Source organism: Magnetospira thiophila (assembly GCF_054657015.1).
The window spans coordinates 508,912-564,943 of sequence record NZ_BAAHXF010000002.1 but is presented as its reverse complement, the minus strand read 5'-3'; the positions used below and the strand labels follow the sequence as shown (position 1 = coordinate 564,943).

Here is a 56,032-nt window from a genome sequence, read left to right as displayed (position 1 = left end):
CGACTTCATTGAAAAGCCCTTCCAGGCCGATCGCATGCTGCTGGTCATTCAGCGGGCCATGGAAGCCGCCCGGCTGCGCGAGGAAAATGCCGAGTTGCGGCTGCGCGCTGGACCGGAGACCGAGCTTCTGGGCAAGTCTCCGGCGTTGTCGCAGGTGCGCCAATCCATCGAGAAGGTGGCCCCCACCAACAGCCGAGTGCTGATCACCGGCCCCGCCGGGTCGGGCAAGGAAGTGGCGGCACGGTTGCTGCACACCCTGTCGCGCCGGGTCGATGGCCCGTTCGTGGTGGTCAATTGCGCCACCATGGACCCCGACCGAGTGGAGGCCGTGCTGTTCGGCACCGAGGACGGGGGCGTCATTCAGCACGGGACTTTCGAACGGGCCGATTCCGGCACCTTGCTGCTCGATGAAGTGGCGGATATGCCCCTGGAAACACAGGGCAAAATCGTTCGAATCTTGCAGGAACAGAAATTCCAGCGGGTCGGCGGGTCGGCGCGGATCGAAGTGGATGTGCGGGTGGTGGCCTCCTCGACCCGCGACCTGAACGAGGAGATCGCCGCCGGTCACTTCCGCGAGGATCTGTTCTATCGCTTGAGTGTAGTGCCGATTGTCATGCCCGCCCTCAACAAGCGCCGCGAGGACATTCCCCTGTTGGCCCAGCAGTTCATGCGCCGGGCCGCCGAGGCCACCGGACAACCGCCCCGTGTTTTCGGCGACGATGCCCTGGCCGCGTTGCAGGCCTATGACTGGCCGGGCAATGTCCGGGAACTGCGCAACATCGTCGAACGGCTGCTGATCATGGCCCCGGGCGGTGCCGGGGATCTGATCCATGCCGATAGTCTGCCGGGGGAACTGGGGTCCTCGAACAGTGCCGCCCTGGGGTGGGACAAGAGCGGCGAGATCATGGCTCTGCCGCTGCGCGAGGCGCGGGAACTGTTCGAACGGCAATACCTGATGATCCAGGTGGATCGCTTCGGCGGCAATATTTCCAGGACGGCCAGTTTTGTCGGCATGGAACGTTCGGCCCTGCACCGCAAGCTGAAGTCCCTGGGCGTTCAAGGGGACGAAAAGGGCCGCAAGGCGGAGCCCAAATGAAGCAAAGGATCGGGCGGTGAAAGTGATTATTTGCGGTGCCGGACAGGTGGGAGCCAATATCGCCCGCTATCTGGCGCTGGAAAACAACGACATTACGGTGATCGACCAGTCGCCGGAATTGATTCGTCGCCTGACCGACAGCCTGGACGTTCAAGGCGTGGTCGGCCATGCCTCCTATCCGGATGTGATGGAAAAGGCCGGGGCGGCAGACTCCGATATGGTCATCGCCGTGACCTACACGGACGAAATCAACATGATCGCCTGCCAGGTGGCCCATTCGTTGTTCAACGTACCAACCAAAATCGCCCGAATTCGCCACCAGTCTTATCTTGATCCCATCTGGGCCAACCTGTTTTCACGCGACAATCTGCCCATCGACGTGATCATCTCGCCGGAAGTCGAGGTGGCCAAGGCGGTCACCCGGCGGTTGCGAGTTCCGGGGGCTTTCGAGATGATTCCCCTGGTCGACGGCAAGGTTCAATTGTTGGGGGTGCGGTGCGATGAGGATTGCCCTTTGCTGCATACGCCGTTGCGCCAACTGGCGGTGCTGTTTCCGGAATTGAACATCGTCATCATCGGTCTGGTGCGCGACGGCAAGCCTTTCGTCCCGCGACGTGACGAACAGATGCTGGCCGGGGACGAAGCTTATTTCATCGTCGATAGCGAACATGTCCAACGGGCCCTGACCGCCTTTGGTCACGAGGAAACCGAAGCCCGTCGCCTGATCATTCTGGGGGGCGGCAATATCGGCTTCTATCTGGCCGAACGGATTGAGGCCGAATATCCCTGGGTGCATGCCAAGATCGTCGAAGAAAACAATGAACGGGCGCAGGAGATCGCCGGTAGACTGGAAAGCACCGTAGTCATCAATGGCAATGTGCTCGATCCGGTGATCCTCGAAGAGGCCAATGTGGGCGGTTGCGAAACCGTGGTGGCGGTGACCAACGACGACGAAACCAACATCCTGGCGTCATTGCTGGCCAAGCGCCACGGAGCGCAACGGACGGTCACCCTGATCAATGAGGGCAAGTTCGAGCCATTGATGACCACCTTGGGGATTGATGTGGTGGTCAGTCCGCGCACCATCACCGTGTCGAGCATCCTGCAACATGTGCGCCGGGGCCGCATTCATTCGGTGCATTCCCTGCGCGAAGGCTTCGGCGAACTGATCGAGGCCGAGGCTCTGGAAACCACCAGTCTGGTCGGCATTCCGCTTGAGGATTGCAAACTGCCGAAAAACGTCCTGCTGGGGGCCATTGTCCGCAAGGGCGAGGTGATCATGCCACGAGGCACCACCATCGTGCAGCCCAAGGACCGGGTGGTGCTGTTCGCCGCCGCCGATGCGATCCGCAAGGTGGAAAAGATGTTTTCCGTTTCTCTCGAATTCTTTTAGGAGTTTCGGCCATGCCCCGACTGGCCTACGTCAACGGGTCCTACCTGCCGCACGGCTTGGCGACCGTTCATATCGAGGACCGGGGCTATCAGTTCGCCGACGGCGTGTACGAGGTCATTGCGGTCCAGGATGGGCGTCAGGTGGAAGCCGCGCGCCATTACCGGCGACTGGACCATTCCCTGAGCGCCCTGTCCCTGAGCTGGCCCATGTCCCAGCGGGCTTTGGAATTCATCGTCACCACCCTGATTCGCCGCAATGGACTGCGCCACGGTTTTGTCTACATGCAGATTACCCGTGGAGTGGCGCCGCGCGATCATGCCTTTCCATCGCCCGCCCCGCGTCCCTCGCTGGTGCTGACCACCAAGCGAACCAAGCCGTTCGATCCCCATGCGGCCGGACGGGGCGTGGCCATCCGCTTGACCCCGGACCTGCGCTGGGCCCGCTGCGACATCAAGAGCATCGGCCTGCTGCCCAACGTGCTGGCCAAACAGGAAGCCCTGAACGCCGGAGCCTTCGACGCCTGGCTGGTCGATGACGCGGGCATGATTACCGAGGGCACCGCATCCAACGCCTGGATCGTCACCGGTGATGGGGTGCTGGTGACCCGCCATGCCAACCTGAATATTCTTAACGGAATTACCCGCCTTGGCGTGCTCGACGTGGCCCGGGAGTTGGGGATTCCGTTCGAGGAGCGGGCCTTTTCGGTGGAAGAATGCCGCAAGGCCCGTGAAGCCTTTCTGACCAGCAGCACCAATTGGGTGCGACCGGTGGTGCGCGTTGACGACGCGGCGGTCAGCGATGGACAGCCGGGTCCGCTGACCCGGCGGCTGCTGGAACGCTATGTGGAGGTTTTCGGTGGCGCATCGTAATCCCCCGGCGATTCGCCCGCCGCGGGCCTTGCTGTTCGATTGGGATAACACGCTGGTCCAGACCTGGGACGTCATTCACGACGCCACCAATCATACCCTGACCGCCATGGGGCATGATCCTTGGACGATGGCGGAGACCCGCCAGCGGGTGCGGCGTTCCATGCGCGAAGCCTTTCCGGAGTTGTTCGGCGACGCCTGGAAGGATGCCGAGCGGATTTTCTACGACCGCTTTCAGGCCATTCATCTGGATTTGCTGAAACCCATCGACGGTGTTCAGGAAATGCTGCAACGGCTGGTTGGGCGCGGACTTTACCTGGGGGTGGTGAGCAACAAGACCGGCGATTTTCTGCGCCAGGAAGTCGCCCACCTGGGATGGCAGGCGCTTTTCGGTCATCTGGTGGGGGCCAAGGATGCGGCGCGGGACAAACCGGCCGCCGATCCGGTGCATATGGCTCTGCAAGGTTCCGGGGTGAGCGCCGGTCCTGAGGTCTGGTTTGTTGGTGATACGGATGTGGATCTGCTTTGTGCTCACCAGTCCGGTTGCCTGCCGGTCCTGCTGCGTCCCGATCCCCCGGCAGACAGGGAGTTCCCAGGTTGCCCACCGGCCCTGCATGTTTCGGATGCGGAATTACTTTGGGAAGCTGTAGATATTCACTGGACGAACGTCGCTGAATGCGTTTGAATTTGGCAGGCCTCCTATGTTTGTGGGAAGCGCGGGGCGACTCACGCATTGGGAGACCTGCCGCAAGGCGGTTCACCGGCATCTTTTTTGGGATGCCCACAACAAAGAATTGATCGGGGGCGCAAAGCCATGCCATCGGAAAAAGGCCAAAATGTTCAGGACGTTTTTCTGAACTTTATCCGCAAGAATAAAACACCCGTTACGATCTTTCTCGTTAACGGGGTCAAGTTGCAGGGAATCGTGACTTGGTTCGACAATTTCTCGGTCCTGTTGCGGCGGGACGGGCACACTCAGTTGGTCTACAAGCACGCCATTTCGACCGTTATGCCGTCAACGCCGATTCAACTGTTCGAGGGTGCCGGCGACGACAAGGCCGACGAGGCATCTTGAGTCCGCTTTCACGTCCGGTCGTCGTGGGGACGGGCAAGACGTGAGTTCCAACTGCCTGGTCATTCATCCGGCGATGCACCGTAAGGACGGCGCGCGGGACCCACAGTCGCGTCTGGAGGAAGCCGTCGGTCTGGCCGAGGCTGTCCATCTGACGGTGATTCACTCGGAATCCTTCAATCTCGCGCGGGTCAAACCGGCCACTCTGCTGGGCGGCGGAGCGGTGGAGCGGTTGGGTCAGATCATCACCGACAATGATGTGGATGTGGTGGTGGTGGACGCCGCCCTGTCGCCGGTGCAACAACGCAACCTGGAAAAAGCCTGGTCCTGCAAGGTGATCGACCGCACCGGGCTGATCCTGGAGATCTTCGGCGAGCGGGCGCGGACCAAGGAAGGCGTCCTGCAAGTGGAACTTGCCGCTTTGACTTATGCCCGCTCCCGGCTGGTGCGGTCCTGGACCCACCTGGAACGGCAGCGCGGCGGACTGGGGTTTGTCGGCGGCCCGGGCGAAACCCAGATCGAGGCCGACCGCCGTTTGATCGACGAAAAAATCGTCCGCCTCAAACGGGATCTGGAAGACGTCCGGCGAACCCGTTTGCTGCATCGTCAGGCCCGCCAGCGGGTGCCCTATCCGGTGATCGCCCTGGTCGGTTATACCAACGCCGGAAAATCCACCCTGTTCAATCGCTTGACCGCCTCCGATGTGGACGCCCGCGACCAGTTGTTCGCCACCCTCGATCCGACCATGCGCGGCATTCGGTTGCCGTCGGGACGGCGGGTGATACTCTCCGACACCGTGGGCTTCGTCTCCGACCTGCCCCATGAACTGGTCAATGCCTTCCATGCCACTCTGGAAGAGGTTCGCGAAGCCGACCTGCTGGTTCATGTGCGGGACATCGCCCACCCGGATACGGAAGCCCAGAAGCAGGACGTGCTCGGCGTGCTGAAAATCGAAATGGGGCTGGATGTGATGGCCGAGCAGGGGACCATCGAGGCGCTCAACAAGATCGACCTGCTCTCCGCGGAAGCTTGGGCCGCAGTTTCCGCCCGCGCGGTCCGCCCCGATTCTCTGTCGGTCGCATTGTCGGCCCGCACAGGGGAGGGCTGCGACGCCCTGTTACGGATATTCGATACCCGTCTGTCCGCTGAATGGGAAACCCTGGACGTCTCGCTGGCCCCCAATGAAGGCCGATTGATGGCCTGGCTGCATGAACATGGCGAAGTGATCTCAAGGCAGGATGATGAACAGGAAACCCGGGTCAGGGTTCGTCTAAGCTCAGAAAATATCGGGCGGTTCCGGATCTTGTGGCCCGGGCGGGAGCGCGGGGTTGATGAATGAAATCCACGCCCTGTTGGCCCTGTCGGGGATTTGGCTGGCGGCGGTCATTACCCCCGGCCCCAATCTGCTGACCACGGTGCATTTCACCTTGTCCCGGTCGCGCCGTCATGGGCTATGGGTGGTCGGGGGATTGGCCACCGGCACCCTGCTCTGGGCCACGGCCAGTGCCTTTGGATTGGCCCTCCTGTTTGCCCAGGTCGGCTGGCTCTATCTCATCCTCAAGCTGCTCGGCTCCCTGTATTTGATCTATCTGGGGGTCCGCCTGATATTGTCCAGGGGGATCGGCTCGCTGCACCGGTTGAGCCGTCATCCGGGTCTTCCCGCGTCCTGTCTCGCCGCCTATCGCGTGGGTCTATTGACCAATCTCAGCAATCCCAAAACAGCGGTGTTTTTCACCAGTCTGTATGCCTCGCTGATGCCCTTGACGCCGCCCTTGTGGCTACAGGTTTCCAGCATCGCCGCCATCCTGTGCATCTCCATAAGCTGGTACGGCGGCATGGCCATTTTGTTCGCCCAGGATCGAGTCGCCATTTTTTATGATCGCGCGCGGCTGTGGATCGACCGGATCACCGGCAGTATCTTCATTGGTGTCGGGGTGGCCTTGGCCTGGGATCGCTAGAAGGAAATCTGTCCTTGATCTATCGGGGAGGGGGGCGCAAAGTATCTACTAGTAGATATGCGGAGAAAATCCATGGCCACCACCCTGGGACAGCGCAAATGGCGGGACAAGAATCGCTTCGTGAAACGTCAGCTCAATGTGATGTCGCGGAAGCTGGTTCATGATAGCCTCGAAGACCTGGCCGAGATCCATCACCTGAAGGGCAAGGGGGAAGCCGTGGCCTTTGCCTGCTTCATCACCCAGGCGCTGCGCCAGCAGGCCGACTTCAACGACGAGGCCTCCCGTTTGTTGGAGCTGTTCGTGGAAGCCTACGCCCGCGACCGCGACCTGTATGCCGATTAAAGGCCAAAAAATGTCACCTGACCCCGCCAAAGTTTTACAAATTATTAACCAAGTTGCCGCCCAGGAAGTGCGGCCAAGGTTCCAAAACCTGTCCAAATTGGACATTTGGAGCAAATCCGGGCCGCAGGACCTCTGTACAACGGCGGATTTGGCCTCGGAAAAGGCGCTTTCGGCCCATTTGACCGCTTTGCTTCCCGGCTCCGGGGTGGTCGGCGAGGAAGCCACCTCCAAGGACCCCGACCTGCTCACCCAACTGCGTGAAGATCGTCCGGTCTGGGTGTTGGACCCGGTGGATGGGACCAATAATTTTGCCCAGGGGCGTCCAAATTTTGCAATGATCGTCGCCCTGTGTCGGGGCGGGGATATTCTGGCCGGATGGATTCACAGCCCCCTGGATGGACGGACCATTTGGGCGCTCAAGGGGCAGGGGGCCTGGTGCGATCAGCGTCCGCTCCGCCTCGCTCCCTTGTCCTCCATGGAAGGCCTGAGGGCGGCGCTCAATCGCACCCAGGGACGCAGGATCAAGACCTTGGCGGAGCAGGGACGCTCGGGACTGCCGCGCGTTGTCCCTCGGATGTTCTGTGCCGGCTGTGAATATATGGCTCTGGCTGAGGGGCATCTGCACATCTCCAGTTTCGACCGCCTGAAACCCTGGGATCATGCGGCTGGGGTGCTGATTCATCGCGAGGCGGGCGGGTTCGATGGCCAGGGAAGCGACGGAGCCGCCTATCGGCCCGATGGCCCGCTGAGCGGACAATTGATTCTGGCCCCGGATCAAGACACCTGGAAAACCCTTTCCGCTCTCCTGGGTGACGGCTAAACTTCGCCCTGCATTTTCAATGGAGTCCCTCGAACATGAGCAAAGTTAACGCCACCTTCATCGGACTGGGTATCATGGGCTATCCCATGGCCGGACACCTTTCCCTGGCCGGTCATGAGGTCACGGTGTTCAATCGCACCACCGCCAAGGCTGAGAAATGGATTGCCGAATACGACGGCGACATGGCGTTGACTCCGCGCGAGGCGGTCATGGATTCCGAAGTGGTCTGCCTCTGTGTCGGCAACGACGATGACCTGCGCGACGTGGTTTATGGGGAGGACGGCGTGCTGGCCGGAATGGACGCGGGGGCCGTGTTGGTCGACCATACGACGGCCTCGGCGGACGTGGCGCGGGAAATCGCCGCCGCTGCTGCCGCAAAGAACGTGGCCTTTCTCGATGCGCCGGTGTCCGGCGGCCAGATCGGGGCCGAGAACGGCACCCTGTCCATCATGGTCGGCGGCGATGCGGCGGCCTTTTCCCGCGTGGATGATATCCTTTCCGCCTACGCCCGGGCGGTGACCCTGATGGGGCCGGTGGGATCGGGGCAGTTGACCAAGATGGTCAATCAGATTTGCCAGGCCGGGCTGCTGCAAGCCCTATCAGAAGCACTGAATTTCGCCCAGAAAGCGGGACTCGACGGCGATAAGGTGGTCGAGGTTATCTCCAAAGGTGCGTCCCAGTCCTGGCAGATGGACAATCGCGCCCATACCATGCTCGACGACAAATTCGATTTCGGATTTGCCGTCGATCTATTGCGCAAGGATCTGGGGATCTGCATGGCCGAAGCGCGCCACAATAAAGCGCGGCTGCCGGTCACCGCCCTGGTCGATCAATTCTATGCCGAAATTCAGGCCCAGGGCGGCGGGCGCTTGGACACCTCGGCATTGATTCGGCTGTTACGCTGAGGCGGCTTTTTCGCGCGCCTTGACCTTGTTCCACAGGGCGTCCATTTCTTCCAGGTTGGATTGCTCTGGCGTTTTCCCGAGGGCCGCCAATTCGCGCTCAACCCCTTGGAACCGCCCGACGAATTTGTTGTTGGCATGGCGGAGCGCGCTTTCTGGATCGACCTCCAGGCGGCGCGCCAGATTGACCATGACAAACAGGATATCGCCCAGTTCGTCTTCCAGGCGGGCCGGATCGCCATGCTCCAGCTCGGCGTCCAGTTCCTCGATTTCCTCGCGGATCTTGTTCAGCACGTCCTTGTGGGTATGCCAATCGAAACCGACCCGGACCACCCGCTTTTGTAGTTTCAAGGCACGGGTGAGGGCGGGCAGGCCGGGCGTCACATCGTCCAGCACACTATGGAACGCGCCCGCTTCGGCGGCCTTTTGTTGCCGCTCCTGAGCTTTGATGGATTCCCAAGACACAGTCTGTTCAGAGGCGGTGGCAATCTCCGCCGAGCCGAATACATGGGGGTGCCGCCGCACCATTTTGTCGGAAATGGCCCGGGCCACGTCCTCATAATCGAAATGCCCGGATTCCTTGGCCATCTGGGCATGATAGACCACCTGGAACAACAGATCGCCCAGTTCGTCGCGCAAATGCGGCATGTCCCGGCGCTCGATGGCGTCGGCGACCTCGTAGGCTTCCTCAATGGTATGCGGCGCGATGGTGGCGAAATCCTGCTCCAGGTCCCAGGGACAGCCGCCGTCGGGATTGCGCAGCCGGGCCATGATTTCCAGCAGGCGGTTGGTTTGCTCACTCATAAACGACTCCATGGATGGTGGGGTGGGCTTACCCCAGGGACGTGGAAACAATGGCGGTCAGGAACCCCGCCAGTGTCGAGAGGCCGACCAGCGAACCGCCTTTCAGGTAGGCTTCGGGCAGCATGGTTTCGGCGATCATAGTCAGCATGGCACCGGCGGCCAACCCTCGCACCAGGGCATGGGACCAGGGGGCGGCGCCGACAAAAAACAGCGACCCGAGCGCGGCCCCGATCCCGGTCAGAATCATTAGCGTCGTCCACATGAACAACACGCGCCGGAAGGACCATCCCTGTTGGCGCATGCCGACGGAGCTTGAAAGCGCCTCGGGATAGTTGGAGAGAAACAGTCCGATGATCAACGACAGGCTCACATGGGAATGAGTTTGTCCGGCCCCGATGACCAGGGATTCGGGAATGCCGTCGAGCAGAATGCCCAACCAGATGGCCAACGGAGCCCCCTTGTGTTGGCCGACTTCACGGGCCAGATCCCGGGCCGAGGGGATCAACCGTCCCTCGGCCAGATTGCGGGTGGCGTGGCGAATCCATTTGGCGGCTTTTTGATGTTCGATGCGCAGACGGTTTTCCAGATAATCGCTGGTCATGCGGCTTTCGAGAACCTCGCGCACCTGCCTGTCCAACTGTGGGACTTCGCCCAGCAATTGCTCGAAATCCTCCCGCTCCAGCGACCAGACGGCGGTTTCTGCCGTGACCACCGCAGTCACCGAATGACGTGCCCCGGTAAGGAACGACAGGCCGCCGAAGGCTTCCAGGTCATGAACCTGGGTTTGCGGCTGGGTCGTGTTCGTCGGATCGACCAGGGTGACTTCGCCATATTCGACGATCAGAAACCGGTCGGCGGGTTCTCCCTTCAGGAACAGAGTGTCTCCGGGGCGATGGTGGGACAGGATAAGCCGTTCCGCAACCGCCTTCAGTTCGGCCCCCTCCAATCGGGCGAAAATGGGGAATCGGCCGATATGACCCGCCACCTGAGAGAAACCACTGTCCTGCACCTCGGCCTGGGAGACGGAAGTCAGGACCTTGGCCTCCAGAACGGCGGCCGTGGCCTGTTCCTGCCAGTGCGCGACCTGAGAGGCCTCCAAATCATGTTCCCGAATCAGATAGCCTGAGATGACGTCGCCCCGGATAAAGCGCGCCAGAACCTCTGACATGTCGCGGGATCCCAATAGGCATCGGTCAAGGGCGCGTTTCGGAATGCGCCAGACCCGGCCATCCGTTGCCGCGATGGCACTCAGGGCGCGGGGCATGCCGGTCAACAGGGAAGGGTGCCCAAGGGCGGAGGCGGGGCCTTGGCGGCGCACGAACCGGTGCCCATGCCGGTTGTCGATCAGATCCACTTCGCCCGTTTCGATGACATAAAAGGAATCGGCAGGCTCGCCCTGATAAAACAGAGAAATACCCGGCGTCATTTCGCGCGGGCGCGCCGCACAGGCCAGTTCCTCGATGACGCTTGTCGGCAAGTCGCGAAAAATATCCAGACTTTCCAGGTGGGTAAGCAGCTTTTCCACCTTTTTCCGCCGCTGACGTCCGAGATATCGGATCATCGTCGAGGATTTGCGCAAAAAACCACCATGGTTATTGATCGTCTGATTGAGCAGAAAAAACAAAATTCCGCCAAGCAGGCAGCCGATGGTGAGGGGCCAGACATGTCCATGATCCAGGGAGGAACCGACCAGATCAATGGTCAGGGCCGCCAGCAGAGCCCCGCCGCCAAAAGCCATGAGCACCGCAACGGCACGGTCCTGGGGCGACCAGAACCAGGTCGTCAGTGTCCCGAGCGGCAAGGAAGCGGCACTGAGAATCCCCCAGGCAAAAGCCCAGAGGAGGATCGACATATCCATGACGCGCCCCCAGTCAGAACAGAGAAATTTTTGTAACATAGCCCCGGCCACTCAAAAACAGGAAAGCGTGTCTACTAGTAGATAGTTAAGACGATGGAGGGACCACGCAGGGGGAAGATAGCGGACGGATGACAGGTCGATTGACCCTGACAAGACACGCTGATAAACAGGAAACAACGCAATGGAGATTTTATGTCCCGCTAAGGTGGGGAGGACCGAGGTTCTCCCGATGCAAACCTGGACCTGATAGGGTGCCCGCCTAGTCTTGGCGGGTGCGAGGTTGGTTTGCGCTTTCAGAAATTCTGACATCCTTGTGCCCGGGCTCCGCGCCCGAGGCCGGACCATGAAAGCTCCTCGACCCATGAAACGAGATTACACACAATTTCTGCCGTCCCATTCGGCCGGACGCGAGCCGATGCCTGATGCCCGTTCCCTCCTGCAAAACCTGGGATGGCAGCCGTTTTTTGCTCAGCAAACCAGTGTCGAAGAGATGCGCGCGACGCCTCCCGTGCGCATCACCGAGGTACATCGTGCGGGCCATCATATCATCGGTGAAGGGGTAGATTCACTGATTCCGCCCCATTCTGACGCCACGGTCGGGGATTGGCTGCTGCTCAATCGGGACAGGCCCGGGTCGAGCATTCTTTTGCAACGCAAAAGCCTGTTCAAGCGCCGGGCACCGGGCACCAATCGACAGATCCAGTTGATCGCCGCCAACGTGGATACGGTCTTCATCGTCTCGTCGTGCAATCACGACTTCAATGTGGCCCGTCTGGAGCGTTATTTGGCTCTGGCCTTCGAGGCCCAGGTTACACTGGTGATCGTGCTGACCAAGGCTGACCTCAGTAACACGCCCGAAGACTACCGGGTTCGGGCTCAAGCCCTGTCGAATCAGGTTTCAGTCCGGCTTGTGGATGCGCGAAGGGAAGCTGTGAATGACGATCTGTCGGCATGGTGTACCCCTGGTCAAACCGTGGCTTTCCTCGGCTCATCTGGGGTCGGCAAATCCACCTTGGTGAATGCCTTGGCGGGCGCGTCGTCGATCACCACTCAAGGCATACGCGAAGACGACAGCAAGGGACGCCATACCACTACGCGACGGCAACTTCATATGTTGCCGAACGGCTGCATGGCCCTGGATACACCGGGGATGCGGGAATTGCAGTTGGCCGATGCCCAAGAGGGGGTCGCCCTGGTTTTCGACGATTTGCAACGGCTCTCCGGCCAATGCCGGTTCAACGACTGTCAACACCAGACGGAACCTGGATGCGCCATTCTGCGGGCCCTGGAAACCGGGGAAGTGGATGCCGAGCGGTTGTCCCGTTGGCGAAAACTTGTCCGAGAAGAGCGCTTCAATGCGTCAAGCCTGGCCGAACGAAAATCCAAGGACAGGCAGCTTGGCAAATTGATCCGAGACATTCAGAAGCGCAACGGGAAGTGAAAACCTTGCGTCCGTAATCCGCTCTGGAATTCCACAAAGCGCGGGCGCGAAAGGGACCTGAAACCGTGAACGGAGCGAACCCGTTTGCGGAACGGGGTAATTCCGTTTATCGCATAATGTATATTATGGAAAATAATGGGTATTAAAAATGGGGTAGGTTAATCAATACGTTGATTTGATATTTAATAAGATGAGGTTCAGGCGTCGATGACGAGGCCGTCATAGGCCAGCGTAACGTAACGCGGCAATTTGGCTTGCAGGGATACGTGATCCACATCGGAACTGAGATGTGTGAGGTAGCCTTTCGCCGGATGGATGCGGGCCATCCAGGTCAGGGCCAGGTCCACATGCGCATGAGTCTCGTGCGGCGTTTCCCGGAACGTGCCGACAATCAGGCTGCGCACCCCTGCCAGAATTCGAAACGCCGCGTCTGGCAAGGACACCACGTCGGTGCAATAGCCCAGATCGCCGAGACGGAAGCCCATGGAATGGCTATATCCATGATCCTGTCGAAAACAGACCACCGGGACATCGCCCACTTTGAAAGAGTCGCCATCGTGCAGTTCATGCGGCGTCAAAGTTGGCTTGTAAAAAAACGGTGCGTCGGGATGCAGTTCCTCGAAAACATAGCCGAACCGGGTCTGTATGGTTTCCAGGGTTTCATGGTCCGCATAGGCTGGCAATGGCGCCTCGATCAACCGATTAATGGCCCGCAAATCATCAATCCCGTGCAGATGATCCGCATGGGCATGGGTAAACAGCACCGCATCCAGCTTGCGAATACCAGCCTGAAGACTTTGTTGCCGCAAATCCGGTGACGTGTCGATCAGGATCGAGGTAGATGGCGTTTCAACCAGGATCGAGGGCCGCAAGCGTCGGTTTTTGGGATTGGACGGATCGCAGACCCCCCAGCCCTGAAAAACGCCCGGCGTCCCGCTGGAGCCTCCCGTTCCGAGAAAGGTCACGCGCATGATCAATGATCCTCCATGACCTGTTGCCCGCTGGGCACCTTGGTGAAAAGGCGATGAAAATTATACGAGGTTGTTTCGTATAATTGTTCCGGGGTCACCCCCATGATGTCGGCCAACTTGTTGGCCGTATGGGCCACATAGGCCGGTTCATTGCGTTTGCCGCGCTTGGGGATCGGCGCCAGATAAGGACTGTCTGTCTCTACTAGTAGACGATCCATCGGCACATGGCGAACCGTATCACGCAAGCTCTCGGCGGCCTTGAAGGTAATGATCCCCGACAAGGAGAGATAAAACCCCAGATCCAATGCGTGCTGGGCCAATTCAGGGCCGGAGCTGAAGCAATGGACCAATCCCGGAAAAGCCCCCTTTTGGTGCTCTTCCTCGAGGATCGAAATCATATCCTCATCGGCATCGCGGCTATGGATCACCAGCGGCAGACCGCTCACGCGGGCGGCCTCGATATGGGCTCGAAAGCTGCGTTGCTGCGCCTCACGCGGCGCGTGTTCATAAAAGTAATCGAGCCCGGTTTCCCCGAGCCCGACGACTTTTGGGTGATCGGCCAGCCGCAGCAGATGTTCGGCGGTGACTTCCGGTTCGCTGGCGGCGTTGTGCGGGTGAATGCCGACGGTGCAATAGATATTGTCATGCGCCTCGGCCAAGACGCAAACCTGATCGAACCGGGTCACATGGGTGCAGATGGTCAGCATCAGCCCGACCCCCGCCTCCGCCGCCCGGGCCAAAACCGCCTCCAGCTCCCCGTCGAAATCCGGGAAGTCCAGGTGGCAATGGCTGTCGATCAGTGGCGGTCGGGGCATCGGTCTCGGTTCAGTGACTGCAAACGGTCAAGGCCTGGGTGACTGACGCGGCGGTGGCGACCAATCCCTGGCTCAGGCTCGGCATGCCGCCCGCGCCCTGGCTGTTGAGATAGGTGGCCAGCGCCTGGGACGGCACGGTCATGGACAGGTTCTTCAGGGTACAGGAACAGGTGCTTTCGGACGCGCCATGGGTGCCGGTGCACCAGTCGAGGAACTGGGCCGTTTGCGCCGCGTCATAGGTGGCTTCGAGGGCCTGAGCCGGCTGGGCCAGGGCGAAAATCGCCAGAGCGGCGGTGGCAAACCATTTTTTCATGCGTACAGTCCTCCCAGACAAGAGTGGATCAGGCGCCCTCGGCGTCCGGGTCCACGAAACGAGGGAACACCCCCTCGGGTTGATCCAGTTCCACGCCAGATTCCAGGGCATGATCGGCCCCCATAAAAGCGAAGGTCCGATGGTGGGGCGAGACCTTGATTTGATCCAGCAATTTTTCCATGGTCTGCGGCATGAACGGCTGCGCGATCAACGCCAGATGGCGGATCACCTCGCACAACACATAGAGCACCGTTTTCATGCGCGCCGGATCGGTCTTGCGCAAGGTCCAGGGAGCTTGCCGGTCCACATAGCCGTTGGCGGCGCGGATGACCTCCCAGATTCTTTCCAAGGCTTCGTTGAAGGCCTGAATATCCATGGATTGGCGGACCACCGACAGCAGCCCATGAACGGCGGCGAGAAGCTCCTTGTCCTCGGCACTGTAGGGGCCGGGGGTCGGAATGGCGCGTTCGCAATTCTTGAACACCATGGACAGCACGCGCTGTGCCAAATTGCCGAAATCATTGGCTAATTCGCTGTTCATGCGATTGACCATGGCGCTATGGGAGAAGTCGCCGTCATTGCCGAACGGCACCTCGCGCAGCAGGAAATAACGCACCTGATCCAGGCCGTAGGTATTCACCAGGGCGATGGGATCAATGACATTGCCCACCGATTTGGAGATTTTCTGCCCCTCGTTGGTCCACCAGCCATGGGCAAACACCCGCTTCGGCGGCTGCAACCCGGCGGCCATCAAAAACGCCGGCCAATAGACCGCATGGAAACGCAGAATGTCCTTGCCGACCATATGCACATCGGCCGGCCAATAGGTGGCATATTCGCCCTGCTCCGTCTCCGGGTAGCCGACGGCGGTGATATAGTTGGTCAGCGCATCGAGCCACACATACATGATATGGGCGTCATCGTCGGGCACTGGAACGCCCCATTTGAAGGTGGTCCGCGACACCGACAGGTCCTGCAAGCCGCCCTTGACGAAACTCAGCACCTCATTGCGACGGGTCTTGGGCAGAATGAAATCCGGATTTTGCTCATACAGTTCCAGCAGCCGATCCTGCCAGGCGGAGAGACGGAAAAAGTAGCTCGGCTCCTCGACCCATTCCACCTCGGCCCCCGAGGCTTTGGCAATACGGGTGCCGTCGGGGCGCTTTTCCAGTTCGCCCTCGGTATAGAAGGCTTCGTCACGGGTGGCATACCAGCCAGCGTAGGAGCCCTCGTAAATTTCACCGTTGTCTTTCAGCTTCTTCCACAGATTCTGCACCGAGGTCTTGTGGCGCGGCTCGGTGGTGCGGATGAAATCGTCGTTGGAGAAATTCATGAAGGCGGCCAGATCGCGGAAGTTCTGCGACACCCGGTCGGTAAAACTCTGCGGATCGACCCCGGCGGCCTGGGCTGATTTTTCGACCTTCTGCCCGTGCTCGTCGGTGCCGGTGAGGAATTTCACGTCATAGCCATCCAGCCGCTTGAAGCGCGCCAATACATCGCAAGCCAGCGTGGTGTAGGCATGGCCGATGTGCGGCGCATCATTGACGTAGTAAATCGGCGTGGTGACATAGTAGCTGGGCGACGACATGCGGTCCTCGGGTGGGTTCGGGTTCAGGACCGCGCCGCGCCTTGGAGAGTCAGCATCAAGGTGAGAAACACCTGTTTGCGGTCCAGATCCAGACCGGCCGCGCGGGCCATCAGTTCATCGGTCTTTTCCCATACCTGAAGCCAGGGATCAAGGCCGCCACCTTGTCTGGCAGCGGCCATGCCGCGAATTCGCCGCGCCAGCCACCAGCGGATCAGGTCGCAGGCCACCTGAAAGCGCTCACTTTCCCCCGCCTTGGCCAGACTATCCGCCAGTTTATGCAGGTCTGGCAGATCCAGGTTGGGCAATCGGTCGAGCACATCCAGAATTCCCCTGCCAAGCTCCAATCCGCCCTCCCCGGCCAGGGTCAGCGCCCGGGACAGACTTCCCTCGGACAACAGGACCAGGAGTCTCGCCTCCTCCGCCGTCAAATCCGGATACCGCTGAAGCAGCAGATTGAGGATCGTGTCGTCCTCCAGCGGTTGCAGGACCAGCTTGCGGCAGCGCGAGCGAATGGTCGGCAGCAATCGTCCCGGATTGTGGGCCACCAGCAACAGGATGGCGCGCCGCGGCGGCTCTTCGAGCACCTTCAAAAGACTGTTGGCGGCGTTCCGGTTCATCTCGTCGGCCGAATCGACGATCACCACCCGCCAGCCCCCTTCGGCGGCGGTCTTGGACATAAAACTCCCGGCCTCGCGCACGTCGTCAACAATGATTTCATCGCGCAGCTTGCCGGTTCTGGGATTGATCTGCCGTTCGATCACCAGCAGATCCCCATGGGCCAGGGCGGCAACCCGGTGAAACAACGAGTCCTCGGCGTCCATGTGCAGGGATTCGGGAATTGCCTCAGGCAGGGCGTCGCCGAACAGGCCGCCCGCGTCTTGGGTTTTCTGCCGCAACAGGAAGCGTGCCATGCGGTAGGCCAAGGTCGCCTTGCCAATGCCTTTCGGTCCGCAAATCAGCCAGGCATGGGCCAGACGACCGCTATAGAAAGCGTCGAGAAAATCCTGTTCCGCCGCCTCATGATCGACCAGTTCCGCCGTGTTGCGCGGCTGAGCAATCTCACTCATGACAGATCCAGGCCCAACCGGGCACTCACTTGCCGACGGATGTCCAGAGCGACCCGATCCAGGTCCGCCGTCGCGTCAATGACGGCGCAGCGCTGCGGATGCTGACGGGCGATTTCAAGAAATCCGTCGCGCAGTCTTTGGTGAAAGGCCAGATCCATCCGTTCATAGCGGTCCTCGTCGCCGCCCCGTTGTCGGATCGCGCGATGCAGCCCCTCGGCGACCGGCAGATCGAGAATCAGCGTCAAATCCGGTTTCAGGTCCCCCACCGCCAGATCATAAAGCAGTTCGATATGTTCGGCCGACATGCCCTGCCCGAAGCCCTGATAGGCCCGGGCTGAATCGGCAAAGCGGTCGCACAGCACCCAGGTGCCGGACTCCAGCGCCGGAATGATTTTGCGGATGACATGTTCATGGCGGGCGGCGAAATTCAACAGCGCCTCGGTTATCGAATCCCAGCGTCCGGGATCGCCGGTGACCAGCAGATTGCGGATCGCCTCGCCGCCTTCTGTCCCCCCCGGCTCGCGGGTGCAGAGCACGGAAATTCCGCGCGCTTCCAGATGCTCACGGAGCCGCGTGATCTGGGTGGTTTTGCCGCCGCCCTCGCCGCCTTCGAAGGTGATGAAGCGGCCACGGCTCACCCGTTGCCCCCCCAGACCAGATAATTGATTGCCGCGCCCAGCCGTCCGAACGGTCCGAGTTGGGCAATGTCTTCCCCGGCGACCAGGGGAATCTCATGGATCTCGCTTTCCGGGGCGGAAATATGCAGGGTGGCCAGCCGGGTGCCCTTGGTCACCGGAGCCGGGATCGGTTCCTCGTAGGAAACGGTGACCTTCATGTTCTTGCGGGCGGCGCGCTTGAGGGTAATGGTGACATCCTGGTCGATGAGCAGCGGGACCATGCCCTTCTCGCCCAGCCAAACCGGCACATCAAGCACCATGTCGCCGGCCCGGAACAGATCGTAATTGTCGAATTCCCGAAATCCCCATTCCATCAGTCGTTCGGATTCCGAGGCGCGCTCGCGGACCGAGGACAGACCGTTGACCACCATGATCAGGCGTCGCCCGTCGCGCAGGGCGCTCGCCGTCAATCCGTAGCCGCCATCTTCGGTATGACCGGTTTTCAGGCCGTCAGCCCCCATTTCCTTGAACAACAACGGGTTTCTGTTGCCCTGGCGGATCTTGTTGTAGGTGAAGGACTGTTCAGAATAATAGTGATAATACTCTGGAAAAGTCTTGATGGTCTTGCTAGCCAGGATTGCCAGATCACGGGCCGTTGACCATTGCTGCTCATCCGGCCAGCCAGACGCATTGACAAAGTGAGAGTTGACCATACCCAGGTCGTGGGCCTTGGCGGTGAGCAGCGAGGCAAAGGCGGACTCGGACCCCCCCAGGCTTTCCGCCACCACGATGCAGGCATCATTGCCCGATTGCACGACGATCCCACGGATCAGGTCTTCGATCTTGACCCGGGTATCCACCTCGACAAACATCTTGGAGCCGCCCATCTGCCAGGCCTTTTTGCTGACCGGGAAGCTGTCGTCCAGGGACAGCCGACCATCCTTCAGCGCTTCGAGCAGCATGTAGACGGTCATCAGCTTGCTCATGGAAGACGGCGGCATGCGGGTGTCGGGTTCCTTTTCGTACAATACGGCACCGGTATTATAGTCCAGTAAAATGGCTTGTTTGGCCTTTGTTTCAATGGACTGAGCCGCCGCGCTAAACGCAAAAACGGCAGCCAGCAGGGTCAAAGACAGACGATGTAACATCAACAGGGAAGGCGAAAACATGCAGGTCTCTCATTTCTGTGTTTATGAGGACGGATGAAGGATCAATCGGTGACCAACCGGGCATCGGAAAATCCGGCGGTCACTGTCCGGGCCAGCGCTTGCGCCCCTTCTGGAGCCGAGGCGAACGGCCCGATGCGTACCCGGTACCAATCGCGGCCGTTGACCAGGATCTGATGGACCTCCACGGGACCGATGGAGGACAGGGATTCCCTGGCCCGATTGGCATTTTCATAGACCGAGAAGGCCGCCGCCTGAACATAGACCCCGACCAGCCCCGGGTTAAGCGGTTGCTGTGACTCGGTCACCGTCTGGGTCGCGGAAACCGGTAAGATGGTCGGCGGCGTGAGAGACTGCCGGTTGACCATGCCCCGCGGCCGCCCCTCGACTTTGATCGGCGATTGAATCTGCTGCCGATCCGCCTCGGCAACGCCGATACCCGCCTGCGCCCGGGAGGCCACCTGACGGCTCTTTTCGGCATCAATCTCGACCCGGACCCGGGCCGTGCCCTGGTTCTCGAAACCCAGCAATTGCGCCGACCGCCGCGACATGTCGATGATCCGGTTATGGGCGAACGGCCCCCGGTCGTTGACCCTGACCACGATGCTGCGACCGTTTTCCAGATTGGTGACCCTGACGAAACTCGGCATGGGCAAGGTCCGGTGCGCTGCCGTCAGCGACCATTGATCGAACTCTTCGCCATTGGCGGTATTCTTGCCGTGAAAATTCGGCCCATACCAGGACGCGACGCCGGTCTCGACGTAGCTGTAATCGACCGCCGGATAATACCAGATTCCGGCGATCTGGTAAGGATTGCCCACCTTGTAGGTGCCGCCATATTCAGTCCGTGGCTCATAACCGCCCGGCTCCTGGGCCCGTTTGGCAGTATGGGCGGCCAACTGGGTGGGCGCGCAACCGGACAGGGACAGACCCGACAGCAGACCGACCAGGGCCAGCACGACCGGAAAGCTGCGGTAGAAGGAACGACAAATCAACATTTCGGCTCGGTCTCTTTCCTGATCACCTGATGGGCCAATTTAGACCGCCTCGCCCCGTCGGGCAAGACACGGTCGGTCAAAGAACCCCCATTCGCTCCAACAGTCCGTGGGACGGATAGCCATCGGCGGGCAAGAGATGTTGCCGTTGAAAGGTCTTCACTGCCTCGCGGGTCATCGGCCCAACCAGACCATCCGACTCGCCCTCGTATAGACCCATCCTCTTAAGTTCATCCTGCATCGCCTTGATATCCTTTATGGCCATGGCCTGGACATTCTTCGGCCGGGCGGTTTGAAAGGCCCCTTTTCCTTCTAACCGGTCGGCCAGATGGCCCACCGCCACTGCATAGAGCAACGACCGGTTCCAGACCATGATGGTGCGGAAATTCTGATATACCAAAAAGGCCGGTCCCTCGATTCCAGCAGGCAGGACGATAGACCCCTCTATATCCACCCCAGGCAGGGCATTGCCGGAAATCTTGCGTACCCCGAGGGCCTGCCATTCCATCAAGGATTTGCGGATGCCCAGTCCGACCTGATCCAGGTCGAAATCCTTCGGCAGTCGGACCTCGCGGCCCCAGGTATAATCGTGCTCCCAGCCCGACGAGGCCAGATAGTGGGCCGCCGAACCGAAGATGTCTTCAAGGCTGCCCCACATGTCGCGTCGCCCGTCGCCATTGAAGTCCACGGCATAGGCCCGGAAAGTCGTCGGAATGAACTGACATTGGCCCATGGCCCCGGCCCAGGAACTCTTGGCATCCAGCGGAATGTCCCCGTCCTGCATGGATTGCAGGGCAGCCAGAAGTTGGGCTCTGAAGAAATCCGAGCGTCGCGGATCATGGGCCAGGGTCGCCAGGGCACCGACCAGGGGAAAGGTGCCGGTATAGGCGCCGAAATGACTTTCCAGCCCCCAAAAGGCGACCAGAAAACGCTTCTGCACGCCGTACTTGGCTTCCACCCGATCCAACAGCGGACCATATTTGGCCATCATTTCGCGCCCTTTGGCGATGGTCGTTTCGGTAATGCGCTTATCCAGATAGGACCACAGGGTCTGGGTATATTCCGGCTGCTGCGCATCCAGTTCCAGAACCCGGGGGATGGGCGTCACATCCTTCAAGGCTTGATCGAGAACGGTCGAGGAAACCCCCAGCCCCGCCGCTTCCTGGCGCACCCCTTCGAGCCATTGAGGAAACGGCAACGCATCGGCGGCCTTGACCGGGCCACTCAGGGTTACGCCTCCAGCCACCGCCAACGCAAAGATCATTCTTTTGTTCATAATAATCCTACAGTACATTGATATCATGATGGGAATATGGCAGATGTTCGATCGGTCAAGCGATAGAACAGTAGCCCCAGCAACTCGTGAAGGGCCTGCGACCACGCCGAGACTCCACGCCCGAAATTGAAGCCCAGCGCCACATCTTCCTCTCCTCGATAGCCATAGTCCACCGGATAGGGCAGCACGTTCCATCCGGCCTGACGAAAGCAGCCGACCGCGCGCGGCATGTGAAAGGCCGAGGTGACCAGCAGCCATTGGTCATCCGGGGCGGGATTGATCAAATCGTGGCTATGGGTCGCATTCTCCCAGGTGTTGCGCGATTGATTTTCCAAAATCAGCCGTGACGGAGCGACCCCCAACGTACTGAGGAGCGGCGCCAGATAATCCGCCTCTTTCAGGGATTGGTCGAAGGGGTCCCCAGAGCCGCCGCTGAACACCACCCGGGCGTCCGGGTAGCGGCGCAACAGGTCCGGTAAAACGGTGATCCGCTCCACCGATCCGTTCAGCGCCACCTGACCTCGGGCTTCCGAGAGCCCCGGGTCCACCACCCCGCCGAGCACGATGATGCCGTCGATCCTGGCAGGCAGGACCGGCAGCGGGAACCGATTCTCCAGGGCGACCATCACGCGGGTGCCCAAAGGAACCGTGGCTATGACCACGACGATCAAGGAAATCACGGTCAGCAGCCCTCGCCCGCGGCGCCACCAACGGGTCCACAACAGGCCGCAGGCAAGTAGCAACCCGACCAGAATCAGGTTCAAGGGCTCGATCAGAAACCACAGAATCTTGGAGAGATAAAAAAACACTGCCATCCTGTCCGCATCGTCACCGACCGACAGCTTAACCGCATCCTCTTAAGCGACCGTAAAGCCCGCAGGGGTTCAAATCAGGTGCGGGTGTCGTTGTCCGGTTTCTTATTCTCCTCCTCCGCCGGAGCAGATTTCGGCATCGGCTGTTTGCGGCGAATGATGATGTCCCCGTTGGGCAAGACTTCCGGAGCGGAATATTGGGGAATGGACATCATCAGCATTTCCAGAGCCCCAAAGATGGTTTGCATCCCCTCCTCCAGCATTTCCCTGGGGTCGGACTCGGCGGCCCAGCCGATCCGGGGCAGCCCCAAGGCCACGGCAAGAAGGGCCACTGCCATCAATTTTCGGCCACGGGATCTATGCAACATGGGACTTGCCTCCAAGCAATCGGGGTTTAAGGCGTTCTCTTTAAACTGAGTAACACATCAGGGCGACAGGTTTCGATCATGGCCGACGCAGCCCGAGCCGGGACGGTCGAAAAAGATCCGCCGCCATCAACCGGGGCCGCTCCGGGATCAACGGCTGAAAAGCCATGCGATCGAGAACGTCCCGTTGCATGTCGATGCCCGGGGCGACCTCGGTCAGCCGCAGTCCCTGCGCCGTTAACTGAAACACCGCCCGTTCGGTGACGTAGCACACGCTCTGTCCCCGCGCCCGGGCCTGGGCCGCATTGAATGTGAGGTGAGACACCTGGGACACGAATTTGCCGCGCGCCCCGTCCCGAATCAGGGTTAGCCGTCCGTCGCCCATCTCCATTTCCGCGTCACTGCTGGAAAAGGCCCCGACGAAAACCAGTTCCCTGGCGCTCTGACTGATATTGATGAAGCCTCCGGCCCCGGCCAGACGATGGCCGAAACGGCTGACATTCACATTGCCCTCCCGATCCACTTCCGCCATGCCGAGAAACGCCTGATCCAGTCCGCCGCCGTCGTAAAAATCGAACTGCGCCGCCTGATCAATGATCGCCTCGGCCCCGTACACTGCCCCGAAATTGAGGCCGGAAGCCGGAATGCCGCCGATGCCCCCCGGTTCGACGGTCAAGGTGATCTGTCCGATGATGTCTTCTTCCGCCGCCACGGACGCCACCGCTTCCGGCATGCCGATGCCCAGATTGACCACCGCGCCCGGTTTCAACAGGCGCGCCGCCCGGCGACCGATGACCTTGCGCGGCCCCAGGACCAGCGGCGGCGGAACCGGCGGCCCGTCGGGCAGAAAGTCGCAAAAGGCCGGATTGAAGTGTCCGGCGAAGGTCTGGTCGTGCAATTCCGGCGGCGCGACCACCAGATGATCCACCAGAATGCCCGGAATGCGCACGTCTTTGGGCGGTCCCTGATGCCGTTCGACCAGCCTTTCCACCTGCACGATGACCCGTCCGCCAGAATTGCGCGCCGCCTGGGCCATGGCCAGGGCGTCGAGAACCAGGGCCTCGCGCTCCAGGGTCACATTACCTTGAGCGTCGGCGGTGGTGCCGCGCAACAGCGCCACATGGATGGGAAAGGTCTTGTAGAACAGATAGGTTTCGCCGTCGATTTCGATCAACCGCACCACCCCTTCCGGGGTCCGGTCGTTGAGCCGCCCGCCCTGTTGCCGGGGATCGACAAAGGTGCCCAGACCAATGCGCGAGATATGCCCCGGACGACCGGCGGCAATGTCGCGATACAGGTGGGCGATGACCCCCTGCGGCAGGTTATAGGCCTCGATGGCGTTGGTACGGGCCAACGCCCCCAACCCGGGCACCAGCCCCCAATGGCCGCCGATGACCCGGCGCAGCATCCCTGGATGGGCCAGATGATTGAGCCCCCGCCGACCGCCGTCGCCCTGCCCCGCCGCATAGACCAGAGTCAGGTCATGCGGCCCCTCTCCGTCCAGGAATCGCTGTTCCAGCGCCTCGGCCAGGGCTTCGGGAAACCCGATGCCGACAAATCCCGCCGTGGCCACGGTCACCCCGTCCTTGATCAGAGCCGCCGCCTGCCCCGCCGTGATGACCTTGTCCCGCATCTCGCCCCCCTTGCCTGACTGCCCTTGACGCCCGCCGACGAATCTGGGACCACTCGGTTCTCAAGGGTCTCGATCAATTGTTCCATAAATGAACGATCGGGGACAGCCTGCGGATGGGTGGCCGAGCGGTTGATGGCACCGGTCTTGAAAACCGGCAGAGGTTCACGCCTCTCGTGGGTTCAAATCCCACCCCATCCGCCATTTATCATTTGCAATCACTTTATATTGCTGTGTTTTTTTTGATGGGGAGCCCAAGGGTTTGCAAGGGTGAACGAGATTTGATGCCAAGCGGTCGAACCGAGGATCGAGACACTTGGAGAAAAGCCATGCGCGGATACTTTTCAACATAACGTTGAGAAACCTATCACTTCACATCTCGCCAATCAAACTTGGAATCGACAACACGACCGTTTCGGAGTGTCAGTTCACCAACCAGTTGTCGTTTCCAGGGGTCGCTTTTCACTTCGAAGGACTTTCCGTTTCTCCTGAGGACCCATTGAGATTCGCGGCCACCCAGCATACACTCGCCCCATGCGTGTTTTATTGATCCTGGCTTGTGCCCTGTTCGCCCTTCCGGCCCGCGCCGATTTCGACGCCGGGATGAGGGCCTATGAGGCTAAGGACTATCGGACGGCACACGAAATCTTGTTGCCCTTGGCCGAGGCTGGGGACCCTCAGGCGCAGTATTGGCTGGCCGATATATATCGCTTTGGACGCGGGCAGCCGATTTTCTATCAGGCCGCCTTAACATGGTACAAGAAGGCGGCAAGCCAAACAGAGGTGGCCTGGGAAATTCAGACAGGGGGTTAAGTGGATTTTCTGCCTGAGAGCGGCGATGATGCCGTTGATCGGGAGGAACCATGACGAAGCGTACACGGCGGAACCACACAGCGGCTTTCAAGGCGAAGGTGGCTTTGGCGGCGATCAAGGGAGACAAGACGCTGGCCGAGTTGGCGCAGCAGTTTGATGTGCATCCGAACCAGATCACGACCTGGCGAGGGCAATTGCTGGAGGGGGCATCGGGGGTTTTCGGCGCGAGCCGATCCCAGGCGACGGTGCCGGTTGATCTGAAGGAGTTGCATGCCAAGATCGGCCAATTGACGTTGGAGAATGATTTTTTGGCCGGTGCGCTCGACAAGGCCGGCATGTTGAGCGTAAAGCGATGATCGACCGTGACCATGCCCTGCCGCTGAAACGGCAGGCGGAGGTGCTGCGGCTTAGTCGCGCCAGCCTCTATTACCAGCCCCGACCGGTGTCTGCCGCCGATCTGGCCATCATGCGTCGGATCGACGCATTGCACCTGGACTTTCCGTTCGCAGGCAGCCGGATGCTGCGCGATTTCCTGCGCAACGAGGGCGTTGAGATCGGCCGCGATCATGTCATCACGCTGATGCGGCGCATGGGGATCGAGGCCTTGTACCGGCGACCAAACACGTCAAAACCAGCAGCGGGACACAAGATCTATCCGTACCTGCTGCGCGGCCTACCCATCCTGCGTCCCAATCAGGTATGGGCGATGGACATTACCTTCGCACCTTTTGGGAAGGAGCGGAGATGCCCAGGGAGAGGTTGCCCATGCGCAAGATTCGCGACGTTTTGAGGCTGCATGCCGAGGGCCTGTCGAGGCGGCGGATCGCCGTCAGTTTGAATATTGGCCGTACAACGGTCGGGGATTATATCGCCCGGGCCAAACAAGCGGGGTTGAATTGGCCCTTACCCGGGGACCTTTCGGAGGAAGGGCTGGAGCAGCTATTGTTTCCGCCCTTGCGGGTTCGAACGAGGGAACGCCCACTTCCGCCCGATTGGCCGTCGCTGCACCGGGAGAAAAAGAAGCCCGGCGTGACCCTGGCCCTTTTGTGGGAGGAATACCGGGCGCGGCATCCAGAGGGTTACGGTTACAGCCGGTTCTGTGATCTTTACCGGGACTGGCGGGGTAAGCTGAACCCGACCATGCGCCAGAACCATGTGGCCGGTGAGAAGCTGTTTGTCGATTACGCCGGTCAAACCGTGGAAGTGATTGACGGCTTGACCGGCGAGGTCCACGAGGCCCAGATCTTCGTCGCCACCCTGGGAGCCTCCAGTTACACCTACGCCGAGGCCACTTGGAGCTAGGCGCTGCCTGATTGGATCGGTTCGCACAGCCGCGCCTTCAGTTTTTTCGGCGGCGTTCCCAAGCAGATCGTTCCCGACAACCTCAAGTCCGGTGTCATCAAATCCTGCATTTATGATCCCGAGGTTAATCGGACCTACGCCGATCTGGCGAACCATTACGGTACGGCGGTCATTCCCGCCAGGCCCTACAAACCAAGGGATAAGGCGAAGGTGGAAGTCGGCGTTCAGGTGGTCGAGCGCTGGGTTCTGGCCCGCCTGCGCAATCGCCGTTTCTTCTCCCTGGCCGAACTCAATCAGGCAATCCGTGAACAGCTTGAGGTTCTGAATAGGCGGGTCAGCAAGCATCTGGATGCGTCCCGGCGGCAACTGTTCGAAGAACTGGACCGCCCGGCCCTCAAAGCCTTGCCCGCCGAGCCCTTCGAATACGCCGAATGGAAACAGCGACGCGCCGGCATCGATTACCATGTGGAAGTGGGCAAGCATTTTTACTCGGTCCCGCATGCGTTGGTCAAACAAACCCTGTGGGCTCGCATCACGGAACGCAGTGTCGAGATATTCCATAAAGGCAAGCGTGTCGCCGTCCATATGCGCGGCCCCGGCAATCGGCGTCATACCACGGTCCCGGAACACATGCCGTCATCACACCGACGATACGCCAGTTGGACGCCGGAGAAAATCCGCCGCATGGCTACCGCCCAAGGGGCCAACACGGAAGCCCTCGTTGACATTATTCTGCGCCGCAAGCCACACCCGGAACAGGGCTTTCGTTCCGCTATCGGCATCCTCCGCCTGGCCAAGGTTCATGGGCCGGAACGCCTGGAGGCGGCTTGCGAAAGAGCGCTTGAGATCGGCGCCCATTCCTATTCTTCCGTCAATTCCATCCTCAAGAACAGGCTTGAGGATTGCAAAACGAAACAGGCTGAGAACGGTCCCGCCATCGATCATCCCAACATCCGGGGTTCCGGATATTTTCATTAAGGAGGAAAACAACCATGTTGCAACACCCCACTCACGACCAACTGAAGCTCCTCAAGCTGACCGGTATGGCTCAGGCCTTCGCCGACCTCAGAGACAACCCCCAAGCCGAAGATCTGGCTCATGATCAATGGCTGGCTCTGCTTCTTGATCGTGAAGAAGCCGTCCGTGACGACCGCCGATTGACCTACCGTTTAAGAAACGCCCGCCTGCGCCACGCCGGGGCCTCAGTCGAGAACGTCGATTACCGCAGCCCCAGGCGTCTCGATAAATCCCTGTTCCAGCAACTGGCCCAGGGGAAATGGATCGCCCAAAAACAGAACCTGATCATTACGGGTCCATGCGGTATCGGCAAATCATGGCTCGCTTGCGCCTTGGGTCAAAAAGCTTGCAGAGATGATTATTCCGTCCTCTACAAACGCCTGCCCCGAATGTTCTCCGAATTGGAAATGGGTCGCGCCGATGGCCGTTACCCGCGTTTGTTTCGCGCCCTGACAAAACCAAACGTGCTGATCCTCGACGATTGGGGCCCGGAAAAACTCAACGCTGATCAGCGCCGCGATCTTATGGAAATCGTCGAAGAGCGTTACCAAAATGCCTCGATCCTGATCACCAGCCAACTGCCCGTCGATAAGTGGCACGACGTCATCGGCGAGCCCACCTTCGCCGACGCCATCCTCGATCGTATCGTCCACAACGCCCACAGGCTCGATCTCGACGGACCCTCAATGCGAAAGACCATGGCCGCCAAAACCATTGACCAGACCTAAGGAAAATGACATCAACAAATTACCCAACGGCGTCGATCACGCCGCCAAAAACGAGCCCAGGATAAAGTGGCCGTTTTGGATCGGAATGGGTGGCCGCTTTCCGTCGGAATCAGTGGCCGGTTTCATCGGAATGCGCAAAATAAGGCTGTGACTCTCGATTTCGTAAAAACAAAGGGGCGGTCCGCTGGACGGAACGCCCCTTTTTGTACATACTGCCCCCCCCAAGACAGAACAAGATCGTAGCGGTCCATGAGCGGTATCGGTCACATCACGCCTGAAATGTTGCTGCGTGCCTATGCGGCGGGCATTTTTCCCATGGCCGAAACCCGCCACAGTTCAGAACTCCTGTGGTTTGACCCCGAAGAACGGGGCGTGCTCCCCCTCGACGCCTTTCACGTTCCCCGCTCCCTGCGCAAGGTGGTGCGCAAGGGCCTGTTCGACGTGCGATGCGACAGCGCCTTTCATCAGGTGGTCGATCTCTGTGCGTCTCCGGCCCCACAGCGCCGGGAAACCTGGATCAACGGTGAAATTTTCAGTCTGGTCGGCCAATTACATGCGTTGGGCGTCGCCCACAGCGTCGAAAGCTGGCAGGACGGTCAACTGGTCGGCGGTCTGTACGGCATTGCCCTGGGCGGAGCCTTTTTCGGCGAGAGCATGTTTTCCCGTGCCACCGACGCCTCGAAGGTGGCGCTGGTCCATCTGGTGGCCCGCTTGCGCCTGGGCGGATACGTGCTGCTCGACACCCAGTTCATCACCGAACATTTGCAACGCTTCGGGGCCTTGGCCATTCCACGCCGGGACTACCATCAGCGTCTGGCCGATGCCATGCAGGTCAAGGGTCAGTTCGACGCCTCCCCGGCACCGGACGTATTGAGCGAGGCGTTGGAGGATCTGTTCCGGCAGTCAAGCACCCAGACGTCATAAACCGGGTGCTCCATGGCATTGAGGGCCGGGCTGGAGGCGAACATCCAGCCGCGGAACAGGGCCTGCGTGGGCTCCCCCTCGCGCACTTCCCAGATATCCATGAAGGCGGAGCTTTCCGGCGTTTCCTCCGGCGGGCGCTTGTCACAGTGACGGGCGATGATTTCCAGATTGCCGAAGGTCACCAACTGACCGACCGGGGCCTCGATGGTCGAGATCCGCGCGGTGACTTTGTCCAACCCCTGCAACACGGCCGTATCCATTTCGACCGCCCCGGCCACCCCGCCGATCAGCCCCAAACACAGACCCAACCCGACAACAGCCCAACGCATGACACCCATCTCCCTCTGCCTCGGGATGGTATAGCATCCGAATATGGCCGGGTGAAGGCTGGTGCTATTTTACGAGACTCAGGGCGTGCCCGGAGAAGGCGTGCCGCCCGGATTGGTGGCCAGGAAGATGATCTCGCCGACCTGATCTTCCAGGGAGCGGAAATCCTGGGTATGGGTGATCTGCCCCCCGGCGGCCAGCATTTCGGTGGATTGGCCGGGCATCAGGCGGATGTACTTGCCGCCCAGAATGCCTTCGCTGCCGATGGACGCCACCGTGTCGGTGGGCAACTGGATATCCCGGGAAATGGACAGGGTGACAACGGCGTCATAGGTCTTGGGGTCGAGCGCCCTGTCGAGCACGGTGCCCACTTTGATGCCGCTGATTCGCACATCGGCCCCCCGCGACAGGCCGCCCAACTTGAAGAACGCGGCCTTGACTTCGTACCCGCTGACGGCGCGGACCTGAGCCGTGTTATAGGCGAAAAAGACGAACATGGCGGCCACCAGAAGAACCACCGCCCCCATTACCGTTTCAACCATGTTCGAACGCATCGACCGATCCTTTATTCTGTAGGCTGCCAGCGGCTCACTTGCCGCCGTCGTTGGGCATGCCGCGCTTGGATTTTCCCTGCGAGATGATCATCTCCAAGAGGTCCTCGACAATCATGGATTCCTGGGTGAAGCCGATGGAATCTCCGGCTTTCAGGGGTTCCATATCACCGCCCGGTTCGAGGACCACAAATTTCGAACCGAACAGACCGTCCGTGTGAATGGCGGCCGATGTATCGCGGGGCAACACCACGTGATCATCAATCAGCAGCACCAGCTCGGCGCGATAGGTGCCCTTCTGCAGCCGTTGCGAGGCGACCTTGCCGATCTTGATTCCGCCCAAGGTGACCTCATCGCCCACTGCCAGACCATCCACCCGATTGAAGGCGGCGGCCACCTCGTATCCGCCGCTGGGCTTGGCCTGCCCTCGCCCATAGGACAAGGCCAGCATCAGCGCCAGTCCGCCCAGGGCCAGCGCCCCCACCCATTGTTCCTTGCTGCGACTCTGCATAATCAATCCGGATCAGTTGCTTTCCGGCGTCCAGGGCTGATAATCGCCCGTCGCCTTGGCCCGCTTGCCTCCCGTCAGGTCATGCCCCCGAGGGACATAGGCAAAGGTCGTCCCGGTCAGATTGGGCAGGTGATCCTTTTGCCAAGCCTCGGAATCCGAAGCCGCGTCGCTCAACGGTTCATCGACCGTGTGATGCAGCCAGGCATGCCATTCCGGCGGCACCTTGGAGGCTTCATTGGCGCCTTTGTACATCACCCAGCGGCGCTCCCGGCCTTGCAGCTTCTTGCGATTGCGGAAATAGCGGTTGCCGTACTGGTCTTTGCCGACCTGTTCGCCTTTGAACCACGTATAGATCAAGGTGCCGGTTATCATGGGGCTGCCGATCCTTCCATTGCATCATCAAGGCCCGTCGCAGGCCGCAGGCAATATGGCATTTCGATGCCGTCAACACAAGCAAGCCGTGGTCATGCCGGGCAGACAAAAAAAGGGGGGAAGCGATAGGCTGCTTCCCCCTTCAGTTTGTTTCAGAGAGTCATGGAGCGCGTCAGCCGAAAGAGTCGTGCACGATGTTGTCGTACCAGCTACGGGCAAACGAAACTTCGCGCTTGAGCGCCTTGGCACTGGCGTCCATGGGAGTCAGACCGCCGGAACCTTCGACACCGACGATCTGATTCTTGGCCTCGTCCAACTGATAGACGGCGGCCACGGAGAATCCATAGTCATGTCCGGCAATGGAGTAGCAGGTGTTGACATAAGCCGGGGTCTCCGGGTCCATGCCGTTGAGCAGATGCATCACCGCCGAGGCACAGACCTTAGCCTGCGAATTGGCCGAATAGCCGGATTTGGGCATGGTCGCCGCACTGCTGGCATCGCCGATCACATGAACCTTCGGCACCAGAGTGGACTCGAAGGTCTTTTTGTTAACCGGGCACCAATCGCCTTCAGTGAGGTTGGAAGCAAAGGCGACCTTGCCGGCTTTTTGCGCCGGGATGATATTGATCACGTCGCCCTTGAAGGTATCAATATCCCCTTCCAGGGTCATGTTCTTGGCATCGACGGCCACGATCTTGCCGCCCTCAGCCGCGGGCACCCACTTGATCAGGCTGTTGTCGGTCTTGTAGCCATAGAGACGTGTCCAGGCTTGCTCGAACAACCCTTTCTTGGAGAAGGCGTCCTTGGGGTCCAGAATCAGGACCTTGGACTTGGGCTTGTGCCGTTGCAGATACATGGCGATCTGGCTGGCCCGTTCATACGGCCCGGGCGGGCAGCGGAACGGATTTGGCGGTGCAACGATCAGCACCGTTCCCCCATCACGCATGGCTTCCAGCTGCTTGCGCAGGGTCACCGTCTGCGGGCCGGCTTTCCAGGCATGGGTAATGGTCTCGGCCACCTCGGCATTATAGCCACCGATGGTTTCCCATTTGAAATCAATGCCCGGAGAGACGATGCAGCGATCAAAGGCAAATTTGTCGCCGCCTTTGGTCACCACTTCCTGCTTATCCGCATCAATGGCGGTGACCATGTCATGCACCACGATCACACCATGCGCCTTCAGGCCGTCGTAACCGACTCCCTGCTGCTCAATGGTGCGCTCCCCACTCAAGACTTCATTGGAGAGATAGCAGTTATAGTGGGTGCTCTGCGGATCAATCAAGGTGACCTGAATGGTCGGATCGGCCATCCGCAGATATTTGGCGGCCGTGGCCCCACCGGTGCCGCCACCGACCACCACCACCCGCTTGGACGCCGCGGAGGCATTGCAGCCCACGATGCTGCTGGTGGCAACCGCCGCGCCCGTCAGGCGCAGCATATCTCGACGTGTCAGAGTGCTCATGGCCCCCTCCCTATTTCAAGCTGCCGTAATATTGGGCCAAGGCATCCCCGCCCGCCTCGCCGAACAGCGAATGCATGTGACGGATCGCCAGTTTCATTTTCGTCGGTCCCGGACGTTCATCGCCGAGGAAATCCTCCAACGAATATTTGACATAGGGAATCATCTGACCCGCCAGCAGCGGCCCCTGACCATTGGCCCGGCCCTTGTCCTTGTGGCAGCTCTCGCAGAACAATTCATGCAGTTGCAGCCCCTCACGCGACTTGCTGTCATCGGTGGCCTGCATGCCGGGAGCGAGAGTCTGTTGACTGAAGAAGTCGGCCATGGCCGCGATATCCGCGTCGGAATATCCCTTGGCAATGCGGTCCATGATGGTCGCCGAGCGGGCACCGCTCTTATAGTCCATCATGGATTGGATGAAGTACGTCTTGGTAAATCCGGCGATGTTCGGTGACGCCGGACCGACGCTGGAACCGTTGGTGCCGTGGCACCCTGCGCAGGTGTTGGCCAGCATGGCCCCGCTGGGCCCCTGGGCCATCGCCGGGGCAGTCAGCGCCATGGCACTGCTGATGGCCAGCGAAATGGCAAATGTCCTGGTCATGGCAATTCCTCTCACTTTGTCCCGGTTTCGGCAGGCGCGGAAACCGGCGAATCAGATGTGGTGTCATCCTTGGGCATGAAGTGCGGGGGACTCTGATCGGCGGGCATGGCTTCCCGTTCGAGACGAGCTTCCACCATTTTCATCAGTTCCTGAGCGGCCTTCAGTTCCGGGTCGATACGCAAGGCTTCCTGCAACGCTGCCTGAGCCAAGGGAGTCCGGTTGGAATGCAGATAGGCCATCCCGAGAACGGCAAACAGCTTGCCGTTGGAGGGGTCCAGGCCGATGGCCGATTGAAAATGTCCGATCGCCGTGTCGTAGTCCTGGCGGGAAAGATACAGCCCCCCCAGTTTCAGATGGGCATCCAAGGATGCCGGATCGGCCTTGAGAGCGGCCTTGAAGCTGGCCTCGGCCTGATCGGGCTGGGATTGCTCCCAAAAGGTCTGACCCTCCGCGACGAGCTTTTTGGCATCCTCCGTGGCAGCCATCCCCGTTTGCGCCAGCCCGACGACGGCAAAGCCGACGACAGCCGCCATGGCGAAACGACGAAGCCTGTGGTGAATAAGTCCCATGATTGGGAGTCTCCCTGGTCACAACATTGGAAAGTCCGGTCCTGTTCCCGGCCGACAATCTGCCGACCGGGAACAGGCCAACCGGAGGAGCGGACTACTTCAAGGAACCCTTGCCGTAGCGGGCTTCGTAACCCTTCCGCACCTTATCCAGGGCGTCCTTGCCCATGCCGTTGAAGTACCAGTCGTGCCCTTCGATGGGACGGAAGTACTTGTCGAGCAGCATTTCGGCATCCTTTTCGCCAGCCACTTCCTTCAGTTCAGGAATGAACTTCATGTAGGTGTGTTTGGCGACGTCATAGATACCATGCCACCAGGCATAGTCCGGACCACTCATGGAAGCCCCGTGACGGGCACGACGACCTTCGTGATGCCAGATTTCCCACCAGGTCCATTCGATTTGCTCGTCGAACGGCTCGGGGGTGATCTTGCCCATCTTCTTCAGGTCGCCCATGATCGCGGCGATCGGCTTGGCGAACTTCTCGTTGTAAAGATCGACCAGATCGTCAAGCTGCTTGTAGAAGCCGGTGACGAAGCTGCCGCCATGACAGGAGAAGCAAACCGCCTGCATGTTTTCGCGACGGTCTTTCCAGGTCATGACCTCGGTGACCTTTCCGCCCTTGGCCTTCGGATGATCGGGCTTGTCGCCCACCTTCGGCAGGGACGCGAGATCGGAGGTGCCCACATCGTACTGATGCCCGTTGTCCAAACGGATCAGGTTGATCTTTTTGGAGATCGGAGCCCGCAGGTTCCAGGAAATACGCTCGCCGACGTCGTGGGTCTTTTTCAGGCCCTTGGCGGCAGACATGTGACAGGTGGCGCAGGTCGGCGCGGCGACATAGTCCACACCGGCAACCCACTTGTCGGAACCCAGATTCATCTTATCGACGCTGGCCCGATAGATGATGCCGTGCTTCGACTCGTTGTAGACTTCGATCTGCGGATGATCCGGACCGATGTGGCACTTGCCACAGGTGTCAGGAGTCCGAGCCTGAGCCTTGGAGAAGCCGTGGCGACCATGACAAGCCGTGCAGGAACCGCGCGTCCCATCGGGATTCAACCGACCAATACCCGTGTTGGGCCAGGTCTGCGGGGTCGGATGCCCCTTCATCTTGCCGGTGGTCTGAATTTCGACTTCCCCGCCGTGACACTGACGGCAGCCGACGTTCACCGCAGCCGGTCCACCGACCACTTCACCCAAGAGGTTATCGAGAGACGCCAGGATCTCCCCCGCCGACGCATGATGAGACCGCTGGAACTCGTTGACCTCGGTCTCGTGGCACTGAGAGCAATCCTTCGGCGTCACAAGCTCCGAAATCAGGAAATTCTCGTGCATGAAGGCGTCTTTGTCGTCCGGCTTCGCCGCGTGGCAATCCAGGCAGTTGACGCCCGACTGACCATGCTGGCTGTCGTTCCACTGCTGGACCAAGCCCGGGCTTTCCTTGCGATGGCAATCGACGCAAATCAACCCCTTGGGATTACCCCAATCCTTGCCGATGACACCCGAAGGCCGGGCGGCCTCCGCATCGGTCGTCATGCCGAATCCGAAGACGACGGCCAAGCCGACGCACATCAGTCCGGTCCTAATTAATCTGTTCAACATGAAAACCCCCATCCGGTTGGTGGCATTAAACTTCCATACCAAGACGGAAGGCACTCGCGGATAAGGCAGAATACCCAGGGAAACAGCAGCTTTCTTTAGAAAGCAGCGACCTCCGGGACTCCCCGATCGACGTCAACCCCCCGCCCGACTTTGCCCTTCGCCATTCCCTACAAAGACACACCTTGGCGAAAAAACATTCGACCCGCTCATCGCGGATTCTTCTGCTTCAGGCAGTGAGATAGGCTAACTCAGCCGCATCGCCGCTTATTGACATAGATCAAAAATGACCGCCGATTTTTAATTATTAATTGCGAATATTAGACATCGACAATATTCAGTGGCTATACGTTTATATAAGGAGGTCGTCTCGGGACAAACCCTGTCCGCAGCACGTGAACTGTAAAAAAAAAATTCATCTGTCGGATCTGATTCCAAAGAGTCAGAATTCGGCTTCACTTGAGACCAAAGAGCGAATTTTCCGCCTCCGACTCCCGCCCCATCGGGTCCATATCGGAGTCGCCATATATTACCAATACGTAAAGCAAGCCTTTTCTGACCGATAAAACACATGATGTGGTGTGATTGTTCCGCAACAAGCCCCAAAATATGGTTGCAGGCGGAATTCGGCTCCGCTACATTTTGCCCCGTCGAGCGGAGCCGAACACATAATATAGGGGGCGCGCTTCGATCTCGGACCCGCATAATCTGGGTCTGGCGGATCAAAGGATTTTCCCTGGTTTCGGGAGCCTGTGATCCGGGTTGCTTGGGATAACAGATTTCAAAAGCGGGGATGTAATGCGCATTACGCGACACTTCACGACGGTCGACGAGTCTCCTTACGACTCCTTTGAGTTCAGGAAAGCTTCAAGTGAAATTCGGAACCCGGATGGAACAGTTGTGTTTCATGCGGAGGAAATTGAAGTCCCGGCCCAATGGTCACAAGTCGCTTGTGATGTATTGGCGCAGAAATACTTCCGCAAAGCCGGTGTTCCTGTTGCCCTGACCCGAGTCGAGGAAAACGACGTTCCGTCCTGGCTGTGGCGTTCGGTGCCCGACTCCAAGGCGATGGCCAAGTTCCCCGAAAACCAGCGTTTCAGCGGCGAGACCAGTGCCAAGCAGGTGTTCGACCGCATGGCCGGCACCTGGACTTATTGGGGCTGGAAAGGCGGCTATTTCGATTCCGAGGCCGACGCCCGCACCTATTTCGATGAGATGCGCCATATGTTCTGCGCCCAGGTCGGTGCGCCCAACTCGCCGCAGTGGTTCAATACCGGCCTGCATTGGGCCTATGGCATCGACGGTCCGGCGCAGGGTCACTCCTATGTGGACTTCACCACCGGCAAGCTGGTCAAGTCCAAGTCGGCCTACGAGCATCCGCAGCCCCATGCCTGCTTCATTCAGTCGATTGAAGACGATCTGGTGAACGAAGGCGGCATTATGGATTTGTGGGTGCGTGAGGCGCGACTGTTCAAATACGGCTCTGGAACCGGCACCAATTTCTCCCGCCTGCGCGGCGAGAACGAGGCGCTTTCCGGGGGCGGCAAATCCTCCGGCCTGATGAGCTTCCTGAAGATCGGCGACCGGGCGGCCGGGGCCATCAAGTCCGGCGGCACCACCCGCCGCGCCGCCAAGATGGTCATCGTCGACGTGGATCATCCGGATATCGAGCAGTTCATCAGTTGGAAAGTCCGCGAGGAACAGAAAGTCGCCGCCCTTGTGGCCGGTTCCCGGTTGGCCCATGAACATCTGAACCTGATCCTGCAAGCCTGCGCCGCCAACGAAGAGGATATGGCCTGTTGCGAAGGCGACCGTCACAACCCGCGCCGCAACAAGCTGCTCAAGAAGGCCATCCTGGCCGCCCGACGGGTGCAGATTCCCGAAAACTATATCCAGCGCACCATCCAGTTCGCCAAACAGGGGTTCACCGAGATCCACTTCCCGATCATGGATACCGATTGGGATTCCGAGGCTTATGCCACCGTGTCCGGTCAGAACTCCAACAATACGGTGCGCATCACCAACGAATTCCTGCAAAAGGTCATGGAAGACGGGGAATGGGAACTGATCCGTCGCAAAGACGGCGAGGTGGCCCGCACCGTCAAGGCCCGCGACCTGTGGCAGCAAATCGGCGAAGCGGCCTGGGCCTGCGCCGATCCGGGCCTGCAATTCGACACCACCATCAACGACTGGCATACCTGTCCGGAATCGGGGCGCATCAATGCCTCCAACCCCTGCTCCGAGTACATGTTCCTGGACAATACCGCCTGCAATCTGGCGTCGTTGAACCTGATGGCGTTCCGCAGCGAGAGCGGCGATTTCAATACCGCCTCGTTTGAACATGCGGCGCGGTTGTGGACCATCACCCTGGAAATTTCGGTGCTGATGGCTCAGTTCCCGGCCGCCGACATTGCCAAACGGTCCTACGAGTTCCGTACCCTCGGTCTGGGCTACGCCAATATTGGCGGCCTGCTGATGTCCACCGGGCTGTCTTACGACTCGGTGGAAGGTCGCGCCCTGTGCGGGGCGATCAGCGCCCTGATGACCGGCATCGCCTACGCCACCTCGGCGGAAATGGCGGGCGAAATGGGGGCGTTCCCGGGCTATGAGGCCAACCGCACGGCCATGCTGCGGGTCATCCGCAACCATCGCCGGGCGGCTTATGGGGAGCAGAAAGGCTACGAGGATCTGGCGGTAACGCCGGTGCCTCTGGATGCCCGCAACTGCCCCGATCCGCTGCTGGTGGAATCGGCCAAGCGGGCCTGGGACGAGGCGACCCAGTGGGGCGAGCGGCATGGCTTCCGCAATGCCCAGGTTTCGGTCATCGCCCCCACCGGCACCATCGGGCTGGTGATGGATTGCGATACCACCGGTATCGAACCCGACTTCGCCCTGGTGAAATTCAAGAAATTGGCAGGTGGCGGCTACTTCCGCATCATCAACCGTCTGGTGCCGCAGGCCCTGGAGCATCTCAAGTACGAGGCTCACGAGATCGACGACATCATCCGCTACGCAGTCGGTCACGGCACCATCAAGGGCTCGCCGGCCATTGGGCATGCGGCCCTGCGCGAGAAGGGCTTCACCGCCGACGCGCTGGAAGCCCTGGAAGGGTCGCTCAAGGATGCCTTCGACATTCGCTTCGTGTTCAACCGCTATACGCTCGGCGAGCGGTTCTGCACCGAAACCCTGGGGCTCACCACCAAACAATTGAACGACCCGAGCTTCGACATGCTGACCCATCTGGGCTTCAGCAAAAAGCAGATCGAGGCGGCCAACACCTACGTCTGTGGGGCCATGACCCTGGAAGGGGCACCGCATCTGAAGGACGAGCACCTGCCGGTGTTCGACTGCGCCAACGTGTGCGGGCGAGTCGGCAAACGGATGCTCTCGGTGGACAGCCATATTCGCATGATGGCCGCCGCCCAGCCGTTCATCTCCGGGGCCATTTCCAAGACCATCAACATGGCCAACAGCGCCACGGTCGAGGATTGCATGGACGCCTACATGTTGTCCTGGCGTCTGGGTCTGAAGGCCAACGCCCTGTATCGGGACGGCTCCAAGCTGTCGCAGCCGTTGCAGTCCAGCGTGCTGGAAGACGTGGACGACATGGAAGAGGCGGCGGTTCCCCTGACTCAGGTGGAAAAGGTCGAAAAGGTGGTCGAACGGATCGTCGAGCGCAGCATCGCCACCCGTCGCCCCCTGCCCTCGCGGCGCAAGGGCTATACCCAGAAAGCCATCGTCGGCGGCCACAAGGTCTATCTGCGCACCGGCGAATACGAGGACGGCACCATCGGCGAGATTTTCGTCGATATGCACAAGGAAGGCGCGGCCTTCCGCTCGATGATGAACAACTTCGCCATCGCCATTTCCATCGGCCTGCAATATGGGGTGCCGCTGGAGGAATTCGTCGAGGCCTTCACCTTCACCCGCTTCGAACCGTCGGGCATTGTCCAGGGCAACGATGCCATCAAGATGTCCACCTCGCTGCTCGACTACATGTTCCGCGAACTGGCCATTGCCTACCTGGGCCGCGAGGATCTGGCCCATGTGGAAATGGCCGACCTGATGCCCGACACCCTCGGGCGCGGGGACAAGGCCGAGGGCACCCTGCCCGAGGAAGCGGAATCCACCGAGCAGGCCGATACCATGCAGCAGGTGGCGCGACTGGCCAGCACCGGCTATGTGCGCAAGAACTTCTTTGTGGTCAACGGCTCCAAGCAGGACAAGCTGGAACAGGTCGTCGCCGAAGCGGCGCAGGCTGCCGTCGGTCTGGCCTCCGCCGGTGGCGGCCTGGGTCTGGCTGTGGGCGGCGACAGCTACTCCACCACCAGCCTCTCCACCGAAGGCGACTCCGGTATGGACCGGGTGCGCGAGGCCCGCATGAAGGGCTACGAGGGGGATGCCTGCGAGAATTGCGGCAATTTCACCCTGGTGCGCAACGGCACCTGCCTCAAATGCATGACCTGCGGCTCCACCTCGGGCTGCTCCTAACCCTTTCCAAGCAGGGGAGAAAACATCCTCCCCCCTGCATACCTTGAGACGCGGGCCTGCGGGTCCGCGTTTTTTTTGTCGGCGGCCCGCCTTCATTCGGTCATGGGAGTCTGTTAGGAGTCTGTCTCCCGTGACCCAACGGAGTCGGACCATGCGAATTCTTTTTGCCGCCGCCCTGCTCGCCCTGACCTGGGGCACTCCCGGACAAGCCGAGGAAATCGGCTGTGTCAGTACGGTGTTCAAGCTGCTCGGCCCGGACCACAAAATCTGTATCGAGGCCTTCGACGATCCCGAAGTGCCCGGCGTGACCTGCCATATCTCGCGGGCCCAAACCGGCGGCCTGAAGGGCATGGTCGGGCTGGCTGAAGACACCTCCGATGCCGCCATTGCCTGCCGTCAGGTGGGGCCGATCACCCTGCCCGAGAATCTGAAGGACGGCGACTCGGTGTTCCATGAACGGCGCTCCTTCCTGTTCAAGAAGCTGCAAGTGGTGCGGTTCCTGGATCGCAAACGCAATGTGTTGATTTACCTTGTCTATTCGGACAAAATCATTGAAGGTTCACCGAAAAACAGCATCAGCACCGTGCCCATTCTTCCGGCCCGCCTTTTTTCCCAGGATTGAGGAGTCCCGCCATGACCGCCACCGTCGCTCAACGACTCCAGGATCTGGGATTGGAGATCCCCGAAGCCGTCGCCCCGGTGGCCAATTATGTGCCTTTCGTGGTCACCGGCAATCTGGTGGTGGTGTCGGGTCAGGTGCCAATCCAGAGCGGCCAGGTGGCCTTCAAAGGCAAATTGGGGGCCGGTGTCTCACTGGAAGACGGCATCGCGGCGGCGCGGCTCTGCGCCATCAACATCATTGCCCAGGTCAAGACGGCCTGTAACGGGGACCTGGAACGGGTCAAGCGGGTGGTGCGGCTGGGCGGATTCGTTGCCTGCACGGCCGACTTTGCCGATCACCCCAAGGTCATCAACGGGGCCTCGGACCTTATGGTCGCGGTATTCGGAGACGCCGGACGCCATGCCCGCGCCGCCGTCGGCTGCCCGTCCCTGCCCCTCGACGTGCCGGTGGAGGTGGATGCCCTGGTGGAGATTGCATAGGCCGTCTTGCATCAAGCGGTTTGCATACTCATCTTTCCCTTATGCCCGACGGAAACGACGCTCTCCCGCTGAAGGTTCATGGCCGCATCGGTGATATTCCGGCGGCCCAGTGGGATGCCTGTGCCGGGGACGACAATCCTTTCGTATCACACGCTTTCCTGAGCGCCCTGGAAGACAGCGGCTCGGTGCGTCCGCAAACCGGTTGGGCCCCCTGTCATCTGACCGTCGAGGACGAAACGGGGCAGGTTCAGGCCTGTGCGCCGCTGTACCTCAAGGGTCATTCCTACGGCGAGTATGTGTTCGACTGGTCGTGGGCCGATGCCTACCGCCGGGCGGGACAGGATTATTACCCGAAGCTGCTCTGTGCGGTGCCCTTCACCCCCGCCACCGGACCGCGCCTGATGCGGCGACCGGGCGCGCCGGAGAGTCTGTCGGCGCTGTTGGCCGCCGGGATGATTCGACTGGCCGAGCAACAGGGATGTTCTTCCATCCACGCCAATTTTCTCTCCGAATCCCAGCAGTCAAGCCTGCAATCGCAGGGATTCATGCCGCGCCTGGACATCCAGTACCACTGGGACAACCCAGGCTATGCCGATTTCGACGACTTTCTGGAGACCCTGTCGTCACGCAAGCGTAAGGCGATCCGCAAGGAGCGCCGACAGGTCGCCGAAACCGATATCGACATTCGCCTTCTCAGCGGCAACGCCCTCGAAGAGGCCCATTGGGACGCCTTTTATCAATTCTACCTGTCCACCTCGGACAAAAAATGGGGCTCTGCCTATCTCAACCGGACATTCTTTTCCCTGCTCGGCGAACGGATGGCCGACCGGGTGGTGCTGGTGATGGGATTCCGCAACGGGCAACCGGTGGCCGGGGCGCTCAATCTGCGTGGTCGGGACACTTTGTTTGGTCGCAACTGGGGATGTTTGGACGACGTCAAGTTCCTGCACTTTGAAATGTGCTACTATCAGGCCATTGACTACGCCATCTCCCAGGGTTTGCGCCGGGTTGAAGCCGGAGCACAGGGCCAACATAAGATTCAACGGGGCTACCGCCCCAACCTGACCCACTCGGCCCACTGGATCGCCGATCCGCGTTTTGCGCAGGCCATTGGCCACTATCTGGAGGCCGAACGGCAAGCCCTCCAGGAGCAGATGGTAGAACTGGCCGAGGGCACTCCCTATCGCAAGGACTGACTTGACATTCAAGGCCCGTCGGTCCTTGCTAGCTTTGGGTTTTGCAACAGGGAAATGGGAGAAAAACAATGATCGGACGACTGAATCATGTGGCCATCGCCGTGCCGGATTTGGAAGCGGCGACGGCAACCTATCGGGATGTGCTCGGCGGCAAGGTCTCGGCCCCGCACGACGTGCCTGAACATGGCGTCACCGTGGTGTTCGTGGAATTGCCCAACACCAAGATAGAGTTGCTGCACCCCATGGGGCCGGATTCTCCCATTGCCAATTTCCTGGAAAAGAACACTTCCGGCGGCATTCATCATGTGTGCTACGAGGTGACCGACATCCTGGCCGCGCGGGATCATCTGAAGTCTAAGGGGGCGCGGGTTCTGGGCAACGGCGACCCCAAAATCGGGGCACATGGCAATCCTGTGCTGTTCCTGCATCCCAAGGACTTCAACGGCACCCTGGTGGAGCTGGAACAGGCGTGAGCTGGTACTGCGATGCGGCCCCGGGGCATCCGGTGCACCAGGGCTACCACGATGAAGAATACGGCTTTCCCAAGACCGATGAGCGGGCGCTGTTCGAGCTTCTGTGCCTGGAGATCTTTCAGGCTGGATTGAACTGGGAACTGGTGCTGAAGAAACGCGAGGGTATGCGCGCCGCCTTCGAAGGATTCGAGGTGGATCGTGTGGCGTCCTATGGCGCAGCAGACCGGCAACGGCTGCTCGCCGATCCACGGATTATCCGCAATGGATTGAAAGTGGATGCCCTCATTCACAATGCCCGGGTGATCCAGAATATGCGCGCCAGCCATGACGGGTTTGCCGCGTGGCTGGCGGCTCATCATCCTTTATGCAAGCGAGATTGGGTCAAATTGTTCAAGCAGATTTTTAAGTTCACCGGGGGCGAAATCACCAACGAATTTCTGATGTGTATCGGCTATCTGCCGGGGGCGCACCGGGAGAGCTGCCCGATTTTCGCCCTCACCCGCGCCGCCGGGGCTGCCTGGATGAACGTCGACCCCAGCGTCTATGTTCAGAGTGAGAAGTGATTCTGACAGAACCGCTCCACTTCGTCTTCACTCCATCCCTTACCCAGTAGGTCGTTGCGCACCGAAGTGACATCCACGTTGGTGTAGGTATGACAGCCATCGGGGCCGTGGGTATGTTCGTCAACAATGGCGAACCCCATGGTCCCATCGGATTTGCGGGTGACCTCATAGGCCAGCACCTGATCAATCCGGTTGTCCGGTAGAAACGTCAGAATGCGCGGACGCTGATCCGGCACCTGAGCCGGCGGTAGATACTGGGAGGCGGCGACGATCAATTCGTCCCCCACCTGGCACAAGCGCGCTGCCGCCCCGTTGAGGACACAGCAGCGGGACCCCGGCTCGCCCAAAATCACATAGGTGCTCAGGCGCGCCCCGTTGTTCTTGTTCCAGATGTCGACGAATTCCAACGGCATGACCCCGGCGCGGGCACAATGTTCAGGGTCGAGGGTGATCGAACCATGATAGTTGAGATCCGCATTGGTGACGCGAATACCATGCAGCTTGGCTTTGATGACCTTCAACATGAAACGGGGCCTTGATGAATGAAGAGAGGCCCGATTGTACTGATTGTGCGACGCAACGCAAATCCATACTTTCTTCGTGTGGTCACTGTCGTCTAAAGTTCAGCCGGGATGTTCAGCCCCGAAATCGAAAGCCGTCCTGCCGCCCCGGTGCAGGAATTTGCCATGGGAGAGATCGAAGATGACAAAAACATCGCGTTATTTGAACCTGCTGTCGGGGGCCGCTGTGGCCCTGATGGCTGGCACCGCACATGCGGACTCGCTGAAGATCGGGGCCTTGATGCCGATGACCGGCGACCTTCAGGCTTATGGCCCTCCCGATTACAATGGTGCCTTGTTAGCGGTTGACGAGATCAACAAGCAAGGTGGCGTCCTGGGCAGTCCTGTAGAAATCATGGTCGGCGACACCCAGACCACGCCGCAGGCGGCCGTCGATACGGCCACCAAGTTGGTCAACCTCGAACATGTGAACGCCATCGTCGGCGCTTTGTCCTCCGGCTCGACCATCCCGGTGGCCCAATCGGTGGCGGCCCCGCAGGGCGTCTTGATGATTTCCCCCGCCTCCACCTCGCCGGAAATCACCGGTCTGGCCGATAATGACTTCCTGTTCCGCACCGTGCCGACCGATGCCATTCAGGGCGTCGCCCTGGCCCAACTGACCCTCGAAAAGGGCATCAAAAGCGTTGGGATGCTTTATCTCAACAATGATTATGGCAAGGGCCTGGCCGATGCCTTCACGGAGGCTTACGGCAAGATCGGTGGCACAGTCACCGCCGTTTCAGGCTATGAGCCGAAACAGCCCTCTTATCGCGGGGAACTGCAAAAGGCGGCCAAGGGGGCCCCGGAAGCGCTGATGCTGGTCGGCTATCCGGAGAATGGCACGACCATCATCCGTCAGGCCCTCGAAGGGGCGATGTTCAACAAGTTCGTCTTCACCGATGGCCTGAAAGCTCCTGAAATCATTGACAACATTGGGGCTGAATACCTGAATGGGTCGTTCGGCACAGCCCCGGAATCCCTCGGCGAGGCGGGCGAGATTGTTCGCGAGGCCTACAAGGCCAAATTCGGCGAACTGCCGCCCAAACCCTATATCGATTCCTCCTATGACGCGGTGATGCTCATCGCCCTGGCCGCCGAAAAGGCCGGGAGCACGGACTCCAAGGCCATCCGCGATGCCCTGCGTTTCGTCGCCAACCCGCCGGGCGCGCCGATCCTGCCCGGTGAATTCGCCAAAGCCGTGGCCCTGCTCAAGAACGGCGAGGACATCGACTATGTGGGGGCCTCTGGTCCGGTCAACTTCGATGCCAACGGCGATGTGGCCGGCACCTACGCCCACTGGGAAATCCAGGATGGCAAGATCGTCACCGTCAAGGTGTTCGAACCCAAGTAGGCTCAAGACGGAGGCCCGGGGCACAGGCTCCGGGCCTCTATTCCCCCGCCTCGCGGCCGAGCTTCGGTTTTTCCTCCGGCAACAGGCCTTCCGGGCGGAACAGCAGGATGACCTGCAAAACCACGCCGATCAGCAACACCCGCAAGGCCCCGGCCTGGGTCACATATTCCACCGGTAACTGCGAGGTGAGGATCTCCGAGGCTGACCACAGGCCCCAGATCACCACTGCCCCCAACACAGCCCCCCGGTTGTTGCCACTGCCCCCGGCGATCAGCATCACCCAGACCAGAAAGGTCCCATAAAGGGGATCGAAGGCCTCGGGGCTGATGAAGCCGAAGAAATGGGCGTAGAGCGCCCCACCGACGCCCATGATTGCCGATCCGACGACGAAGGTTTCCAGCCGGAATCGGGCCACATCCTTCCCCGCCGCCAGGGTGGCATTCTCATTCTCGCGGATGGCCCGCAGCACCCGCCCCCAGGGGGAGCGCCGCGCCCGCTCGATCAAGCCATAGACGACGACCACAAAGACCAGTACCAGCGCCAGAAAGGCCCATTCCCCCTCAACCGGACGCGGAATGCCGGGAATGCCACGCACCCCGTTGCTCAACCAGTCCTCGTTCTTCAGGCCATGGCGAATGATCTCGGCGATGCCGATGGTGGCGATGGCAAGGTAATCGGTGCGCAGGCGAGCCGTCACCAGCCCGATCAACAGCGCCACGATCCCCGACACCCCCATGGCCGCCACGACCCCGACCAGAAACGGCAGATCAAAGCCGCCCAGATGGGATTCCGTGGGCAGGGTGGTGACAATGGCCCCCGTATAGGCCCCAACGGCGAAAAATCCGGCGATGCCGATGTTGAACTGGCCGGTAAACCCCCATTGCAGGTTCAAGGCCAGGGCCAGGATGGCGTAAATCCCGGCCATACTCAGGAAAAACACGAAATAACTGAACAAACCTTCCATCAGGCGCGCCTCCCGAACAGACCCTGAGGCCGCACGATCAACATCACCACCATGATGGCGAAAGCCACCGCAGGTTTGTAGGTGGGGTTTAGAAACAGGGTCGAAACTTCCATGGCAATGCCGATCACCATGCCCCCGGCGATGGCCCCATAGGGTTTACCGATGCCGCCGAGGATCGCCGCGGCAAAAATCGGCAGCAACACCCCCCAGCCCATCACCGGATGCAGGCGGGTGTCCAGACCCAGAAACACCCCCGCCGCCGCCGCCATGGCCCCGCCCATGATCCAGGTCCAGACGATCACCCGTTCGGCCGGAATCCCGCTGATAAGTGCCAAATCCATGTTGTCGCTCATGGCCCGCATGGCCTTGCCCATCTTGCTGCGGCTGAGGAACAGGTGCATTCCGACAACCAGCCCCACCGCGCCCAACACGATCCACAGATGATCGGGCTTGAGGATCACATCGCCGACCCGGTAGGGCATCTGGATACCCGTCCGATAGACCAGAATATCCGGCCCCCAGATCAACTGAATCAGGCTGCGCAGGATCAAGGCCACACCGAACGAGGAAATCAGCAGAATCACCGGCGCGGTGCGGCGTAACCGGCGGTACAGCAATTGGTCCAGGGCCACCGCCAACAGCGCCGTTGCCGCCATGGCCAGCGGCAGAGCCAACCACACAGACAACCCCAGACCAACAAACAGCAGCCCCAGATAGGCCCCCGAGGTCATCAGGTCGCCATGGGCGAAGTTGGCGAACTTGAGAATGCCGAAGATCATCGACACGCCGATGGCCCCCAGGGTCAGGATGCTGCCCAGGACAATCCCGTAGACCAGCAATTGCAGGAGTTCCATCAACATCCCTCAGCTCCCTAAGAACATCTCGGCCACCTCGCGGTTGGCCAACAGGTTGGGGCCGGTATCTTCGAAACGCTTTTTGCCCAATGACAGCACGAAACCGCGATGGGCAATGGCGAGGGCCTGGCGGGCGTTCTGTTCAACCATCAAAATGGTGATTCCCAGCTTGTTGACGGCCAGAATCTGCTCGAACGTATGGTCGATAAATTTGGGCGACAGCCCGGCCGTCGGTTCGTCAAGCATCAGCAGACGGGGTTCCATCATCAAGGCCCGTCCCATGGCCACCATCTGTCGCTCACCGCCGGACATCAACCCGGCTTCCTGGTCTTGCCGCTCGGCCAGACGCGGAAAAAGATCGAATACCTTTTGCATCTGGGGTCGGAAGTCGTCGGTGCGCGGGAAGGCCCCCATTTCCAGATTCTCGCGCACGGTCAGGCTGGGAAACACGTTGTATTCCTGCGGTACATAGGACACGCCGCGCTGGACCATCTTCTGCGGCGGCTGGTTGGCGATATCCACGCCCTCCAACAAAATGCGGCCCTCACGCAGCTTGACCAAGCCAAAAATCGCCTTCATCAGGGTCGATTTCCCGGCCCCATTGGCCCCAACGATAACGGCGATTTCCCCCTGCTCCACCGCGATATCAGTGCCATTGAGAATATCAAGGCCGCCGTACCCCCCATAGATGCCCAGGGTCTCCAGAAAGCTCATCCCCGGGCCTCCGCGTCCGAGCCACCGCCCAGATAGGCTTCCAGCACCCTCGGGTCATGGCGCACAAGCTCCATAGGTCCTTCCATCAGCACCGACCCATGGGCCATCACCACCACCGGATCGCACAGCCGGGCAATGACATCCATGTCATGCTCGATAATGCAGAAGGTATAGCCGCGCTCCGTGTTGAGCCTTTGGATGAACTCGCAGAGCTTGCCCAACAAGGTGCGGTTGACCCCGGCCCCCGGCTCGTCCAGCAGCACCACCCGCGGGTTGGTCATCATGGTACGGCCCAATTCAAGCAGCTTTTTCTGCCCCCCAGACAGGTTCCCGGCAAGCTCATGTGCCACATGAGAAAGCTGCAAGAACTCAACGACATCTTCAGCTTTTTCTCGGACCTTGCGCTCTTCATCATGGACCTTTCCGGGACGAAACCACGCCGAAAGCAAGTTTTCCCCCGACTGTCCTTCAGGCACCACCATCAAATTTTCCAGCAGACTCATGCGCGGATATTCCTGCGGGATCTGGAAGGTCCGCACCAACCCTTTGTGGAACAACCGGTGCGGCGACAGGCCAGTGACATCCTCCCCATCAAGCAGGATACGGCCCCGGTCGGGCCGGGTGAAACCGGCAATGATATTGAACAGGGTCGTTTTGCCCGCCCCATTGGGGCCGATCAGGCCGGTAATCCGTCCCTTGGCGATGCGAAACGAACACTCATTAACCGCCTGGATACCGGCAAAACGTTTGGAAATATTCTCAATGGCAATCAAATTTCGGGTCCTCAAGTCTGACCCCGAACTTTAGCCTCTGACACTTTAGAATCAAAGGGGTTTGCCACGAGCCTCCTGTTTCTTGCGCAGCACCATCATCAGCTTGCGCCGTGCCACTTCGATCAACTCTTCCTTGGATCGCTTGGGGTCGCCCACAATGCAAACCTCTACGTTGGTCAGCGGATCAATGGCACTGACCTTGACGTAGCGCCCCACATGATAAAATTCGATCAGAATCTCGGGAAATCGACGCCCGCCGCCAGACATCAGAAGCGCCAAACCGGATAGAGGGGAGCCTGCCCGTCATCGCGCGACGATCCAGCCTGTTTGTGCAGGACCCGCCAGACCGCATTGGGATCGGGCACCACCTTGGACGGACGGACCGCCCGCCCGTCCTGATCCGCATAGCTGACGATGATATGATCGCGCGGGGTGCCGAAGAACCGCCCTTGGACACAGAACCGATCCAGATACTCGCGGCGCAGAAAATCCGCCCAGGGTGCGGTCAGCGCCGCGTCGATCCCCTCCGAGGTCTCGTAGCGCAAGGCCCGGCTGTTGCACAGGGAGCGCATCTGCAACACCCGGGAGACGCCAAAATTCCAGTGCTGGTCACAGGTCGGCGTGCCCCGCTTCATGATGTAATGGCCGGCCAGGACCATATCCACCTGATCCTTGTGGTCATACAGGAAGTCGAGGGTATCCTTCAGCTCCGCCTCGGTTTCGGTGGGAAAGCCGACGATCATGAACAGGTGATTGCGGATTCCGGCGGCACTCGCAAATTTTAATGTATCAGATGAGCTTTGTACTGTATTTCCCTTGTCCATAAGAGAAAGAACGCGGTCGTTTCCCGACTCAAGCCCCCAATAGATGCTCCGACATCCGGCCTCGTACATGAGCTCGAGAATGTCCGGCGTGAAGTCGGGAGTCGGCTTGGCCAAGGCGTAAAAGCGCAGGTCCAGCCCCCGGGCCAGGATTTCCTCGCAGATCTTCTTGAAGCGTCGGGCCGAGATCATCTCGTCAACGAAACTGAACAGACGCCCGCCGGTGGCCTGCATCTGATATTGCAGTTCATCGACCACCCGGGGAATGCTCTGGGTCTTGTAGGTCCCGGCGTAACTGGCAAAATGGTCGCAGAAGGTGCAGCGCCGCCAATAGCAGCCACGCGAACTGATCACCGGAATGACCGGCTCCGGATTGAAATAGCGATCGGCTCCGATGTCGGAATAATCCGCATAGGGCAGTTCGTCGTGCTTGATGTTAAGCTGGTTCTCGCGCACTTCGAAGCGCCCGGTCGCTCCATCCTGATAGGCCAGACCGTCGATCTCGGCCATATTGCCCTTGCCCCGCAAGGCATCGAGCAGTCGCGGCAACGGCCCCTCTCCCTCGTTGAGCACCAGATAATCCACATAGTCCTGGGCCAGAAATCCGGGCAGGTCCGCCTTGTTGAAAAAGCCGCCGCCGAAGATCAGCGTGATTTCCGGACGCAGCCGTTTGAGCGCCCGGGCCAGCAGGGCAGTCGCTGGATATTGCTCGGTGAACATCACCGACAGACCAACCACCGACGGACGATGCGCGAGAATGCGGGCCGCCATCCAATCAATGAACCAGGGAGTCGCGCCGTTGGTCGCCAGCACCTGCCGACACCGCGCCCCATAGGCTTCCTGAACCACCGCCCGATAGCGAGTGAAGACCTCGGCCAGCCGTTCGTGCGACGCCGGATCATGAAACGCCGCGCCGCCCACCCGAAAGACCGTGGCGGCTTGCAGGAAATCCGCCGAGTCTTTGAATCCCAGCGCCGTACCCTCCTCGACCGCCAGCCCGTCGAGGATCAAATCGTACCAATCCAGATTCAAGTCCATGCAGGTCACATGGAAATCCGTGCACTTTTCCACCTGCGCCTTGAGAAAACCCAAGCCCAGAGGCAAATTGGGAAAGGTAAACGGGCAACTGACCAGAATCATTTGATGGGAGTCCAGGTCCGAGGCGGCCGGAACCTTGCTCTCCAGGGCACCCGCCCCCGCTCGGGGCAGAAAATCCACATGCGCCCCCAGGAAGCGCGGGTCCGCCTCTCCCATTTGCCGATACAGACGCCGCGCTTCGGCGAACCGTCCCAGGGCCTGCAAGGTATTGACCCGGGCAAATCCGGCCTCGGCCGGGGCATGACCGCAGGCCCGCGCCTTGTCATAAGCCGCCAGAGCCCCTGCGCCGTCGCGCCGGTCATGGCGTATGTGGCCGATCATCATCCAGGCCTCGCCGGTCGCCGCGACTTTCAGGCTGGCCTCCAGGGCCTCCAGGGCCGCCGTATCCTGTCCCGCATGGCGATAAACCCGCGCCGCCAGCAGATACGCGCGCACTTTGCCGGGATTGTCCTGGCGCGCCTGTTCGGCCACCGCGATGGCCTCCGTCAGCCGACCTTCGTCCAGCAGCACCATCACCAGGGCCGTCGCCCCGTCAAGGTCCGTCGGCTCCAACCGCATGGCCCGCCGGGCCAGCTCTTCCGCCTCTTCCGGACGGCCCTGACGGTTGAGGTCCTGGGCCAGCCGGGAAAGCAGCGTCGGGGCCTCAGGGATCACCTCCAGAGCCTGCCGCAACGCCTTTTCCGCCAGAATGTAATCGGTTTCCTTTTCCATCAGTTGGGCGATGGCCAACAGACAGCGCACCTGGTCCCGCGCGTCGCCGGGCTTTTCATCCAAACCGGGTTGTCCGGCGCGCAGCAAGTCCCAGGCCATCCGTATCGAGGCGCTGGCATCCCCAGTCCGCCACAGGGCGGCCAACTGCTCGACACTGCTTCCAGCCTTCTTGGAAGCGGCCTGTGCCTTGCGCTCCGCCCGTCGCCGTTCCGCCCTGTTCACGATTCGAGACTCCTCACATGTCCATCATGCCAAGCTAGCACTGACAAGGCTTCGGGAAAACCATCCCGCAGGTCATTTTCCGTATTCAATTTGGGCAATCCTTGACTTTCACTCTACAGATTGGGATTTTGATCCACCATCACAAGAAACGACGGCCAGGGGAGGTCTACAAGGCATGTCCAGAAACTCCAAGAATCCGGAAACCATTGTTCTGCACGGCGGTTACCGCAACGATCCAGAAACCGGTGCAGTGGCCGTGCCGATATATCAGACGACCTCATATCAATTCCGAAGTGCGGAACATGCGGCCAATCTGTTTGCCCTCAAGGAATTGGGCAACATTTACACCCGCATCATGAATCCGACCAACGATGCCCTGGAAATGCGCCTGGCCGCCCTCGAAGGCGGCGTCGCCGGAGTGGCCACCGCGTCGGGCCAGTCGGCGGCCACCTTCTGCATCCTCAATCTGTGCGAATCCGGCGATAATTTCGTCAGCTCCACCGACCTTTACGGGGGCACCTGGAACCTGTTCGCCAATACCCTGACCGCCATGGGCATTGAGTGCCGCTTCGTCGATCCCTCGGACCCGGAGAATTTCCGCCGCGCCGTCGACAGCCGCACCCGCTGTTTTTTCGCCGAGACCCTGCCGAATCCGAAATTGCAGGTGTTCCCCATCCGCGAAGTGGCGGACATCGGCAAGCAGTTGGGCATCCCGCTGATCGTCGACAATACGGCGGCCCCGATCATCTGCCGCCCGCTGGACCATGGGGCAGCGGTGGTGATGTATTCCACCACCAAATATATCGGCGGCCACGGCACCTCCATCGGCGGCATGATCATCGACGGCGGCACCTTCGATTGGGAAGCCAGCGGTGACCGGCTACCGACCCTCAATCATCCCGACCCCAGCTACCACGGCGCCGTCTGGACCGAAGCCGTGAAGCCCCTCGGCCCCATCGCTTTTGCCATCCGTGCCCGGGTGGTTCTGCTGCGCGATCTGGGATCGGCCATGAGCCCGTTCAATGCCTTCCAGTTCATTCAAGGGCTGGAGACCCTGCCCCTGCGCATGCGCGCCCACTGCGCCAACACCCAGGCCGTGGCGGATTTCCTCAAAGATCATCCGAAGGTCGCCAAGGTCATCCACCCCAGCCAGCAAGAGGGCGAAATGCGTCGTCGGGCCGATACCTACATGCAAGGGGGTTATGGCGGATTGCTCGGCTTCGAACTAAAGGGCGGCCTTGAGGCGGGCAGCAAGTTCATCGATTCCCTGGAGATGTTCTATCATGTGGCCAATATCGGCGATGCGCGCAGCCTCGCGATCCATCCGGCCAGCACCACCCATTCCCAGTTGACCGATGACGAAAAGACCGCCGCCGGGGTCTCGCAGGGCTATGTGCGGCTGTCCGTCGGCATCGAGCATATCGACGACATCATCGCCGATTTGACACAGGCACTGGATCAGGTTTGATCCGAGGGGTCAGTAGCGCCATGCGCGACTGGCCGTCGGTGCCGACCCAGCGGTCCCGCCCCTGGGATTTGGCCGCATAGAGATTCTCGTCGGCCAGTTCGATGAGGCAGGAACTGTCCAGTCCCTCCAGAGGCACGCAGGTCGCCACGCCGAGGCTGAGGGAGACCGTCTTGCCGACCACAGTGGAGACATGCGGCAGGGCGCGCCTGCGCAAGGCCGTGGCAATGCGCTGCGCCACCTCCAGGGCACCGTCCAGAACCGTATGCGGCATGACGACGATGAATTCCTCGCCACCGTAGCGGGCCACGAAATCGGTGCCCCGTGGCACCGCATCACGGATCACCTCGGCGACGGCACGCAGGCAGTCATCACCGGCCTGATGACCATAAGTGTCGTTGTAATTTTTGAAGCAATCAATATCCATCAAAATCACGCCGATCGACTCCTGAGTGCGCTTTGCACGCTGCCATTCGGCCTCCAGGAAAGCATTGAGCGCCCGGCGGTTGGGCAGTCGGGTCAACTCATCGGTCTTGGACAGGCGGTTGAGGGCCATGTTCTGCTGCCGGACCAGATCAATCAGATGATTGAAATCGCGGGCCAACTCGTTGAACTCCCGGACCCCCCGGGTGGGCACCGGATCGTCGTGCAACGTCTCCTCGTGGCGGCGGATTTCCCGGCGTAGATTCTCCAGCGGACCGATCAGAAAGCGGTTCAATAGCAACAGCACCAGGGCCAATACGGACAGGTTGACCAATGTGCCCAAAATCAGAGTGTTGACCTGAAAGTTACGGATATCCGCCAGATAGGCGGCATTGTCCACATAGACGGTGACATCATAGGCTGGTTGCCCCCCCTCGGACATCAGCCGATAGCGCGACTTGAGGACTCCTTCCTCCCCCAGCAAGGAGGGGCCGCTGTCATGGACCGTCTCACCGCTCACCACGTTAACGATGCGCACCGGCTGTCGGATAATCTCCTCCAACCGGGGCAGGTTATGGGAAGGATTGGCGACGATCTCCAAATATCCCTCCGGGGTCAGGCCGCCCACCGGCAGGATCACCGAATAAAAGGGGCCGCCAGCGGAAACCCAAACGCCCCCGTAGGCGCGCAGTTTCGCCACCCCCTGCCGCTTGGCCGCGCCTTCCAAGACGGCATTGCTGGTCGCCTCCAAGGGCATAGGATCGACAGTCATCGGCCCCTCGGTGCGGCCCTGGGCCAGCAGACTCCAGTCCGGTCGATAGGTGCGCAGCCCCTCCAGGGCAATGGTCGTGGCATTGACGTAACCGCTACGGAAGGGATCGCTCAAAGCGGACTCAAGCGGCTCCGGGTTTCCGGCCAGTGCCGCTTCGAAGCCCTTGATGAATTCCGGGCGGGAAATCAGCGTGTTGCCAAAGATCAATATGGCCTTGTGCAGATCGTGAAGCGCCGCATCTGTGGAAACGTTGGCAATTTCCCGCAAAAACGATTCCGCGTTACTGAGCGTCGACTCCTGATAATTGCGTTGCAGAACGTAGGTGAAGGCGAACGTCGCGACAAACAGCCCCATCAGGCAGAGCACGATCAGGGTCCGGGTGGAAAGGGATTCGATTCTCATGGTTCGGCGTAGGACACGGGGAATTCCTGCCCCGCCCATTCGGTCCATCCTCCACGGAACCAGTAGATTCTGTGATACCCCCAGGACAGCGCCAGAGAACTGGCCTGGCTGCTCCGCAGACAACGTGGCCCATTGCAATAAAACAAGATCGGGGTCGTCGGATCGGGAGCCACGGCAGCCAGGGACTCCCGGGTCATGTCCGAATCAAGCAGACTGACGGCTCCGGGGATATGTCCTTTCACAAACTCCTCGCGACGCCGGGAGTCGACGATCACCAAACCGGGCATGGACTGGATCAGCAGGACAGCCTGTTCCGCCGAGACCGTCTCGGCCCCTGGCACCTGCTCCGGGGCCACCGGCTTGTCGGCCAGGACCACACAAGGAAAAAGCAAAAAGAAAAACCAAACGGCGAGACTTCGCCGCAAAACACACCTCATATTCTCCCCTCCTCTCTTTTTATATTATAAAAATATAAAGTGGGATTCTCATTGGTGTCCCAGAGGATTATTTATTTTTTTAGAAGAACATTATAAGCCATACAAAACAAGGCTTTCAACATACATTTGAAAAACAGATACACTATAATTTACACTTTATATGAGGGCATCTTGACATGTTCCTTTAACAGGGGAATTTCGTCCTTCCAAATCCTCGCCTCCACGCTATGCTTCGGCCCACACTATCGAGAGGAGACACAACATGACCGGCAACGCGAGCCTGGGCCTGGGGAGCTATCCCTGGACCCGCCTGCGGCGCAACCGCAAGCAGGACTGGAGCCGTCGCATGGTCCGCGAGACCACGCTGACCCCCGACGACCTGATCTGGCCGGTGTTCGTCATCGAGGGCGACAATGCGCGCCAGCCGGTGGCCTCCATGCCCGGGGTCGATCGGCTGTCGATCAATCTACTAGTAGAGGAAGTCGGGAGGGCGGCGGATTTGGGGATTCCGGCCGTCGCCTTGTTCCCCTATACAGACCCCGACCTGAAAACCCCCGATGCCCAGGAAGCCTACAACCCGGAGAATCTGGTCTGTCGCGCCGTACGGGCGCTGAAGGCGGCACATCCGCACATGGGCGTCATCTGCGATGTGGCCTTGGACCCCTACAATTCCAACGGTCACGACGGACTGGTTCAAGACGGCATCATCCTCAATGACGAGACCAACGAGGCGCTGTGCCTACAAGCGGTGGCGCAGGCCGAGGCAGGCTGCGACATCAACGCCCCCTCGGACATGATGGACGGGCGCATCGGTGAAATCCGTCAGGCCCTCGACACCGCCGGACATCAGCAGGTGCAGATCCTCTCCTACGCCGCCAAGTACGCCTCCGCCTTTTACGGCCCCTTCCGCGACGCGGTGGGTTCCGGCGGGGCCCTCAAGGGCGACAAGAAGACCTACCAGATGGACCCGGCCAATACCGACGAGGCGCTGCGTGAAGTCGCCCTGGACATCGCCGAAGGGGCCGACATGCTGATGGTCAAGCCGGGTCTGCCCTATTTGGACATTATCCGCCGCATCAAGGAGACCTTCGGCATGCCGACCTTCGCCTACAACGTGTCCGGCGAATATGCCATGCTCAAGGCCGCCGCCGCTAACGGCTGGCTCGATCACGACGCGGCGCTGATGGAAACCCTGATTTCCTTCAAGCGCGCCGGTGCTGACGGGATCTTCACCTACGCGGCCCGGGAGGCGGCTCGGTTGTTGCGGGGATAAGCCCGACGCTCTCTCGGTTCTCACGCCAAAAAAAGCCCCGCGACACATCCGCCGCGGGGCTTTTCCGTTATGGGGCAGAGGCCACCCTACTTCTTGGTCGGCAGCGTCTGCAATTTCGCCAGCACGTCCTTGACGATGGTCGGCGGCATGGAAGCCTGCCAGGCGGGCATGTAATCGCCAGGATGACCATGGAACATGCGATGCAGCACCTTCCAGGGGTTCTCGCCAGCAACCCGGCCCAGTGGCGGCATGGTGCGAATGGCGCGTCCATCCTCCCCGTGGCAGGTGGCGCACAGAGTCAGGAAGTATTCCGGACTGGTGTCCTTATCGCCCTTGGCCCTTTTGGTCGCCGGATCAATGTACTCGTTCACCTCAACCTGACCCTGGCTGATGAAGTTGGCCAGATCCATCATATCTTTGTATTTGAGGT

At 60.2% G+C, this 56,032-nt stretch carries 55 protein-coding genes, 1 tRNA gene and 2 pseudogenes (2 of these 58 running past the window's edge); 26 read left to right on the top strand and 32 right to left on the bottom strand.

Going from position 1 to position 56,032, the window contains the following annotated elements; translation table 11 throughout:
* The 10 genes from ntrX to ACYQ1P_RS12285 form a co-directional block, all read left to right on the top strand.
* A protein-coding gene (gene ntrX, locus ACYQ1P_RS12330; protein ID WP_460020647.1) for a nitrogen assimilation response regulator NtrX crosses the window boundary here: on the top strand, nt 1-1,096 show its 3' portion. Its footprint begins 299 nt before the window's first position; 1,096 of the gene's 1,395 nt are visible here — the last part of the coding sequence; its start codon lies off the left edge, out of view; it ends in the stop codon at nt 1,094-1,096.
* A gap of 16 nt (nt 1,097-1,112) precedes the next feature.
* Nucleotides 1,113-2,489, top strand: a complete 1,377-nt coding sequence (gene trkA / locus ACYQ1P_RS12325; RefSeq protein WP_460020646.1) for a Trk system potassium transporter TrkA — start codon at nt 1,113-1,115, stop codon at nt 2,487-2,489.
* An 11-nt stretch (nt 2,490-2,500) separates the two neighbouring features.
* Complete coding sequence (locus ACYQ1P_RS12320) at nt 2,501-3,358, top strand: D-amino-acid transaminase (RefSeq protein ID WP_460020645.1); 858 nt, start codon at nt 2,501-2,503, stop codon at nt 3,356-3,358.
* Nucleotides 3,345-4,040, top strand: a complete 696-nt coding sequence (locus tag ACYQ1P_RS12315; RefSeq protein ID WP_460020644.1) for an HAD family hydrolase — start codon at nt 3,345-3,347, stop codon at nt 4,038-4,040. The genes ACYQ1P_RS12320 and ACYQ1P_RS12315 overlap by 14 nt, the downstream gene beginning before the upstream one ends.
* 129 nt (nt 4,041-4,169) lie before the next feature.
* Nucleotides 4,170-4,430 (top strand): RNA chaperone Hfq, encoded by a 261-nt coding sequence (gene hfq / locus ACYQ1P_RS12310; protein WP_460021646.1) that lies wholly within the window; start codon nt 4,170-4,172, stop codon nt 4,428-4,430.
* A gap of 73 nt (nt 4,431-4,503) precedes the next feature.
* Complete coding sequence (gene hflX / locus ACYQ1P_RS12305; protein WP_460021645.1) at nt 4,504-5,766, top strand: GTPase HflX; 1,263 nt, start codon at nt 4,504-4,506, stop codon at nt 5,764-5,766.
* A complete protein-coding gene (locus tag ACYQ1P_RS12300; protein WP_460020643.1) occupies nt 5,759-6,385 on the top strand; it encodes a LysE family translocator in 627 nt (208 codons plus the stop codon). Before hflX ends, ACYQ1P_RS12300 begins: the two co-directional genes overlap by 8 nt.
* 72 nt (nt 6,386-6,457) lie before the next feature.
* Nucleotides 6,458-6,727 (top strand): hypothetical protein, encoded by a 270-nt coding sequence (locus tag ACYQ1P_RS12295; RefSeq protein WP_460020642.1) that lies wholly within the window; start codon nt 6,458-6,460, stop codon nt 6,725-6,727.
* Nucleotides 6,717-7,547, top strand: a complete 831-nt coding sequence (locus tag ACYQ1P_RS12290) for an inositol monophosphatase family protein (protein WP_460020641.1) — start codon at nt 6,717-6,719, stop codon at nt 7,545-7,547. Before ACYQ1P_RS12295 ends, ACYQ1P_RS12290 begins: the two co-directional genes overlap by 11 nt.
* Before the next feature lie 35 nt (nt 7,548-7,582).
* The gene (locus ACYQ1P_RS12285; protein ID WP_460020640.1) at nt 7,583-8,452 is read left to right on the top strand and encodes an NAD(P)-dependent oxidoreductase; all 870 of its coding nucleotides are present in this window, start codon (nt 7,583-7,585) and stop codon (nt 8,450-8,452) included.
* On the opposite strand, the gene mazG is transcribed toward ACYQ1P_RS12285, so the two are convergent.
* Nucleotides 8,444-9,253 (bottom strand): nucleoside triphosphate pyrophosphohydrolase, encoded by an 810-nt coding sequence (gene mazG, locus ACYQ1P_RS12280; RefSeq protein WP_460020639.1) that lies wholly within the window; start codon nt 9,251-9,253, stop codon nt 8,444-8,446. The genes ACYQ1P_RS12285 and mazG overlap by 9 nt on opposite strands.
* 28 nt (nt 9,254-9,281) lie before the next feature.
* Nucleotides 9,282-11,111: a cyclic nucleotide-binding domain-containing protein gene (locus ACYQ1P_RS12275; RefSeq protein ID WP_460020638.1), complete on the bottom strand. Its 1,830-nt coding sequence runs from the start codon at nt 11,109-11,111 to the stop codon at nt 9,282-9,284.
* A gap of 415 nt (nt 11,112-11,526) precedes the next feature.
* Here ACYQ1P_RS12275 and rsgA point away from each other — a divergent pair, with 415 nt between their 5' ends.
* Entirely contained in the window at nt 11,527-12,552 is a 1,026-nt protein-coding gene (gene rsgA / locus ACYQ1P_RS12270) for a ribosome small subunit-dependent GTPase A (RefSeq protein ID WP_460020637.1), read from the top strand.
* Nucleotides 12,553-12,749: 197 nt separating this feature from the next.
* Here the strand turns inward: rsgA and ACYQ1P_RS12265 are convergent, their stop codons facing one another.
* The 12 genes from ACYQ1P_RS12265 to ACYQ1P_RS12210 all read right to left on the bottom strand — a co-directional run bounded on the left by ACYQ1P_RS12265 (nt 12,750) and on the right by ACYQ1P_RS12210 (nt 24,170).
* Nucleotides 12,750-13,523, bottom strand: coding sequence for an MBL fold metallo-hydrolase (locus ACYQ1P_RS12265; RefSeq protein WP_460020636.1), 774 nt, complete (start codon nt 13,521-13,523; stop codon nt 12,750-12,752).
* A gap of 2 nt (nt 13,524-13,525) precedes the next feature.
* Entirely contained in the window at nt 13,526-14,338 is an 813-nt protein-coding gene (locus ACYQ1P_RS12260; RefSeq protein ID WP_460020635.1) for a TatD family hydrolase, read from the bottom strand.
* A 10-nt stretch (nt 14,339-14,348) separates the two neighbouring features.
* On the bottom strand, nt 14,349-14,651 hold the full coding sequence (locus tag ACYQ1P_RS12255) for a hypothetical protein (RefSeq protein ID WP_460020634.1): 303 nt from the start codon (nt 14,649-14,651) through the stop codon (nt 14,349-14,351).
* 28 nt (nt 14,652-14,679) lie between these two features.
* Nucleotides 14,680-16,239, bottom strand: coding sequence for a methionine--tRNA ligase (gene metG / locus ACYQ1P_RS12250; protein WP_460020633.1), 1,560 nt, complete (start codon nt 16,237-16,239; stop codon nt 14,680-14,682).
* Nucleotides 16,240-16,262: 23 nt separating this feature from the next.
* On the bottom strand, nt 16,263-17,306 hold the full coding sequence (locus tag ACYQ1P_RS12245) for a DNA polymerase III subunit delta' (RefSeq protein ID WP_460020632.1): 1,044 nt from the start codon (nt 17,304-17,306) through the stop codon (nt 16,263-16,265).
* Entirely contained in the window at nt 17,303-17,944 is a 642-nt protein-coding gene (gene tmk / locus ACYQ1P_RS12240) for a dTMP kinase (RefSeq protein WP_460020631.1), read from the bottom strand. Before tmk ends, ACYQ1P_RS12245 begins: the two co-directional genes overlap by 4 nt.
* Nucleotides 17,941-19,092, bottom strand: coding sequence for a D-alanyl-D-alanine carboxypeptidase family protein (locus tag ACYQ1P_RS12235; RefSeq protein ID WP_460020630.1), 1,152 nt, complete (start codon nt 19,090-19,092; stop codon nt 17,941-17,943). Before ACYQ1P_RS12235 ends, tmk begins: the two co-directional genes overlap by 4 nt.
* Before the next feature lie 41 nt (nt 19,093-19,133).
* On the bottom strand, nt 19,134-20,087 hold the full coding sequence (locus ACYQ1P_RS12230; RefSeq protein WP_460020629.1) for a septal ring lytic transglycosylase RlpA family protein: 954 nt from the start codon (nt 20,085-20,087) through the stop codon (nt 19,134-19,136).
* Between the two features lie 76 nt (nt 20,088-20,163).
* Entirely contained in the window at nt 20,164-21,348 is a 1,185-nt protein-coding gene (locus ACYQ1P_RS12225) for a lytic murein transglycosylase (protein ID WP_460020628.1), read from the bottom strand.
* Nucleotides 21,349-21,383: 35 nt separating this feature from the next.
* Nucleotides 21,384-22,175 carry a YdcF family protein gene (locus ACYQ1P_RS12220; RefSeq protein WP_460020627.1) on the bottom strand — a complete coding sequence of 264 codons (792 nt, stop codon included), beginning with the start codon at nt 22,173-22,175 and terminating at the stop codon, nt 21,384-21,386.
* Nucleotides 22,176-22,249: 74 nt separating this feature from the next.
* On the bottom strand, nt 22,250-22,540 hold the full coding sequence (locus tag ACYQ1P_RS12215; RefSeq protein WP_460020626.1) for a hypothetical protein: 291 nt from the start codon (nt 22,538-22,540) through the stop codon (nt 22,250-22,252).
* Nucleotides 22,541-22,616: 76 nt separating this feature from the next.
* On the bottom strand, nt 22,617-24,170 hold the full coding sequence (locus ACYQ1P_RS12210; protein WP_460020625.1) for an acyl CoA:acetate/3-ketoacid CoA transferase: 1,554 nt from the start codon (nt 24,168-24,170) through the stop codon (nt 22,617-22,619).
* 111 nt (nt 24,171-24,281) lie between these two features.
* Here ACYQ1P_RS12210 and ACYQ1P_RS12205 point away from each other — a divergent pair.
* The 6 genes and pseudogenes from ACYQ1P_RS12205 to aat all read left to right on the top strand — a co-directional run bounded on the left by ACYQ1P_RS12205 (nt 24,282) and on the right by aat (nt 28,951).
* Nucleotides 24,282-24,371 (top strand) — tRNA-Ser (locus ACYQ1P_RS12205).
* Nucleotides 24,372-24,701: 330 nt separating this feature from the next.
* Nucleotides 24,702-24,980: an SEL1-like repeat protein gene (locus tag ACYQ1P_RS12200; protein ID WP_460020624.1), complete on the top strand. Its 279-nt coding sequence runs from the start codon at nt 24,702-24,704 to the stop codon at nt 24,978-24,980.
* A gap of 50 nt (nt 24,981-25,030) precedes the next feature.
* A pseudogene (locus ACYQ1P_RS12195) lies at nt 25,031-25,716 on the top strand (IS3 family transposase); the annotation flags it as partial.
* Nucleotides 25,717-25,745: 29 nt separating this feature from the next.
* Nucleotides 25,746-27,260, top strand: a pseudogene (istA, locus tag ACYQ1P_RS12190) (IS21 family transposase).
* Nucleotides 27,261-27,274: 14 nt separating this feature from the next.
* Nucleotides 27,275-28,027: an IS21-like element helper ATPase IstB gene (istB, locus tag ACYQ1P_RS12185; protein WP_460019056.1), complete on the top strand. Its 753-nt coding sequence runs from the start codon at nt 27,275-27,277 to the stop codon at nt 28,025-28,027.
* A gap of 249 nt (nt 28,028-28,276) precedes the next feature.
* A complete protein-coding gene (gene aat / locus ACYQ1P_RS12180; RefSeq protein WP_460020623.1) occupies nt 28,277-28,951 on the top strand; it encodes a leucyl/phenylalanyl-tRNA--protein transferase in 675 nt (224 codons plus the stop codon).
* On the opposite strand, the gene ACYQ1P_RS12175 is transcribed toward aat, so the two are convergent.
* The 8 genes from ACYQ1P_RS12175 to ACYQ1P_RS12140 form a co-directional block, all read right to left on the bottom strand.
* A complete protein-coding gene (locus tag ACYQ1P_RS12175) occupies nt 28,867-29,280 on the bottom strand; it encodes a DUF2155 domain-containing protein (RefSeq protein ID WP_460020622.1) in 414 nt (137 codons plus the stop codon). The genes aat and ACYQ1P_RS12175 overlap by 85 nt on opposite strands.
* Nucleotides 29,281-29,358: 78 nt before the next feature.
* Nucleotides 29,359-29,832 carry an outer membrane lipid asymmetry maintenance protein MlaD gene (gene mlaD, locus ACYQ1P_RS12170; RefSeq protein ID WP_460020621.1) on the bottom strand — a complete coding sequence of 158 codons (474 nt, stop codon included), beginning with the start codon at nt 29,830-29,832 and terminating at the stop codon, nt 29,359-29,361.
* A gap of 34 nt (nt 29,833-29,866) precedes the next feature.
* A complete protein-coding gene (locus ACYQ1P_RS12165; RefSeq protein ID WP_460020620.1) occupies nt 29,867-30,340 on the bottom strand; it encodes an MlaD family protein in 474 nt (157 codons plus the stop codon).
* A gap of 12 nt (nt 30,341-30,352) precedes the next feature.
* The gene (locus ACYQ1P_RS12160; protein WP_460020619.1) at nt 30,353-30,712 is read right to left on the bottom strand and encodes an NADH:ubiquinone oxidoreductase subunit NDUFA12; all 360 of its coding nucleotides are present in this window, start codon (nt 30,710-30,712) and stop codon (nt 30,353-30,355) included.
* Between the two features lie 172 nt (nt 30,713-30,884).
* A complete protein-coding gene (locus ACYQ1P_RS12155; protein WP_460020618.1) occupies nt 30,885-32,174 on the bottom strand; it encodes an FCSD flavin-binding domain-containing protein in 1,290 nt (429 codons plus the stop codon).
* A 10-nt stretch (nt 32,175-32,184) separates the two neighbouring features.
* Nucleotides 32,185-32,772 (bottom strand): c-type cytochrome, encoded by a 588-nt coding sequence (locus tag ACYQ1P_RS12150; protein ID WP_460020617.1) that lies wholly within the window; start codon nt 32,770-32,772, stop codon nt 32,185-32,187.
* A gap of 11 nt (nt 32,773-32,783) precedes the next feature.
* A complete protein-coding gene (locus ACYQ1P_RS12145; RefSeq protein WP_460020616.1) occupies nt 32,784-33,341 on the bottom strand; it encodes a tetratricopeptide repeat protein in 558 nt (185 codons plus the stop codon).
* Between the two features lie 94 nt (nt 33,342-33,435).
* Complete coding sequence (locus ACYQ1P_RS12140; protein WP_460020615.1) at nt 33,436-34,911, bottom strand: multiheme c-type cytochrome; 1,476 nt, start codon at nt 34,909-34,911, stop codon at nt 33,436-33,438.
* 825 nt (nt 34,912-35,736) lie between these two features.
* Between ACYQ1P_RS12140 and ACYQ1P_RS12135 the strand changes: the two genes are divergently transcribed.
* The 6 genes from ACYQ1P_RS12135 to ACYQ1P_RS12110 all read left to right on the top strand — a co-directional run bounded on the left by ACYQ1P_RS12135 (nt 35,737) and on the right by ACYQ1P_RS12110 (nt 42,762).
* On the top strand, nt 35,737-39,429 hold the full coding sequence (locus ACYQ1P_RS12135) for a vitamin B12-dependent ribonucleotide reductase (RefSeq protein ID WP_460020614.1): 3,693 nt from the start codon (nt 35,737-35,739) through the stop codon (nt 39,427-39,429).
* A gap of 151 nt (nt 39,430-39,580) precedes the next feature.
* Complete coding sequence (locus tag ACYQ1P_RS12130; RefSeq protein WP_460020613.1) at nt 39,581-40,051, top strand: CreA family protein; 471 nt, start codon at nt 39,581-39,583, stop codon at nt 40,049-40,051.
* Between the two features lie 11 nt (nt 40,052-40,062).
* Nucleotides 40,063-40,530 carry a RidA family protein gene (locus ACYQ1P_RS12125; protein WP_460020612.1) on the top strand — a complete coding sequence of 156 codons (468 nt, stop codon included), beginning with the start codon at nt 40,063-40,065 and terminating at the stop codon, nt 40,528-40,530.
* A gap of 41 nt (nt 40,531-40,571) precedes the next feature.
* Complete coding sequence (locus tag ACYQ1P_RS12120) at nt 40,572-41,726, top strand: GNAT family N-acetyltransferase (RefSeq protein ID WP_460020611.1); 1,155 nt, start codon at nt 40,572-40,574, stop codon at nt 41,724-41,726.
* Between the two features lie 68 nt (nt 41,727-41,794).
* Nucleotides 41,795-42,199 carry a methylmalonyl-CoA epimerase gene (gene mce, locus ACYQ1P_RS12115; protein WP_460020610.1) on the top strand — a complete coding sequence of 135 codons (405 nt, stop codon included), beginning with the start codon at nt 41,795-41,797 and terminating at the stop codon, nt 42,197-42,199.
* Nucleotides 42,196-42,762 (top strand): DNA-3-methyladenine glycosylase I, encoded by a 567-nt coding sequence (locus tag ACYQ1P_RS12110; RefSeq protein WP_460020609.1) that lies wholly within the window; start codon nt 42,196-42,198, stop codon nt 42,760-42,762. Before mce ends, ACYQ1P_RS12110 begins: the two co-directional genes overlap by 4 nt.
* Here ACYQ1P_RS12110 and panD read toward each other — a convergent pair.
* Complete coding sequence (gene panD, locus ACYQ1P_RS12105; protein ID WP_460020608.1) at nt 42,747-43,286, bottom strand: aspartate 1-decarboxylase; 540 nt, start codon at nt 43,284-43,286, stop codon at nt 42,747-42,749. The genes ACYQ1P_RS12110 and panD overlap by 16 nt on opposite strands.
* Before the next feature lie 178 nt (nt 43,287-43,464).
* Between panD and ACYQ1P_RS12100 the strand changes: the two genes are divergently transcribed.
* Entirely contained in the window at nt 43,465-44,673 is a 1,209-nt protein-coding gene (locus ACYQ1P_RS12100; RefSeq protein ID WP_460020607.1) for an ABC transporter substrate-binding protein, read from the top strand.
* A 37-nt stretch (nt 44,674-44,710) separates the two neighbouring features.
* Here ACYQ1P_RS12100 and ACYQ1P_RS12095 read toward each other — a convergent pair whose 3' ends face one another.
* The 6 genes from ACYQ1P_RS12095 to ACYQ1P_RS12070 are packed head-to-tail and all read right to left on the bottom strand — an operon-like array spanning nt 44,711 to nt 50,830.
* On the bottom strand, nt 44,711-45,637 hold the full coding sequence (locus ACYQ1P_RS12095) for a branched-chain amino acid ABC transporter permease (protein ID WP_460020606.1): 927 nt from the start codon (nt 45,635-45,637) through the stop codon (nt 44,711-44,713).
* Entirely contained in the window at nt 45,637-46,497 is an 861-nt protein-coding gene (locus tag ACYQ1P_RS12090; protein WP_460020605.1) for a branched-chain amino acid ABC transporter permease, read from the bottom strand. The genes ACYQ1P_RS12095 and ACYQ1P_RS12090 overlap by 1 nt, the downstream gene beginning before the upstream one ends.
* Before the next feature lie 3 nt (nt 46,498-46,500).
* Complete coding sequence (locus ACYQ1P_RS12085) at nt 46,501-47,205, bottom strand: ABC transporter ATP-binding protein (protein ID WP_460020604.1); 705 nt, start codon at nt 47,203-47,205, stop codon at nt 46,501-46,503.
* Nucleotides 47,202-47,993, bottom strand: a complete 792-nt coding sequence (locus tag ACYQ1P_RS12080) for an ABC transporter ATP-binding protein (protein ID WP_460020603.1) — start codon at nt 47,991-47,993, stop codon at nt 47,202-47,204. The genes ACYQ1P_RS12085 and ACYQ1P_RS12080 overlap by 4 nt, the downstream gene beginning before the upstream one ends.
* Before the next feature lie 36 nt (nt 47,994-48,029).
* The gene (locus ACYQ1P_RS12075; RefSeq protein ID WP_460020602.1) at nt 48,030-48,245 is read right to left on the bottom strand and encodes a DUF6898 family protein; all 216 of its coding nucleotides are present in this window, start codon (nt 48,243-48,245) and stop codon (nt 48,030-48,032) included.
* Nucleotides 48,245-50,830: a radical SAM protein gene (locus ACYQ1P_RS12070; RefSeq protein ID WP_460020601.1), complete on the bottom strand. Its 2,586-nt coding sequence runs from the start codon at nt 50,828-50,830 to the stop codon at nt 48,245-48,247. The genes ACYQ1P_RS12075 and ACYQ1P_RS12070 overlap by 1 nt, the downstream gene beginning before the upstream one ends.
* Nucleotides 50,831-51,005: 175 nt before the next feature.
* On the opposite strand from ACYQ1P_RS12070, the gene ACYQ1P_RS12065 reads away from it, so the two are divergent.
* The gene (locus ACYQ1P_RS12065; RefSeq protein WP_460020600.1) at nt 51,006-52,298 is read left to right on the top strand and encodes an O-acetylhomoserine aminocarboxypropyltransferase/cysteine synthase family protein; all 1,293 of its coding nucleotides are present in this window, start codon (nt 51,006-51,008) and stop codon (nt 52,296-52,298) included.
* On the opposite strand, the gene ACYQ1P_RS12060 is transcribed toward ACYQ1P_RS12065, so the two are convergent.
* Together ACYQ1P_RS12060 and ACYQ1P_RS12055 are read right to left on the bottom strand one after the other, a co-directional pair.
* On the bottom strand, nt 52,261-53,892 hold the full coding sequence (locus ACYQ1P_RS12060) for a diguanylate cyclase (protein WP_460020599.1): 1,632 nt from the start codon (nt 53,890-53,892) through the stop codon (nt 52,261-52,263). The genes ACYQ1P_RS12065 and ACYQ1P_RS12060 overlap by 38 nt on opposite strands.
* Nucleotides 53,889-54,284 carry a rhodanese-like domain-containing protein gene (locus ACYQ1P_RS12055; RefSeq protein WP_460020598.1) on the bottom strand — a complete coding sequence of 132 codons (396 nt, stop codon included), beginning with the start codon at nt 54,282-54,284 and terminating at the stop codon, nt 53,889-53,891. The genes ACYQ1P_RS12060 and ACYQ1P_RS12055 overlap by 4 nt, the downstream gene beginning before the upstream one ends.
* Before the next feature lie 307 nt (nt 54,285-54,591).
* On the opposite strand from ACYQ1P_RS12055, the gene hemB reads away from it, so the two are divergent.
* Nucleotides 54,592-55,602: a porphobilinogen synthase gene (gene hemB, locus ACYQ1P_RS12050; RefSeq protein WP_460020597.1), complete on the top strand. Its 1,011-nt coding sequence runs from the start codon at nt 54,592-54,594 to the stop codon at nt 55,600-55,602.
* A gap of 86 nt (nt 55,603-55,688) precedes the next feature.
* Here the strand turns inward: hemB and ACYQ1P_RS12045 are convergent, their stop codons facing one another.
* Nucleotides 55,689-56,032: the final stretch of a hypothetical protein gene (locus tag ACYQ1P_RS12045; protein WP_460020596.1), read on the bottom strand. The gene runs 985 nt beyond the window's last position; only the last 344 of its 1,329 coding nucleotides appear in the window; its start codon lies beyond the right edge, outside the window; it ends in the stop codon at nt 55,689-55,691.

What these genes read in the sequence shown, in the direction of transcription:
- ACYQ1P_RS12100 (WP_460020607.1), top strand. Translation starts at nt 43,465, where the DNA reads ATGACAAAAACATCGCGTTATTTGAACCTGCTGTCGGGGGCCGCTGTG.
- panD (WP_460020608.1), bottom strand. Translation starts at nt 43,286, where the DNA reads ATGTTGAAGGTCATCAAAGCCAAGCTGCATGGTATTCGCGTCACCAAT.
- ACYQ1P_RS12160 (WP_460020619.1), bottom strand. Translation starts at nt 30,712, where the DNA reads ATGATAACCGGCACCTTGATCTATACGTGGTTCAAAGGCGAACAGGTC.
- ACYQ1P_RS12215 (WP_460020626.1), bottom strand. Translation starts at nt 22,540, where the DNA reads ATGTTGCATAGATCCCGTGGCCGAAAATTGATGGCAGTGGCCCTTCTT.
- ACYQ1P_RS12155 (WP_460020618.1), bottom strand. Translation starts at nt 32,174, where the DNA reads ATGAGCACTCTGACACGTCGAGATATGCTGCGCCTGACGGGCGCGGCG.
- hemB (WP_460020597.1), top strand. Translation starts at nt 54,592, where the DNA reads ATGACCGGCAACGCGAGCCTGGGCCTGGGGAGCTATCCCTGGACCCGC.
- ACYQ1P_RS12130 (WP_460020613.1), top strand. Translation starts at nt 39,581, where the DNA reads ATGCGAATTCTTTTTGCCGCCGCCCTGCTCGCCCTGACCTGGGGCACT.
- ACYQ1P_RS12165 (WP_460020620.1), bottom strand. Translation starts at nt 30,340, where the DNA reads ATGCAGAGTCGCAGCAAGGAACAATGGGTGGGGGCGCTGGCCCTGGGC.
- ACYQ1P_RS12210 (WP_460020625.1), bottom strand. Translation starts at nt 24,170, where the DNA reads ATGCGGGACAAGGTCATCACGGCGGGGCAGGCGGCGGCTCTGATCAAG.
- istB (WP_460019056.1), top strand. Translation starts at nt 27,275, where the DNA reads ATGTTGCAACACCCCACTCACGACCAACTGAAGCTCCTCAAGCTGACC.
- ACYQ1P_RS12220 (WP_460020627.1), bottom strand. Translation starts at nt 22,175, where the DNA reads ATGGCAGTGTTTTTTTATCTCTCCAAGATTCTGTGGTTTCTGATCGAG.
- ACYQ1P_RS12065 (WP_460020600.1), top strand. Translation starts at nt 51,006, where the DNA reads ATGTCCAGAAACTCCAAGAATCCGGAAACCATTGTTCTGCACGGCGGT.
- ACYQ1P_RS12135 (WP_460020614.1), top strand. Translation starts at nt 35,737, where the DNA reads ATGCGCATTACGCGACACTTCACGACGGTCGACGAGTCTCCTTACGAC.
- ACYQ1P_RS12200 (WP_460020624.1), top strand. Translation starts at nt 24,702, where the DNA reads ATGCGTGTTTTATTGATCCTGGCTTGTGCCCTGTTCGCCCTTCCGGCC.
- ACYQ1P_RS12290 (WP_460020641.1), top strand. Translation starts at nt 6,717, where the DNA reads ATGCCGATTAAAGGCCAAAAAATGTCACCTGACCCCGCCAAAGTTTTA.
- hflX (WP_460021645.1), top strand. Translation starts at nt 4,504, where the DNA reads ATGCACCGTAAGGACGGCGCGCGGGACCCACAGTCGCGTCTGGAGGAA.
- ACYQ1P_RS12285 (WP_460020640.1), top strand. Translation starts at nt 7,583, where the DNA reads ATGAGCAAAGTTAACGCCACCTTCATCGGACTGGGTATCATGGGCTAT.
- ACYQ1P_RS12255 (WP_460020634.1), bottom strand. Translation starts at nt 14,651, where the DNA reads ATGAAAAAATGGTTTGCCACCGCCGCTCTGGCGATTTTCGCCCTGGCC.
- ACYQ1P_RS12120 (WP_460020611.1), top strand. Translation starts at nt 40,572, where the DNA reads ATGCCCGACGGAAACGACGCTCTCCCGCTGAAGGTTCATGGCCGCATC.
- ACYQ1P_RS12265 (WP_460020636.1), bottom strand. Translation starts at nt 13,523, where the DNA reads ATGCGCGTGACCTTTCTCGGAACGGGAGGCTCCAGCGGGACGCCGGGC.
- metG (WP_460020633.1), bottom strand. Translation starts at nt 16,239, where the DNA reads ATGTCGTCGCCCAGCTACTATGTCACCACGCCGATTTACTACGTCAAT.
- rsgA (WP_460020637.1), top strand. Translation starts at nt 11,527, where the DNA reads ATGCCTGATGCCCGTTCCCTCCTGCAAAACCTGGGATGGCAGCCGTTT.
- ACYQ1P_RS12085 (WP_460020604.1), bottom strand. Translation starts at nt 47,205, where the DNA reads ATGAGCTTTCTGGAGACCCTGGGCATCTATGGGGGGTACGGCGGCCTT.
- ACYQ1P_RS12235 (WP_460020630.1), bottom strand. Translation starts at nt 19,092, where the DNA reads ATGTTTTCGCCTTCCCTGTTGATGTTACATCGTCTGTCTTTGACCCTG.
- ACYQ1P_RS12260 (WP_460020635.1), bottom strand. Translation starts at nt 14,338, where the DNA reads ATGCCCCGACCGCCACTGATCGACAGCCATTGCCACCTGGACTTCCCG.
- ACYQ1P_RS12300 (WP_460020643.1), top strand. Translation starts at nt 5,759, where the DNA reads ATGAATGAAATCCACGCCCTGTTGGCCCTGTCGGGGATTTGGCTGGCG.
- ACYQ1P_RS12275 (WP_460020638.1), bottom strand. Translation starts at nt 11,111, where the DNA reads ATGGATATGTCGATCCTCCTCTGGGCTTTTGCCTGGGGGATTCTCAGT.
- ACYQ1P_RS12245 (WP_460020632.1), bottom strand. Translation starts at nt 17,306, where the DNA reads ATGAGTGAGATTGCTCAGCCGCGCAACACGGCGGAACTGGTCGATCAT.
- ACYQ1P_RS12320 (WP_460020645.1), top strand. Translation starts at nt 2,501, where the DNA reads ATGCCCCGACTGGCCTACGTCAACGGGTCCTACCTGCCGCACGGCTTG.
- ACYQ1P_RS12145 (WP_460020616.1), bottom strand. Translation starts at nt 33,341, where the DNA reads ATGGGACTTATTCACCACAGGCTTCGTCGTTTCGCCATGGCGGCTGTC.
- hfq (WP_460021646.1), top strand. Translation starts at nt 4,170, where the DNA reads ATGCCATCGGAAAAAGGCCAAAATGTTCAGGACGTTTTTCTGAACTTT.
- ACYQ1P_RS12125 (WP_460020612.1), top strand. Translation starts at nt 40,063, where the DNA reads ATGACCGCCACCGTCGCTCAACGACTCCAGGATCTGGGATTGGAGATC.
- ACYQ1P_RS12230 (WP_460020629.1), bottom strand. Translation starts at nt 20,087, where the DNA reads ATGTTGATTTGTCGTTCCTTCTACCGCAGCTTTCCGGTCGTGCTGGCC.
- ACYQ1P_RS12225 (WP_460020628.1), bottom strand. Translation starts at nt 21,348, where the DNA reads ATGATCTTTGCGTTGGCGGTGGCTGGAGGCGTAACCCTGAGTGGCCCG.
- ACYQ1P_RS12095 (WP_460020606.1), bottom strand. Translation starts at nt 45,637, where the DNA reads ATGGAAGGTTTGTTCAGTTATTTCGTGTTTTTCCTGAGTATGGCCGGG.
- ACYQ1P_RS12140 (WP_460020615.1), bottom strand. Translation starts at nt 34,911, where the DNA reads ATGTGCGTCGGCTTGGCCGTCGTCTTCGGATTCGGCATGACGACCGAT.
- ACYQ1P_RS12090 (WP_460020605.1), bottom strand. Translation starts at nt 46,497, where the DNA reads ATGTTGATGGAACTCCTGCAATTGCTGGTCTACGGGATTGTCCTGGGC.
- ACYQ1P_RS12295 (WP_460020642.1), top strand. Translation starts at nt 6,458, where the DNA reads ATGGCCACCACCCTGGGACAGCGCAAATGGCGGGACAAGAATCGCTTC.
- aat (WP_460020623.1), top strand. Translation starts at nt 28,277, where the DNA reads ATGAGCGGTATCGGTCACATCACGCCTGAAATGTTGCTGCGTGCCTAT.
- mazG (WP_460020639.1), bottom strand. Translation starts at nt 9,253, where the DNA reads ATGAGTGAGCAAACCAACCGCCTGCTGGAAATCATGGCCCGGCTGCGC.
- mlaD (WP_460020621.1), bottom strand. Translation starts at nt 29,832, where the DNA reads ATGCGTTCGAACATGGTTGAAACGGTAATGGGGGCGGTGGTTCTTCTG.
- ACYQ1P_RS12175 (WP_460020622.1), bottom strand. Translation starts at nt 29,280, where the DNA reads ATGCGTTGGGCTGTTGTCGGGTTGGGTCTGTGTTTGGGGCTGATCGGC.
- ACYQ1P_RS12150 (WP_460020617.1), bottom strand. Translation starts at nt 32,772, where the DNA reads ATGACCAGGACATTTGCCATTTCGCTGGCCATCAGCAGTGCCATGGCG.
- ACYQ1P_RS12060 (WP_460020599.1), bottom strand. Translation starts at nt 53,892, where the DNA reads ATGAGAATCGAATCCCTTTCCACCCGGACCCTGATCGTGCTCTGCCTG.
- mce (WP_460020610.1), top strand. Translation starts at nt 41,795, where the DNA reads ATGATCGGACGACTGAATCATGTGGCCATCGCCGTGCCGGATTTGGAA.
- ACYQ1P_RS12075 (WP_460020602.1), bottom strand. Translation starts at nt 48,245, where the DNA reads ATGTCTGGCGGCGGGCGTCGATTTCCCGAGATTCTGATCGAATTTTAT.